52 protein-coding genes and 1 pseudogene are annotated in these 47,567 nt (G+C 67.0%); 22 read left to right on the top strand and 31 right to left on the bottom strand.

Going from position 1 to position 47,567, the window contains the following annotated elements:
- The coding region (gene miaB / locus VGK20_14485) for a tRNA (N6-isopentenyl adenosine(37)-C2)-methylthiotransferase MiaB (GenBank protein ID HEY2775252.1) at positions 1–1,026 on the bottom strand (1,026 nt) is incomplete at its 3' end.
- 130 nt (positions 1,027–1,156) lie between these two features.
- Between miaB and VGK20_14490 the strand changes: the two genes are divergently transcribed.
- Entirely contained in the window at positions 1,157–1,795 is a 639-nt protein-coding gene (locus VGK20_14490; protein ID HEY2775253.1) for a MogA/MoaB family molybdenum cofactor biosynthesis protein, read from the top strand.
- A complete protein-coding gene (gene moaD, locus VGK20_14495) occupies positions 1,792–2,568 on the top strand; it encodes a molybdopterin converting factor subunit 1 (protein ID HEY2775254.1) in 777 nt (258 codons plus the stop codon). The genes VGK20_14490 and moaD overlap by 4 nt, the downstream gene beginning before the upstream one ends.
- A 29-nt stretch (positions 2,569–2,597) precedes the next feature.
- On the opposite strand, the gene VGK20_14500 is transcribed toward moaD, so the two are convergent.
- A complete protein-coding gene (locus tag VGK20_14500) occupies positions 2,598–3,392 on the bottom strand; it encodes a hypothetical protein (protein ID HEY2775255.1) in 795 nt (264 codons plus the stop codon).
- A gap of 229 nt (positions 3,393–3,621) precedes the next feature.
- Between VGK20_14500 and VGK20_14505 the strand changes: the two genes are divergently transcribed.
- The 7 genes from VGK20_14505 (at position 3,622) to VGK20_14535 (ending at position 11,577) form a co-directional block, all read left to right on the top strand.
- The gene (locus VGK20_14505) at positions 3,622–5,340 is read left to right on the top strand and encodes a tetratricopeptide repeat protein (protein ID HEY2775256.1); all 1,719 of its coding nucleotides are present in this window, start codon (positions 3,622–3,624) and stop codon (positions 5,338–5,340) included.
- Positions 5,312–6,142 carry a DUF4292 domain-containing protein gene (locus VGK20_14510; GenBank protein ID HEY2775257.1) on the top strand — a complete coding sequence of 277 codons (831 nt, stop codon included), beginning with the start codon at positions 5,312–5,314 and terminating at the stop codon, positions 6,140–6,142. Before VGK20_14505 ends, VGK20_14510 begins: the two co-directional genes overlap by 29 nt.
- Before the next feature lie 82 nt (positions 6,143–6,224).
- Entirely contained in the window at positions 6,225–7,793 is a 1,569-nt protein-coding gene (locus VGK20_14515; GenBank protein HEY2775258.1) for a peptide-binding protein, read from the top strand.
- Positions 7,794–7,798: 5 nt separating this feature from the next.
- Positions 7,799–8,773 (top strand): ABC transporter permease, encoded by a 975-nt coding sequence (locus VGK20_14520; GenBank protein HEY2775259.1) that lies wholly within the window; start codon positions 7,799–7,801, stop codon positions 8,771–8,773.
- A 1-nt stretch (position 8,774) separates the two neighbouring features.
- Positions 8,775–9,599, top strand: a complete 825-nt coding sequence (locus VGK20_14525) for an ABC transporter permease (protein ID HEY2775260.1) — start codon at positions 8,775–8,777, stop codon at positions 9,597–9,599.
- The gene (locus VGK20_14530; protein ID HEY2775261.1) at positions 9,596–10,600 is read left to right on the top strand and encodes an ABC transporter ATP-binding protein; all 1,005 of its coding nucleotides are present in this window, start codon (positions 9,596–9,598) and stop codon (positions 10,598–10,600) included. The genes VGK20_14525 and VGK20_14530 overlap by 4 nt, the downstream gene beginning before the upstream one ends.
- Positions 10,597–11,577, top strand: coding sequence for a dipeptide ABC transporter ATP-binding protein (locus VGK20_14535; protein HEY2775262.1), 981 nt, complete (start codon positions 10,597–10,599; stop codon positions 11,575–11,577). Before VGK20_14530 ends, VGK20_14535 begins: the two co-directional genes overlap by 4 nt.
- Before the next feature lie 103 nt (positions 11,578–11,680).
- On the opposite strand, the gene VGK20_14540 is transcribed toward VGK20_14535, so the two are convergent.
- The gene (locus VGK20_14540) at positions 11,681–11,995 is read right to left on the bottom strand and encodes a hypothetical protein (protein ID HEY2775263.1); all 315 of its coding nucleotides are present in this window, start codon (positions 11,993–11,995) and stop codon (positions 11,681–11,683) included.
- A gap of 136 nt (positions 11,996–12,131) precedes the next feature.
- On the bottom strand, positions 12,132–12,494 hold the full coding sequence (locus VGK20_14545; protein HEY2775264.1) for a helix-turn-helix domain-containing protein: 363 nt from the start codon (positions 12,492–12,494) through the stop codon (positions 12,132–12,134).
- A gap of 190 nt (positions 12,495–12,684) precedes the next feature.
- On the opposite strand from VGK20_14545, the gene VGK20_14550 reads away from it, so the two are divergent.
- Entirely contained in the window at positions 12,685–13,278 is a 594-nt protein-coding gene (locus tag VGK20_14550) for a carboxymuconolactone decarboxylase family protein (GenBank protein ID HEY2775265.1), read from the top strand.
- A gap of 32 nt (positions 13,279–13,310) precedes the next feature.
- Here the strand turns inward: VGK20_14550 and VGK20_14555 are convergent, their stop codons facing one another.
- The 7 genes from VGK20_14555 to rpsP all read right to left on the bottom strand — a co-directional run bounded on the left by VGK20_14555 (position 13,311) and on the right by rpsP (position 17,629).
- Positions 13,311–14,750, bottom strand: coding sequence for an arylsulfatase (locus VGK20_14555; protein ID HEY2775266.1), 1,440 nt, complete (start codon positions 14,748–14,750; stop codon positions 13,311–13,313).
- A 212-nt stretch (positions 14,751–14,962) separates the two neighbouring features.
- On the bottom strand, positions 14,963–15,319 hold the full coding sequence (rplS, locus tag VGK20_14560; GenBank protein ID HEY2775267.1) for a 50S ribosomal protein L19: 357 nt from the start codon (positions 15,317–15,319) through the stop codon (positions 14,963–14,965).
- Between the two features lie 36 nt (positions 15,320–15,355).
- The gene (locus VGK20_14565) at positions 15,356–15,916 is read right to left on the bottom strand and encodes an RNA methyltransferase (GenBank protein HEY2775268.1); all 561 of its coding nucleotides are present in this window, start codon (positions 15,914–15,916) and stop codon (positions 15,356–15,358) included.
- A complete protein-coding gene (gene trmD / locus VGK20_14570) occupies positions 15,909–16,595 on the bottom strand; it encodes a tRNA (guanosine(37)-N1)-methyltransferase TrmD (protein HEY2775269.1) in 687 nt (228 codons plus the stop codon). Before trmD ends, VGK20_14565 begins: the two co-directional genes overlap by 8 nt.
- Positions 16,595–17,143 (bottom strand): ribosome maturation factor RimM, encoded by a 549-nt coding sequence (gene rimM / locus VGK20_14575; protein ID HEY2775270.1) that lies wholly within the window; start codon positions 17,141–17,143, stop codon positions 16,595–16,597. Before rimM ends, trmD begins: the two co-directional genes overlap by 1 nt.
- Entirely contained in the window at positions 17,133–17,366 is a 234-nt protein-coding gene (locus tag VGK20_14580; GenBank protein ID HEY2775271.1) for a KH domain-containing protein, read from the bottom strand. Before VGK20_14580 ends, rimM begins: the two co-directional genes overlap by 11 nt.
- 17 nt (positions 17,367–17,383) lie before the next feature.
- Positions 17,384–17,629, bottom strand: a complete 246-nt coding sequence (rpsP, locus tag VGK20_14585; GenBank protein ID HEY2775272.1) for a 30S ribosomal protein S16 — start codon at positions 17,627–17,629, stop codon at positions 17,384–17,386.
- 169 nt (positions 17,630–17,798) lie between these two features.
- Here rpsP and VGK20_14590 point away from each other — a divergent pair, with 169 nt between their 5' ends.
- From VGK20_14590 to VGK20_14600, 3 genes are read left to right on the top strand one after another with little or no spacing between them, the layout of a single operon-like run.
- Entirely contained in the window at positions 17,799–18,653 is an 855-nt protein-coding gene (locus VGK20_14590) for an AraC family transcriptional regulator (protein ID HEY2775273.1), read from the top strand.
- Between the two features lie 57 nt (positions 18,654–18,710).
- The gene (locus VGK20_14595; GenBank protein HEY2775274.1) at positions 18,711–19,076 is read left to right on the top strand and encodes a VOC family protein; all 366 of its coding nucleotides are present in this window, start codon (positions 18,711–18,713) and stop codon (positions 19,074–19,076) included.
- Between the two features lie 5 nt (positions 19,077–19,081).
- The gene (locus tag VGK20_14600; GenBank protein ID HEY2775275.1) at positions 19,082–20,020 is read left to right on the top strand and encodes a glutathione S-transferase family protein; all 939 of its coding nucleotides are present in this window, start codon (positions 19,082–19,084) and stop codon (positions 20,018–20,020) included.
- Positions 20,021–20,097: 77 nt separating this feature from the next.
- On the opposite strand, the gene VGK20_14605 is transcribed toward VGK20_14600, so the two are convergent.
- Positions 20,098–20,727, bottom strand: a complete 630-nt coding sequence (locus tag VGK20_14605) for a nitroreductase family protein (GenBank protein ID HEY2775276.1) — start codon at positions 20,725–20,727, stop codon at positions 20,098–20,100.
- 220 nt (positions 20,728–20,947) lie between these two features.
- Between VGK20_14605 and glsA the strand changes: the two genes are divergently transcribed.
- The gene (glsA, locus tag VGK20_14610; GenBank protein ID HEY2775277.1) at positions 20,948–22,807 is read left to right on the top strand and encodes a glutaminase A; all 1,860 of its coding nucleotides are present in this window, start codon (positions 20,948–20,950) and stop codon (positions 22,805–22,807) included.
- Between the two features lie 126 nt (positions 22,808–22,933).
- Positions 22,934–24,478: an acetolactate synthase large subunit gene (locus tag VGK20_14615; protein ID HEY2775278.1), complete on the top strand. Its 1,545-nt coding sequence runs from the start codon at positions 22,934–22,936 to the stop codon at positions 24,476–24,478.
- A gap of 78 nt (positions 24,479–24,556) precedes the next feature.
- On the opposite strand, the gene VGK20_14620 is transcribed toward VGK20_14615, so the two are convergent.
- The 3 genes from VGK20_14620 to VGK20_14630 form a co-directional block, all read right to left on the bottom strand.
- Positions 24,557–25,264 (bottom strand): SCO family protein, encoded by a 708-nt coding sequence (locus VGK20_14620; GenBank protein HEY2775279.1) that lies wholly within the window; start codon positions 25,262–25,264, stop codon positions 24,557–24,559.
- 30 nt (positions 25,265–25,294) lie between these two features.
- Positions 25,295–26,617: a selenium-binding protein SBP56-related protein gene (locus VGK20_14625; GenBank protein HEY2775280.1), complete on the bottom strand. Its 1,323-nt coding sequence runs from the start codon at positions 26,615–26,617 to the stop codon at positions 25,295–25,297.
- Positions 26,618–26,684: 67 nt separating this feature from the next.
- Entirely contained in the window at positions 26,685–27,161 is a 477-nt protein-coding gene (locus VGK20_14630) for a YbhB/YbcL family Raf kinase inhibitor-like protein (GenBank protein HEY2775281.1), read from the bottom strand.
- Between the two features lie 260 nt (positions 27,162–27,421).
- Here VGK20_14630 and VGK20_14635 point away from each other — a divergent pair, with 260 nt between their 5' ends.
- Positions 27,422–28,318: a hypothetical protein gene (locus tag VGK20_14635; protein ID HEY2775282.1), complete on the top strand. Its 897-nt coding sequence runs from the start codon at positions 27,422–27,424 to the stop codon at positions 28,316–28,318.
- Between the two features lie 31 nt (positions 28,319–28,349).
- Here the strand turns inward: VGK20_14635 and VGK20_14640 are convergent, their stop codons facing one another.
- Together VGK20_14640 and VGK20_14645 are read right to left on the bottom strand one after the other, a co-directional pair.
- Positions 28,350–29,018: a nitroreductase gene (locus VGK20_14640; protein ID HEY2775283.1), complete on the bottom strand. Its 669-nt coding sequence runs from the start codon at positions 29,016–29,018 to the stop codon at positions 28,350–28,352.
- Between the two features lie 20 nt (positions 29,019–29,038).
- Positions 29,039–29,695 (bottom strand): DNA-3-methyladenine glycosylase, encoded by a 657-nt coding sequence (locus tag VGK20_14645; protein ID HEY2775284.1) that lies wholly within the window; start codon positions 29,693–29,695, stop codon positions 29,039–29,041.
- A gap of 377 nt (positions 29,696–30,072) precedes the next feature.
- Here VGK20_14645 and dtd point away from each other — a divergent pair, with 377 nt between their 5' ends.
- Positions 30,073–30,510 carry a D-aminoacyl-tRNA deacylase gene (gene dtd / locus VGK20_14650; GenBank protein HEY2775285.1) on the top strand — a complete coding sequence of 146 codons (438 nt, stop codon included), beginning with the start codon at positions 30,073–30,075 and terminating at the stop codon, positions 30,508–30,510.
- 15 nt (positions 30,511–30,525) lie between these two features.
- On the opposite strand, the gene VGK20_14655 is transcribed toward dtd, so the two are convergent.
- Positions 30,526–32,004: a flavin monoamine oxidase family protein gene (locus VGK20_14655; GenBank protein HEY2775286.1), complete on the bottom strand. Its 1,479-nt coding sequence runs from the start codon at positions 32,002–32,004 to the stop codon at positions 30,526–30,528.
- 515 nt (positions 32,005–32,519) lie between these two features.
- On the opposite strand from VGK20_14655, the gene VGK20_14660 reads away from it, so the two are divergent.
- Genes VGK20_14660 through VGK20_14670 form a run of 3 tightly spaced genes read left to right on the top strand, consistent with a single transcriptional unit; the run spans position 32,520 to position 34,595 of the window.
- Positions 32,520–33,284: a VOC family protein gene (locus VGK20_14660; protein HEY2775287.1), complete on the top strand. Its 765-nt coding sequence runs from the start codon at positions 32,520–32,522 to the stop codon at positions 33,282–33,284.
- 33 nt (positions 33,285–33,317) lie between these two features.
- Complete coding sequence (locus VGK20_14665) at positions 33,318–33,863, top strand: META domain-containing protein (protein ID HEY2775288.1); 546 nt, start codon at positions 33,318–33,320, stop codon at positions 33,861–33,863.
- A gap of 36 nt (positions 33,864–33,899) precedes the next feature.
- Positions 33,900–34,595 (top strand): SOS response-associated peptidase, encoded by a 696-nt coding sequence (locus VGK20_14670; protein ID HEY2775289.1) that lies wholly within the window; start codon positions 33,900–33,902, stop codon positions 34,593–34,595.
- Between the two features lie 60 nt (positions 34,596–34,655).
- Here the strand turns inward: VGK20_14670 and VGK20_14675 are convergent, their stop codons facing one another.
- Positions 34,656–36,248, bottom strand: coding sequence for a hypothetical protein (locus VGK20_14675; GenBank protein HEY2775290.1), 1,593 nt, complete (start codon positions 36,246–36,248; stop codon positions 34,656–34,658).
- A 280-nt stretch (positions 36,249–36,528) separates the two neighbouring features.
- On the opposite strand from VGK20_14675, the gene VGK20_14680 reads away from it, so the two are divergent.
- Entirely contained in the window at positions 36,529–37,773 is a 1,245-nt protein-coding gene (locus VGK20_14680; protein HEY2775291.1) for an MFS transporter, read from the top strand.
- 34 nt (positions 37,774–37,807) lie between these two features.
- Here the strand turns inward: VGK20_14680 and VGK20_14685 are convergent, their stop codons facing one another.
- The 8 genes and pseudogenes from VGK20_14685 to greB all read right to left on the bottom strand — a co-directional run bounded on the left by VGK20_14685 (position 37,808) and on the right by greB (position 43,817).
- Positions 37,808–38,611: an SDR family oxidoreductase gene (locus tag VGK20_14685; GenBank protein ID HEY2775292.1), complete on the bottom strand. Its 804-nt coding sequence runs from the start codon at positions 38,609–38,611 to the stop codon at positions 37,808–37,810.
- Positions 38,612–38,796: 185 nt separating this feature from the next.
- Positions 38,797–39,216: pseudogene (locus VGK20_14690) on the bottom strand (sorbosone dehydrogenase family protein).
- A 64-nt stretch (positions 39,217–39,280) separates the two neighbouring features.
- The gene (locus VGK20_14695) at positions 39,281–40,441 is read right to left on the bottom strand and encodes an alpha/beta hydrolase fold domain-containing protein (protein HEY2775293.1); all 1,161 of its coding nucleotides are present in this window, start codon (positions 40,439–40,441) and stop codon (positions 39,281–39,283) included.
- A 33-nt stretch (positions 40,442–40,474) separates the two neighbouring features.
- Complete coding sequence (locus tag VGK20_14700; GenBank protein HEY2775294.1) at positions 40,475–41,263, bottom strand: DUF2182 domain-containing protein; 789 nt, start codon at positions 41,261–41,263, stop codon at positions 40,475–40,477.
- On the bottom strand, positions 41,260–41,892 hold the full coding sequence (locus tag VGK20_14705) for a DUF1326 domain-containing protein (protein HEY2775295.1): 633 nt from the start codon (positions 41,890–41,892) through the stop codon (positions 41,260–41,262). The genes VGK20_14700 and VGK20_14705 overlap by 4 nt, the downstream gene beginning before the upstream one ends.
- Positions 41,893–42,091: 199 nt before the next feature.
- Positions 42,092–42,703, bottom strand: a complete 612-nt coding sequence (locus VGK20_14710) for a hypothetical protein (GenBank protein HEY2775296.1) — start codon at positions 42,701–42,703, stop codon at positions 42,092–42,094.
- A 122-nt stretch (positions 42,704–42,825) separates the two neighbouring features.
- Positions 42,826–43,179: an arsenate reductase (glutaredoxin) gene (gene arsC, locus VGK20_14715; GenBank protein ID HEY2775297.1), complete on the bottom strand. Its 354-nt coding sequence runs from the start codon at positions 43,177–43,179 to the stop codon at positions 42,826–42,828.
- Positions 43,180–43,265: 86 nt separating this feature from the next.
- Positions 43,266–43,817, bottom strand: coding sequence for a transcription elongation factor GreB (greB, locus tag VGK20_14720; protein ID HEY2775298.1), 552 nt, complete (start codon positions 43,815–43,817; stop codon positions 43,266–43,268).
- Positions 43,818–43,943: 126 nt separating this feature from the next.
- On the opposite strand from greB, the gene VGK20_14725 reads away from it, so the two are divergent.
- Complete coding sequence (locus VGK20_14725; protein ID HEY2775299.1) at positions 43,944–44,315, top strand: hypothetical protein; 372 nt, start codon at positions 43,944–43,946, stop codon at positions 44,313–44,315.
- On the opposite strand, the gene VGK20_14730 is transcribed toward VGK20_14725, so the two are convergent.
- From VGK20_14730 to VGK20_14745, 4 genes are all read right to left on the bottom strand, one after another.
- Positions 44,316–44,987, bottom strand: a complete 672-nt coding sequence (locus tag VGK20_14730) for a hemerythrin domain-containing protein (protein ID HEY2775300.1) — start codon at positions 44,985–44,987, stop codon at positions 44,316–44,318. It abuts the gene before it with no gap.
- A 112-nt stretch (positions 44,988–45,099) separates the two neighbouring features.
- On the bottom strand, positions 45,100–45,900 hold the full coding sequence (locus tag VGK20_14735; GenBank protein ID HEY2775301.1) for an enoyl-CoA hydratase-related protein: 801 nt from the start codon (positions 45,898–45,900) through the stop codon (positions 45,100–45,102).
- Between the two features lie 97 nt (positions 45,901–45,997).
- On the bottom strand, positions 45,998–46,444 hold the full coding sequence (locus VGK20_14740; protein HEY2775302.1) for a heme-binding domain-containing protein: 447 nt from the start codon (positions 46,442–46,444) through the stop codon (positions 45,998–46,000).
- Positions 46,445–46,519: 75 nt separating this feature from the next.
- The coding region (locus VGK20_14745; protein HEY2775303.1) for an NnrS family protein at positions 46,520–47,567 on the bottom strand (1,048 nt) is incomplete at its 5' end.

The raw sequence follows: 47,567 nt of genomic DNA on the forward strand, positions 1-47,567 counted from the left end.
GTGGAACAGGAACGCGTGGTCGAAGCCGACCTCGTCCATCAGCGACGAAGTCGCTTCGAAGTCCTCGTCGCTCTCGCCGGGATAACCGACGATGATGTCGGTCGACAGCGCAAGACCGGGTACGGCGCGCCGCAACCGGACGACCAGCTCGCGATATTGCGCGATGGTGTGCCCCCTCTGCATCGCCTCGAGGATGCGATCCGAGCCGCTCTGCAGCGGAAGGTGCACGTACGGTGCGAGCTTCGGACAATCGGCCATCGCGGCGATGGTCGCGTCGTCGAAATCCGCCGGGTGCGGCGAGGTGTAGCGGATTCTCTCGATTCCGTCGACGTCGCACGCAAGGCGCAGCAGCTCGGCAAATCCGGTCTCGTCGTGGCGATACGAGTTGACGGTCTGGCCGAGCAGCATCACTTCGCGAAATCCCTCGCCTGCGATTCGCACGAGCTCTTCGCGAAGGACTTCCGGCGGCAGGCTTCGCTCGCGACCGCGCACGAAAGGGACGACGCAGAACGTACAGAAGCGGTCGCAGCCGCGCATGATCGTAAGATAGGCGCGCACGCCGGACTTTCGCGCCGGCAGGATGTCGGCGTACGTCTCGCGACGGTCGAGCTGGACGGCAATGGCCGGCTCGTCCGACTCGAGAAGGTCGCCGAGCCGCCTGTAGCCGTCGGGACCGACGACGAAGTCGAGGCCGGGTATCGCATCGAGAAGGCGGTCGCGGTGGTGCTGGGCCATGCAGCCGGCAAGACCGATGCGCGCGCGGCGGCGCCCGCGACGTTCGGAAATGAGCTGGCGGACGCGCCTGGCAACCTTCTCTTCGGCATTTTCGCGGATCGCGCAGGTATTGAGCAGGATGACGTCGGCCGCGTCGGGCGCGTCGACCTCGCGATAGCCGCGGGCAGCGAGCACTCCGGCGATCAGCTCGCTGTCGGAGACGTTCATCTGGCAGCCGTAGGTCTCGACGTAGACCGTGCGGCCGGCCGCAGTCTGCATCTCGCTCGGCGCAGTCGGCGCAGCAGGGGACATCGTGCCGGTATAACCGGAAAAACGGCCGGTTCCACCCGGCTCTTGCCCGCTCTCGCGGGGCCTCACGGGCAGCGGCGACGGATGCGGCGGCGGATGCGCCGACGCCTTGGCGCCGGCACCGTCCTGTGAAATGACGAAGCCCGTGCACCGCGACGGCAATCCAGGCTCCGGCAAGCGGCCCGCAGCGACGTCGGCTTCTCCCGATCACCGTGATGCGGGCTCGCACGGCGACGCTGCCTCTCACCACCACGCCGGCGATGCGCGTGCGATCGCCTGCGCAGTGATCACCGTCTCCGATACACGTACGCTCGAAACCGATATTTCGGGTCGCGAGATTCGCGAGCTCCTGGTTGCCGCCGGCCACCGCGTCGAGACCAGCCGCATCGTTGCCGACGAGCCGACGCTGGTACGCACCGTTCTCGAAGAGCTGGCGTCGGCGGGACGGATCGATGCCGTGCTCCTTTCGGGGGGCACGGGCCTGGCAGCGCGCGACACGACGTTCGAAGCGGTCGGCGCCGTGCTCACCAAGCGCATCGACGGATTCGGCGAGCTCTTCCGGGCGCTCAGTTTCGAAGAGATCGGCGCGGCGGCGATGCTGTCGCGTGCGGTGGCAGGCCTGGCCGGCACGATGGCGGTTTTCTCGATGCCCGGCTCGACTGGCGCGTGCCGCCTGGCGATGCAGCGCCTGATCCTTCCGCAGCTCGCTCACGTCGTCGGCCTTGCGCGGCCGCGCTGCGAGGCTCACGACCACCGGCGAGGAACGCCGTGAATCTCCACCTTCTTTATTTCGGCATCGTCCGCGAAAAACTCGGGCGCACGCGCGAAGAACGTCGCGTGGCAGACGGCATCACCGTCGCCGAGCTGATGACGGAGCTTGCCGGCGACCACGGCATCTTTGCGCTCGGTGCCGGATCGCTTCGTGTCGCCGTCAATCGCGAGTACGTGGGCGATTCGCACGTGCTCGCGGACCAGGACGAAGTCGCGGTGATTCCGCCGGTTGCCGGCGGTGCTCCGCAGGCGCACGGCGCAGAGGCCGCGGCGCCTCTGGCACGCATCACCGGCGCTGCAATCGATCTCGGCTCCCTCGTTTCGTTCGTCTCCGATCCGTCGGCCGGCGCCGTCGCGACTTTCCTCGGCACGACGCGCGCCACCAACCGCGGGCGCAGCGTCCTCAAGCTCGAATACGAAGCGTACGACGAGATGGCGGTCGCCGAATTCGTGAAGATCGCTGCGCGGGCCGCCGAGCGTTGGGAAATCACGCGCGTGGCCATCGTGCACCGCAAGGGCACCGTTCCGCTCGGGGAAGCGAGCGTCGCCATCGCGGTGTCGGCGCCACACCGTTTCGAGGCGATCGAAGCGTGCCATTACTGCATCGACGCGCTGAAGCAGGTCGCGCCGATCTGGAAGAAGGAACATTTCGAGGGCGGGGAAGTCTGGATCGGCTCCCTGGCCGACTGTGACCATGGCGACGGCGGCGATTCGCACGAAGGCGCCGGTCATCCGCACGAAACCGGCGGCCATTCCCGCCGCGGGCGCGAATAGCCGCCGCCTGGAAAACTCCGTCTGGTCTTTCAGGTCGTCAGCGCTTCCTCGATCGGAAGCCGGGGTTCGGGCACTCCCGTCTCGGCACAGCGCCGCCGGTAGTGCAGGAAGATCGCCGCCTGCACCGTCGTCAGGACGATCGTCGCGAGCATCGAGGCAGGAAGCAGGTATTCGCGCGGAGACAGCGCCGCCGCCACCGGCAGCGCCTGCCCGAGAAGCGTGTAGAACACGAGGCGCCAGCGGTTGTTCTCCGTCAGGCGTGAGCTGGCCGTCAGCGGCCATGCCAGCGGCGCCAGCCAGGGCCAGCGCTGCCATTGCCAGAGCGCAGGCGGAATGCGATCGCGCTCGAGCAGGATCACCAGAAAGGAGAGAAAGCTGAAGCGCACGAGGATGGAGACCAGGATCACGACACCGGCCGCTGTGCTGGCCGGAATCAGGATAGGGGAGTTTCCGAGAGCCGCCGTCATTGCCAGCAGCATCGCGGTCTCGGCTCCCCAGGCGATGGAGATCGCGACGATCGCGTAGACCACCAGGGGAAACACTCGCCTGGCCATCAGCGCAATCACGGGCGGCCACGTGAGCTGGCGTCCTTCGAGCTGGGCCGTGAACAGCACCGCGGGAAGCATCGACGTGACGAGCCCCGAGACCACCGTCACGAGGAAAGGCAGCAGTGGCGGCGGCTCGTCGCTCGGTGCCGGCATCGACAGGGCGGCCACGGCGATCAGCGCCGACAATGCGAGCCACAGCAGGAGGTCGGGGCGCACCAGGGCCCATCCCTGGCGCATCTCGAACGGGAACACCGAAAACAGCCAGCGAAGGAACACCGGCGCGCCTTAACGGACGGGCCCCACGCGCGCAACCGGGGCGCCGGCCCCGGCGAGTCGGCGAATTGTCCCCGTCGCGAGGCGCGTGGTAAGTTCGGCGACCGCCATGTCGAGCATTCTCTTCGGTTGCCGGGGGCTGCGACGCTGCCGCGTCGCGCTCAGGCCTTCGGTCCAGGCTTTGCCATTTCTATTCCTTGTCCTTCCGGCGGTTCTCGCAGGCTGCTCGGCAATGGGCACGCACGGACCGCGCCCCGTCAGCGACGAGCGTCGCCAGGCTTCGGGCGCGGAATTCACCGAGCGCCCGACCGTGAGCGAGAGCGACAAGGCTCGGGGACATTTCCTCGCGGCCATCGTCGCGCGCTTCGACAACGACTACGAGACGGCGACGCGAGAGACCGTCAAGGCCGTGGCCGCCGATCCCAAGGTGCCGCGCCTTCGCGCCGAGCTTGCCGAGCTGTACGTGCGCGGCGGCGAGCTGGCCAAGGCGCGCGAGCAGGCCGCTGTGCTCGTGACGCTTCAGCCCGGCGAGATCGAGCCGCGACTTTTCGCCGGGCGCGTCGACATCGCGCTGCAGGAATACCAGCGCGCGATCGGCGAGCTGCAGGAAGTGCTCGTGATCAAGCCGGACAACGAGGAAGCCCTCGTGCTGCTCGGCGCTCTGTACAGCCGCGTCGGCGACCACGCGCACGCGGTCGAGGTGCTTCGCCGCGCCACTGCGATCAGCCCGGAGTCGTTCATCGCGAATTTCGGGCTCGGCAAATCGCTGGCGGCAACCGGCCAGTACGAAGACGCGCTGCGCTCGCTCAAGCACGCGGCGCGCCTGAACGCATCGATCGCCGAGCTGCACCTGCACACCGCGTTCGTCTACGTCCGGCTCGGCATGCGCAAGAAGGCGATCGACAGCTTCAATCGCGCGATCGACTTCAATCCCCAGCTCGAGCAGGCGCGGCGCCAGATCGGTCCCCTCGACGAGAACGACCCGCACCTGGACGCCAAGCTGAAAAAATACGAGAGCCTCGTCGACTTCGCCGAGGACCCTCTGGCTACCTGCGCGAAGATCGGGCTGATCGACTTCCAGCGCGGCGATTACGTGCGCGCCATCACCGATTTCCACATCGTGCTCGGCGCGAGGCCCGGCGAGGACGAAATCCGCTACTGGCTTGCGCTAGCCTACGACAAGGTCGGCGATCTCGACGGCACCGCGCGCGAGCTGGCCCTGGTCTCCGCTCGCGCGCCGCGCTACGTCGACGCGAGACTGTTCCTCAGCAGCATCCTCGAGGAGAAAGGCAACGTCGATGGTGCGATCGACGCCGTGCAGAAGCTGCTCGTGGCCGCGCCCGACAACGCCGACGGCCTGCGTCGCCTGATCGCGCTGTACCGGACCAAGAAGCAGTACACGGCGGCGATCACGATCGCCAGGCGCCTGGTCGCGCTCGATCCGAAGAACGACGCGTACCTGTACGGCCTGGCATGGCTCTACGACGAGTCCGGCGACAAGGACAAGGCGATTGCGACGCTGAAGCAGGTGCTCGCGATCAATCCGCAGAACGCCGATGCGCTCAACCACCTCGGCTATACGTGGGCCGAGAAAGGCCAGAACATCGACGAGGCCGAAAAGCTGATCCGCAAGGCGCTCGAGATGCATCCCGACAACGCCGCGATCGTCGACAGCCTGGCGTGGGTCTACTACCAGAAGAAGGACTACGCCGCTGCCGTCCGCGAGCTGGAGAAGGCGACGTCGCTCGGCGGCCGCGACCCGGTGATCGTCGAGCACCTCGGCGACGTGTATCTCAAGGTCGGCCGCGACGTCGATGCCGAACGCAGCTACCGCGACGCCGCCGCGAGAACGGAGGACCCGGATCAGCGCCGCTCGCTGGAGCGCAAGATCCACGAGATCCGCAGCCGCTGGAACGGCAGCAATGGCGCTCTGGCCGGCGAGGACCTCTGAGCTGTTCCGCGCGGCCGCCTTCGTGCTGGCCGCGCTGTGCGGGTGCGCGGCGACGGTGCCGGTCCGGCCCCACGCCCCCACTCCGACCGGCGCCGCTCCGACCGTCAAGCAGATCACCGACGTCCTGCAGGCGCGCGACCGCGCGCTGGCGACGTTCCGCGCCCAGGCCCGCCTCGACTACACCTCTCCGCAACAGAGCTTCCGCTCGACGCAGGTGATCGTCGTGCGCGCGCCGTCCCGCGCGCGCATCGACGTGATCCACCCGTTCGGCGTGAGCTACACCGTCGCGACCGACGGCAAGCAGCTGTCGGCTTACGACCGTCGCAAGAGCGTCTTTTACGAGGGCCAGGCCGGTGCCGAGAGCTTCCGGCACTTCATCGGTGTTCCTCTCGGTGCGACCGAGCTCGCGGCCGTGCTGCGCGGCGTTCCACCGGCGCTCGGCGACAAGCGCTGGCAACCGGTGCAGCCGACCGAAGGAGGCTGGCTGCTGCGCCGCGTGCTCGGCGGCGGCGGCACCCTCGAATTCGTCGTCGATGCGAACAGCTACGAGCCGCTTCGCGTGAAAATCTCCGGCGACCGCGACCGCCACGAAGTCGAGGTCGCGTACGAAGACTATCGCGACGTATCCGGGATCCGCGTGCCGTACCGCATCAACGTGAGCTTCCGCGACGGCAGCCATCTCGAGCTCGAGTACCAGAACGTGCAGCGGGGCGTCGTGCTGGCCGACGAGGCTTTCCACATCGACCGGCCTGCGGGCGCACGCTCCGTCAATATCGATACGGAGGGCACCGGTGGCACGTAAGGCAAGTCGCCGTGTGTGGCCGGCACTGGCGCTCCTTGCGCTTGTAGTTGCCGCCGGCTGCGAGCGGCGGCCCGAGCAATCCGTGCAGAATGTCGGAGGCGAGGGCGACGACCAGCCCGCGCATGGCGACGCGATCGTCTACGGCACCATCGGGGATGCTTCGACGCTCATTCCGATGCTCGCTTCCGACAGCTCGTCGAGCGAGTACGCCAACGACATCTTCGACGGGCTTCTCGAATACGACAAGACGCTGAGCACGCTCGAGCCGCGCCTGGCCGAGAAATGGGACGTCGAGGACGGAGGCCTCAAGCTCACGTTCCATCTGCGCCACGACGTGAAGTGGACCGACGGGCAGCCGTTTACCGCACGCGACGTCGAATTCGGCTTCAACCTGATCCGCGATCCGGCCACGCTCACCGCTTACGCGGAAGACTACAAGCAGGCCAAGTCGCTGGAAGTGCTCGACGACTGGACGTTCCGCGTCGTCTACGAAAAACCATTCGCCCCGGCGCTCGCGTCGTGGGGGTCGATGGTGGTCCTGCCGCGCCATCTTCTCGAAGGCAAGAACATCAACAACAACATCGAGTTCGCACAGCACCCGGTCGGACTCGGGCCGTACCGGTTCGAGAACTGGCAGCGCAACACGCGCTTCAGCGTGCGATCGAACCCGGGATACTACCGCGGCTGGCCGTGGGTCGAGCAGATCGTCTACCGGATCATCCCCGACCAGGCGACGCAGTTCCTCGAACTCCAGGCCGGCGGCATCGACTCGATGACGCTGACGCCGCTTCAGTTCACGCGCCAGACTTCGACGCCGGTCTTCGCGCGCGATTTCCGCAAGTACCGCTTCGTCTCCAACGCGTACACGTACATGGGCTACAACCTGGACGATCCGCGCTTTGCCGACGTACGCGTGCGCCGCGCGTTCTCGATGGCCGTCAACAAGCAGGAGATCGTCGATGCGGTGCTGTTCGGCCTCGGAAAGCCGTGCGAAGGACCGTACCGGCCCGGAACGATCTGGACCAACGACAAGCTGCCGCCTTACCCGTTCGATCCCGGCAAGGCCCGCGCGCTGCTGGCCGAGGCCGGCTGGACCGACAGCGACGGCGACGGCATCCTGGACAAGGACGGCAAGCCGTTCGCATTCACGATCCTGACGAACCAGGGCAACGAGACCCGGTTGAAGACCGCGACGATCATCCAGAAGCGCCTGCGCGACATCGGCGTCGACGTCAAGGTGCGTGTCCTCGAATGGTCGGCGTTCATCAACGACTTCATCGACAAGCGCCGGTTCGAAGTGATCGTGCTCGGATGGGGCCTGTCGCTGGATCCCGACCAGTTCGACATCTGGGATTCCGAGAAGACGGGGTACAAGCAGTTCAACTTCATCGACTACAAGAACAAGGAAGTCGACGATCTTCTCGAGAAGGGCCGCCGCACGTTCGACGAAGCCGAGCGAAAGCGCATTTACGACCGCTTCCAGGAAATCCTCTACGACGAACAGCCCTACACGTTCCTGTACGTACCCGAGGCGACGCCGATCGTCGCGGCGCGGTTTCACGGGATCGAGGCGGCCCCGGCCGGCATTTCGTGGAACTTTCCGTTCTGGTACGTCCCCAAGGGCCAGCAGAAGTACGTGATCACCGAGTAGCCGAGATGCTTTCCTACCTTGCCAGGCGCCTGGCCGGATTCGTGCCGCTGCTGCTCGGGATTTCGCTCGTCTCGTTCTCGGTGATGACGCTGGCGCCGGGCAGCCCCGTCGATCTGATGACGGACCTCAACCCGAAGGCGAGCCCGGAAGACAGGATCAAGCTCGAGAAATTCTACGGCCTCGACCAGCCGCTGTACGTGCAGTACGGCCTGTGGCTCGGACGGGTGGTCCATGGAGACCTCGGGACGTCGTTCTCGCGCGACCGGCGCCCGGTGGTGGACAAGATTCTCGAAGCCCTGCCGATCACGGTGATGCTCAACGTGCTCGAGCTGGCGCTCGTGCTGGCCTTCGCGATTCCCATCGGCATCCATTCTGCGGCCCGGCAGTATTCGCTGGGCGATCGCGTCACGACGGTGCTCGTGTTCATCGGCTTTGCGACGCCGGATTTCTGGGCCGCGCTGCTCGCGATGACGCTGTTCGGGGCCGAGCTGAACCTGTTGCCGATCTCCGGGCTTCGTTCCATCGACTATCCTTCGATGTCGCTGCTCGGCAAGATCGCCGACTCGGTCAAACACCTGATTTTGCCGGTGACGATTGCGGCTCTCGGCGGCCTGGCCGGCATGTCGCGTTACATGCGCTCGAGCATGCTCGAAGTGCTGCGCCAGGACTACGTGCAGACCGCGCGAGCCAAAGGCCTGGAGGAGCGGGTGGTGCTGCGCCGCCACGCGCTGCGCAATGCCTTGCTGCCGGTGGTCACTCTTCTCGGCCTGTCGATTCCGGGCCTCATCGGCGGCTCGGTGATCGCCGAGCAGATTTTTTCGATTCCGGGCATGGGACGCCTGTTCTTCAGCAGCGTCATGGCACGCGATTATCCGGTCGTCATGGGTGTGCTGATGTTCGGCGCCATCCTCACCCTGCTCGGCAACCTCGCGGCCGACCTGCTCTACGTCGCGGTCGATCCGCGGCTGAGGAAGGGCTGAGATGCTTCGCCGGCTGCTCGGAAATCCGCTCGCCGTCGCCGGCGCTATCATCGTCGTGACGCTTTTCGTGCTGGCGCTGGCCGCACCGTGGATCGCGCCGTGGGATCCCTACGATTTCGATGCGAAGCACGTCCTGGAAGGCCCGAGCGCAGCGCATCTGCTGGGGACCGACAGCCTCGGCCGCGACGTGGCGAGCCGGATGCTGTTCGGCGCCCGCGTCTCGCTGATGGTCGGCTTCGTGGCGGTGGGAATCTCCACCACCATTGGAGTCGCACTCGGCGCGGTCTCGGGCTTCTTCGGCGGCATGGTCGACGCCGTGATCATGCGCTTCGTCGACGTGATGCTGACGTTCCCGACGTTCTTCCTCATCCTGGCCGTCATCGCGTACCTGGATGCGAGCATCTGGAACATCATGGCGGTGATCGGCGTGACCTCGTGGATGGGCGTCTGCCGCCTGGTGCGGGCCGAGGTGATGAGCCTTCGCGAGCGCGATTTCATCGTCGCGGCCACCGCGCTCGGCATGACGCCGATGCGGATCATCGCGCGCCACGCGCTTCCGAACGCGATGGCGCCGGTATTCGTCTCCGCCGTTCTCGGCGTTGCCGGCGCGATTCTCATCGAGAGCGCGCTGTCTTTCCTCGGCATCGGCGTGCAGCCACCCACCGCGAGCTGGGGAAACATCCTCACCGAAGGCAAGGAGACCCTCGGCGTGGCGTGGTGGCTCTCCGTCTATCCGGGCCTGGCGATCCTCGTTACGGTGCTCGGCTACAATCTTCTCGGCGAAGGGCTTCGCGACGTGCTCGATCCGAGGCTGAAATCCAGGTGAGCGAGCGCGGGCGCAAGCAGACGCTGCTCGAGGTCGACGGCCTCGTGACGACGTTCCAGACCGAAGCCGGCACCGTGCGCGCAGTGGACGGTGTGAGCTTTTGCGTCGGCCACGGCGAAACGGTGGCGCTCGTCGGCGAATCCGGCTGCGGCAAGAGTGTCACGGCGCTGTCGATCCTGCGCCTCGTCCAGGCTCCCGCCGGCCGCATCGCCGCGGGTCGCGTACTTCTCGACGGCAAGGACCTGCTGCCCATGTCCGACGAAGAGATGCGGCGCGTGCGCGGCGCGCGCATCGGCATGATCTTCCAGGAGCCGATGACGTCCCTCAATCCGGTGCTGACGATCGGCTTCCAGATTGCAGAGGCCGTCAGCCTGCACCGCAACGTCACGCGCGCGGACGCGTGGAAAAAAGCGGTGGAGATGCTCGAGCTCGTCGAGATGCCCGATGCCGCCGAGCGGGCCCGGGCCTATCCGCACCAGTTGAGCGGCGGCATGCGCCAGCGTGTCATGATCGCGATGGCGCTTTCGTGCCACCCCGAGCTCCTGATTGCCGACGAACCGACGACGGCACTCGACGTGACGATCCAGGCACAGATCCTCGAGCTTCTCGACGGACTTCGCGACAAGCTCGGCATGGCGCTGCTGCTGATCACCCACGACCTCGGTGTCGTCGCCGAGAGAGCCGAGCGGGTGCTCGTCATGTACGCCGGTCGCGTCATCGAAGAAGGGCCCGTGGAGGCCGTTTTCGCGGATCCCCGCCATCCGTACACGCGCGGGCTGCTGCGCTCGGTGCCGCGTCTCGGAAACCCGCGCGCGCGCCTCGATGCGATTCCCGGGTTCGTCCCGCGCCTGACCGAGCTGCCTTCCGGTTGCCGCTTCCGCGACCGCTGCGAGCTGGCCGAGCCCGACTGTGCGCGCATCGACCCGGCACTGGAGCGGTTCGACGGCGACCGCGCGGCCGCGTGCATCGTCACGATGCGCGAAGAAAAGGCTCGCGCATGAGCGGCGGCAACGGCGGCGCGCTCGTGCAGGCGAAGGGCCTCACCAGGGAGTTCCTGCTCCCGTCGGGGGCGTTCGGCCGCCACCGCGCGCTGCGCGCCGTCGATTCGGTAGACCTTCGCATCGAGGAAGGACGAACCCTCGGCATCGTCGGCGAGTCCGGGTGCGGAAAGTCGACGCTCGGGCGCCTGCTGCTACGCCTTCTCGTACCTACGTCGGGGAGCGTCGAGTTCGACGGCGTCGATCTCGCTTCGCTGGCGCCGCGCGCGCTGCGCACGGCACGCCGCGACATGCAGATCGTCTTCCAGGATCCGTATGCGTCGCTGAACCCGCGCATGCGCGTCGGCCGCATCGTCGGTGAAGGACTCGAGGTGCACGGAGTCGCCACCGGGGCCGAGCTTCGCTCCCGCGTCGACGAGCTGCTCGCGCGCGTCGGCTTCGGACGGGACGCCTACGATCGCTACCCGCACGAATTCAGCGGGGGGCAGCGCCAGAGAGTCGGCATCGCACGTGCGTTGGCACTTTCGCCGCGGTTCATCGTCGCCGACGAGCCGGTCTCGGCGCTCGACGTGTCGATCGGCGCCCAGATCCTCAACCTGTTGATGGACCTGCAGCAGGAGCGCTCGCTCGCGTTCGCGTTCATCTCGCACGACCTGCGCGTCGTCGAGCACATCAGCCATGACGTGGCGGTGATGTACTTCGGCCGCATCGTCGAGACGGCGCCGGCCTCCAGCATCTATTCGTCGCCGCAGCATCCGTACACGCAGGCGCTGCTGTCGGCGGTACCGACGATCGAAGGAAAGGACAGGAAGAAGCGCATCGTTCTCGGCGGCGACGTACCGAGCCCGATCGATCCGCCGAAGGGTTGCGCGTTCCACCCGCGTTGCCCGATTGCGATCGAGCGCTGCCGCGTCGAAGCGCCGCAGCTTCTCGACCGCAGCGGACACAGCACGGCCTGTCATCGGGCCGGCGAAAGCTGACGCGGCCGCTCGCGGCGCTGCGACCTCGCGCACGCCGGGGTGCGGCAGCGTACGGCGCCGGGCTCCGTTCCTATGGCGCAGTTCCTGCGTTGAGTTCTTGCGCTCAGTTCTTGGGCGCAGGCTCCGGCCGTTGCAGGTTGGGGCAATCGGCCAGGCAGTATTTGGTGTCCGTGAGGCAGTCGGTGTGGCACTCGCCGACGAAGTCCCCGCCTTCGGGACACATGTCCTTGCAGGCAACTTCCGAGGAAGCACAGAAGTCGAAGCACTTCTGACCGTCGGGCCCGAGGGGCCTGACGTCGGCCAGGCCGGGCATGTCGGAAAGCGACTGCTGGCCCGCGCACCCGCCAAGCGCGAGTAGCGCGGCGGTGCAGGTTGCGAGCGCGGCCAGCCCCGTCGCGCGAGTACGATGCAGGATCATGTTGGTTGTCCCTCCCGTTGGCCGAGGGTGCACGCAGGGCGCGTCGTGCGCAAGACGAACCGGATCGTTTCGCTGCCGTGCAACGCCGGTGATCGCGATCTCGATGTCGCCGTGCACCGGACCGGAAATGCGCGCATCAGCGATGGCTGCGAGCCGCGCGGGCCCAGCGCTCGGACCATTCGACCAGCGGCAGGAATCGCTCGACGAGCTCCGTGCCTAGCGGAGCCAGCCCGAAGCCTTCGCCCTCTTCGAGGTCGATCAGCCGCGCCTCGCGAAGCTCGTGCAGCCTCAGGTTGAGAGAGCCGGGGCTGACCCCCTCGCACGCCTTGCAGAGGTCGCGGAAGGTGCGTCGTCCCGAGCGAAGCTCCCACAGCACGCGAAGCGACCAGCGTCTGCCGAGGAGGTCGAGCAGGGCCATGACCGGCCGGCCGGTGCGCGATCCGCGCGCAGCGCGGCGCGGCGGAGATGGTTCGGGTTCCAGGGACGAGCTTCGGGCCATGGCGGCGTTTCCTCCGCGGCGCAGCCGGCGAACGACGCCGTGCGGCGGCTTGCGCTACAAAAATCGTAGCGCTACAAAAATTGTAGCACCGCGCCTGCCCCGGTCCCAGCCCGAAGGGCGCGGAAAGCCGGGTTCGGGGCCGGAACCCGATGCCCCGGCATCCGATGCGGGGAAAACAGGAGGAGTCTGCGTGAGCCACCAAGCCCCCGTCGCTGCCCAATCCGGTACGCCGCGCGTCGCGCCCGCCGAGCCGCCCTGGTCCGGGCAGACCGGCGCGTGGCTCGCGAAGATCATGCCCGCGGGAGTCGAGCCGCTGCTTCTGTTCCGCACGCTGGCTGTCAACGAGAGGGTCTTCGGCCGCGTCATGGCCGGCGGCCTTCTCGACCGCGGCAGCATCACGCTGCGCGAGCGCGAGATCGTCATCGATCGCACGACGTGGCGCTGCGGCTCCGAGTATGAGTGGGGCGTGCACGTCACGTTCTTCGGCGCCAGGGTCGGCTTTTCGGACGAAGAGATCGCCGGGCTTTGTGCCGAGGATCCGGCAGCCTCGGGATTTTCGGCGCGCGAGCAGCTCTTGATGAAGCTGTGCGACGAGCTGCATGCGACCGCGACGGTGAGCGAGGCGCTGTGGGCAGATCTGGCGGCCGAATTCTCCGCGGAGCAGCTCGTCGAGCTCGTCGTGCTCGCCGGCCTCTACCACGTGATCTCGTTCGCGACCAATGCCTTCGCGCTCGAGAACGAGGCGTTCGGCGCGCGGTTTCCGCGCCGCTCCGGCGGCGCCTGAGACAGGCAGCGGAGCGAGCGCGCAAGCCCCGCTCAGGGCTCCTGGTCGAGGTCGAAATCCTCGCCTGGCAGGGCCGGCGGAGCCTTGAGGCGCTTGGTGAGCTCGCCGAACTCGATCTTCAGCAGCGTCGAAGGCACGCCGCTGGCTGCCAGCTCGTTCGCCCTCTGCTCGAGCGCCGCGACCTTGTTGGGATAGCTGGCCGCGAGGTTGTTCTTCTCGGAGGGATCCTCGGCGATGTTGAAGAGCTCGACGGTGGACGGCAGCGGCGTTCGCCAGATCATCTTCCAGTCGCCCTCGCGCACGCCGGCGCGAAACGCTTCGATGTTGTAGATGAGCTCGGTTCGCGGCGAAGCTTCGCCCTGGCTGATCGTTTTCCAGACGTCCATTCCGTCCAGCGGATTCGCCTTGGCGGTGGTCGCGCCGGCCAGCGCCGCCAGGGTCGGATACATGTCGACGACGTGGATCATGCCTCCGACTTCCTCGGCCTTGATGTGGCCGGGCCAGTTGGCGAGCGCGACGACCCGGGTACCGCCCTCGTAGAGCGTGCCTTTGCCTTCGCGATAGGGCCCGTTGTCGCAGGGGATCTTGACGTTGGCCATGTCCAGCTCGCCGGCGAACATCGCGTGGCGGGTGCCGCCGTTGTCGCTCTGGAACACGACGATCGTGTTGTCGCGCATCCCCTGCTTCTCGAGCGCGTCGAGCACGCGCGCGATCTGGTCGTCCATCGCGGTGATGCTGGCGGCGTAGGCACGCCGCGAGGGATCCGCGATGCTCGCGTAGCGAGCCAGATACTCCGGCGGGGCCTGGTACGGCGTGTGGGGCGCGTTGAAGGCCAGGTAGAGAAACAGTGGTGTCGCTTTGTCGTGGACCTCGACGAGCTTGACAGCTGCATTACCGAGCAGCGTCGTCGTATAGCCGGGCTCGACGACCCTGTTGTTGTCGCGAAACCAGTCCACCACCCCGTGCTGCTCGTGGGTGAAGTAGTCGAGCTCACCGATCAGCGGGCCGTACTGGAAGTCGAAGCCGCGCTGGCGCGGCCAGTACTTCTGGTCGCCGTGCCCGAGGTGCCACTTGCCGATGATCGCGGTCTGGTAGCCTGCCTCCTTCAACGCCTGGGGGAGCAGCCACTCGTCCGTCGGCAAGCCGTACGTGTGCCCCGACGGAATCACGACGGTCTGCAGGCCATAACGGAACGGATAGCGTCCCGTCATCAGTGCCGCGCGCGTCGGCGTGCACATCGGCTGCGCGTAGTACTGCTCGAGGCGAGCGCCTTCGGCGGCCAGCTTGTCGAGGCTCGGCGTCTTGATGTCCGAGCCGTGGAAGCCGACGTCCTTCCAGCCGAGGTCGTCGGCCATGACGTAGAGGATGTTCGGCTTCGTCTGCGCTGCTGCGTCCGTTGCGAAAACGCCGGTCGCGGCGGTACAGACGGCGAGCGCGAGCGTCGCGTGCACAAGCGGTCGCAAGATCGTCATCGATGGGATCCCTCCGGGAGCGCGTCGCCTCGGCTACGACGATCGAGCCCGTTCGCGCCCGCGCACGTTATATCGCGCTGCGACTGCATGCACCCCCCATCGCCGCCGAACTTCGGCGGCGCAGAAAAGAAGCCGAACTTCGGCGGCGCAGAAATGAAAACGGCGCCGGGATTGCTCCCGGCGCCGTTCCACGATGCGTCATGCGGCGCGGTTCAGGACGAGGTCGCGACCTTGCGCTCGCGGATGCGGGCCGCCTTGCCGGAAAGGTCGCGCAGGTAGAACAGGCGGCTGCGCCGAACCTCGCCGCGGCTCTTGACCTCGATCTTGTCGACGCGGGGCGAATGAAGCGGGAAGGTTCTCTCGACGCCGACTCCGTACGAGCTCTTGCGCACGGTGAAGGTGGCTGCCGGGCCCCCGCGGGAGCGGCGGATGCAGACGCCCTCGAAGACCTGGATGCGCTCCTTGTCGCCCTCGACGATGATGCCGTGGACGCGCAAAGTGTCCCCGGGGCGAAAATCCGGAATGTCGCTGCGGAGCTGCTCCGCGTTCAGGGCCTTGATGACGTCCACGAAAGGGGCTCCTCGGGAAAAGTAGAAGCGGGTTTCCTACCGCGGACTTTTCAGCCGGTCAAGGAGCACTGCCGCGGCGGCCCGGACCGAAAGGTGATTGTAGTCGCCGGGCCCGTGAATTGGCTCGACAATTGCCTCGCAGCGGCCAACCACCTCGTCGGCCAGCCCGGAGCCGGTACCGAGCAGCATCAGCCACGGCGGCCCCGGCGCCGCCAGGTGTTCGCGCATCGACGGGAACGAAACGGACCGCTCCAACGCGCGCGCACTGGTCGCAAAAAGACGCGGCAGGCAGCCGTAGCGCCGCTCGACGTCAATGCCTACGCCTTCGAGATCGGACTCGAGCCGCACCAGCGCGAGCGCCTCGTTGCGGCTCGGGTTGTAGTCCTTCGGCCCGTCGCCTTCCCAGTGGCGGATCACGCGGTGGACCAGGCCGCGCAGCGCATCGACCGGCGAGACGACGTAGAAGCCGGCAACGCCGTACGTGCGACAGCTTCTTGCGATGTCGGGAACGTCGATCGGAGTGATCGCGCTCGTCACGATGTCGCCGTTGCGGTCGTAGACGGGGTAATGGACGAGCGCGACCAGCAGATCAGCCACGGCGCCTCTGTGCGAGATCGGGCCGGCGCGCCTCCGTGCGCGTCGCGGACTGCTCGCGGCGCCATCGCTCGATCTCGGCGTGATTGCCGGACGTAAGGACGCTCGGCACCGACATGCCGCGAAACTGCGCGGGCCTGGTGTACTGCGGATATTCGAGGAGCTCCGGATCGCTGAAGCTTTCCGCGGACGACGAGGCCGAGCTGCCGAGTACGCCCGGCACCAGGCGCGACACCGCGTCGATGACGACGAGCGCGCCGAGCTCGCCGCCCGTCAGCACGTAGTCGCCGATCGAGATTTCCTCGTCGAAAAGAGGCCGTACTCTCTCGTCGACGCCTTCGTAGCGGCCGCAGAAGAGCAGCAGCGAAGCATGTTCCGCAAGGCGCCGCGCCGCGGCCTGCGTGAACGGACTGCCCTGCGGCGTCAGCAGGATTCGATGCGCCGGCGAGAAGCGCGCGGCGACGTCGTCGACCGCCGCATAGATCGGCTCGACGCGCATCACCATGCCCGGGCCCCCACCGTACGGCGAGTCGTCCACCGGATGCGGACTTCCGCCGGTGTAGTCGCGAAGCTGGTGGGCGCGTACGGTGACGAGGCCGGCTTCGAGAGCGCGGCCGAGAACACCGACATGGGCGCCGGCGGTGATGAACTCGGGAAACAGCGTGATGACGTCGAAGAACATCACGGTTTTTGCGTGCCCGCCGGCTCGCTTCCGTATTCGAGCGCTGCGGCCACCACGACCACGCGCCGCGCCTCGAGGTCGACCGAAACCAGCGCGTGGGCAACGGCAGGCACGAGGATCTCGCTGCCGCCTTCCGCCCGCACCACGTAGATATCGTTGGCGCCGGTCGCCATCACTTCGACGATCGATCCAAGCTCGCGCCCGTCCTCGGTGACGACGGCCAGGCCGATGAGGTCGATGTCGAGGTATTCGTCTTCGGCCAAAGACCCGAGACGTTCGCGCTCGACGCGAATCTTCGCGCCGACCAGCGCCTCGGCGCCGCTGCGGTCACTGACGTTGTCGAGCTCGAGGCGGACTCCGCCACGAACGGGCGCCGAGCTGCGCACCTTGGTGGCAATCTGCGTGGCATCGCGGCACTCGAGAGTGACCTCAAGGCCGCGCACGAAGGAGGGAATCATGGACGGATCGACGTGGGCGACGACGGCGCCGCGCAGCCCGTTGGGTCTGGCGACATAGCCGAGCACGACCCCGCGCGGATCATTCCTCAATGATTTCGAGGGAAGCCTTCTGCTGGACGCGCGAAGCGGCAGCGTTGAGGATGGTGCGAAGGCTCTTGGCCGTGCGGCCCTGCTTGCCGATCACGCGACCGAGGTCTTCCTTGTGGACGCGCAGCTCGAAGCTGGTCTGCGCCTCGGCCGAGTTCTGGCGGACGATTACGGAATCCGGATGCAGCACGAGGCTGCGGGCCAGGAAGTCGACGAGATCGAACAAGGAGACCTCGGCCTGGTTCAGGCCGGCAGTCCCGCCTGCTTCATCAACTTGGCCACGATCGGTGTCGGCTTCGCGCCCTTCTTCAGCCATGAGCCGATTTTCTCCGCGTCGAGCTGGATCTTGGCAGGTTCGACCAGGGGGTTGTAGGTGCCCACCAGCGCGAGGTTGCGGCCGTCGCGAGGCGCGCGCTCGTCGGCGACGACAACCCGGTAAAAGGGCTTCTTCTTGCCGCCGTGGCGGGACAGTCGGATCTTGACGGACATGCTTCTAACACCGCTCCTGGGGATCGGAATCGGGGATTAGAACCACGATCCGGCCGGAGTCGCAACCGGCGGGAGCCGGGCTGCAGCCCGGCCGGCCGCAAGCGCGGGCCCGCGCGGGGGATTTGCTGCCATTGCCGGGCGCTGCCCCGGGCGCTAACGTCCAGGCCAAATGGGCATCCGGACCGTGCATGACAGCCCGTTCCTCAAGGTCCAGGACTACCAGTGCGATCTGGGGCCCGAGGATCGGGCTTCGGTCGAGATCCACAAGGGATTCTCGATCGCGTACGTGCGCGAAGGCTCGTTCGGATACCGCTGCGGGGGACGACACCACGAGCTCGTTGCCGGTTCCCTTCTCGTCGGCCATCCCGGCGACGAGTTCGTCTGCACCCACGACCACGTCCATGGCGACCGCTGCCTGTCGGTCCATTTCGATCCGGAGGCGGCCGAGAGTCTCGGAGCTTCGGTCGCCGCGATGTGGCAGAGCGGTGCCCTGCCTCCGCTGTCCGAGCTGATGGTGCTCGGCGAGCTGGCCCAGGCCGCCGCCGGCGGCGCCAGCGAAGTCGGCGTCGATGAAGCCGGTTACCTGCTCGCGTCGCGCTTCCTCGAGATCGTTGCAGGCGCCGCCACCGCGCCCGCGCCGGCGGCAGATGCGCGAAGCCGCCGCCGCGCAGTCGAGGCGGCGCTGTGGATCGACGAGAACTCTGCCGATGCGGTGGATCTCGATGCGAGCGCAGGCGAGGCGGGCGTCAGCCCGTTTCATTTCCTGCGCACGTTCTCGAAAGTGCTCGGCGTGACCCCTCACCAGTACCTCGTGCGCTCGCGCCTGCGACGCGCGGCGCGGCTGCTCGCCGAAGAGGAGCGGTCGGTGACCGACGTCGCCTACGAAGTCGGATTCGGCGACTTGTCGAACTTCGTCCGCACCTTCCATCGCGCCGCGGGGATCTCCCCGCTCGGATTTCGCCGGATGGCGCGCGGGGACCGCAAGATTCTCCAAGAACGGCTCGGTGCTTTCGCCGTACGCTGACTTCCATCACCAGCCCGGAGGCCCTTGCGTCTCCCGGCTACGCAGGAGGTCATCGCAATGTTCGACCATATCGGCCTGAAAGTCCGCAACCTCGACGCAAGCATCCGCTTTTACGGGGCAGCGCTGGCGCCGCTCGGCCACGTGCTGTGCTGCCGCGACAACGCCAGCGCCGCCTTTGGCCCCGACGGCGAACCGGCGCTGTGGCTGCTCGCCGGCGACGGCGCGCCGTGCGCCACGCACGTCGCGCTGCGCGCGCATGACCGCACCGGCGTCGACGCCTTCCACCGCGGCGCGCTCGAGGCGGGAGGCCGCGAAAACGGAAGGCCCGGAGTCCGCGGCGACTACGGCCCTACTTACTATGCGGCCTTCGTCGTCGATCCCGATGGCAACAACGTCGAAGCAGTCTGCACCGCGAAGGCCTGAGCGTCATGAACGAGATCATTCAGCACGACATCAACCAGCACGACATCATCCTGCACCACTATCCGCTGTCGCTGTTCGCCGAGAAGATCCGGCGCATCCTTGCATACAAGAAGGTCGCATGGCGCTCGGTCGAGGAGCCGAACATGATGCCGAAGCCGGAGCTGACATCGCTCACCGGCGGGTACCGCAAGATCCCGGTGATGCAGATCGGCGCCGACATCTACTGCGACACCGCGTGCATCGCACGCCGTCTCGAGGAGCTGTTTCCCGATCCGGCCTGCATTCCGGCCGATCTGGGCGGCCAGGTCGCGATGATCGAGGACTGGGCCGACCACCGTTTCAGCGGCCAGGTCGTGCCCGCGGTGATCGTCGAGATCCTGCCGGGGCTTCCCGACGGCATCCTCGATGACCGCGCCGCGATGTCGCCGCTGCTGTCGAAGCAGTCGCTGACGATGATGGCTCCGCACACGCGCAGCCAGTCGCTGCTGTCGATGGATGAGCTGGAAAGCGTGCTGCGCGAGCGGCCGTGGCTTGCCGGCGACCAGTTCACGCTCGCGGACGCAGCCTGTTACCACCCGCTGTGGTTCCTGCGCTACGCATCTCATCTGTACGAAGCGGTCGAAGCGAGACCTGCACTGGCGCAGTGGGTGCAGCGCATCGATGCATTCGGTCCGGGAGACGTGACGCCGATGCGAAGGGACGAGGCGCTTCGCATCGCGAAGGTCGCCACGCCGGTCGACCTTCGCGTAGTCGAGGGCATGTCGATGGGCGACGTGCGTGTCGGCGATACCGTCGCCATTCGTGCGGACGACATCGGATCGGAGCAGTCGCGTGGTGTCGTGCGACGCATCACGCCGAGCGAGATCACGATCGTGCGCGAGGACGACGAGCTCGGTGAGGTTGCGGTGCATTTCCCCCGCTCCGGCTTCGTCGTGACGACGTAGGAGAATCGGCAACTGCTCCGGGTTGGGGTCAGGCGCCGCCGCGGTGGTGCCTGGCTCCGCGCCGGCAGGCGCCCGCTTCAGAACAACGCGGCGCCGTAGCGGTCGCCGAATGCGATCTCTTCGACCGGCTTGCGCGCCAGCTTTTTCGGAAAATCCTTCTCGGGGTATCCGAGCGGAATCATCGCTGCGGTGGCGACGCCGTCGGGAATCGACAGCAGTTCCTTCATCTTCGGCTCCACGGCACACAGCAGCGTCGTCAGCGCGGTACCGAGGTCCTCGGTGCGCGCGGCGAGCAGCAGGTTCTGCACCGACGGATAGATCGATGCGCCGGCGACCACCGACACGCGATCGAGGTGTCGGTCGGTGGCCATCAGGTCGGCGGTCTGGGCGCAGACGACGATGAGCACCGGAACCTTGTCGAGTTGCCGCGCCATGTGATCGGCGTTGGCGAGGAGGCGAGGCATCGGAGCGCCGGGCTTCACCGTCGCTCGCGATGCGTACTGCTCCCAGAGCGGCACGTACAGGTCGCGAATGGCTTTCCGTTTTGCCGCGTCCCGCACGACGACGAAGCGCACGCCCTGGCGATTGCCGCCGGTCGGCGCCCAGCGAGCGGCGTCGAGGACGCGCCGGAGCACCTCCAGCGGTACCGGATCGCTGCGGAAAAAGCGGCAGGTGCCGGTGGTTTCGATCGTCTGGCGGAAGTCCATGGGTGGGTCTCCTTTCTGCCGCGCCCGCTTCGCAGGCGCGCAATCTGCCGGGCCGGCTTCGCAGGCGCGCAATCTGCCTGCGCAGTCTGGGCCGGCATCCGCCGCGCCGGCAATCCGGCGCGAGGCATCGGGCGTATCTTGCGTCGGGGCGACACTCTGGCACAAGACCCCGGGGACCACCGATCCGACCGGGTCCACGACCGGTCGCAGGAGGTTCCTTTTGTCCGAGATCAACTCCCGTCCCCCCGCTACCTCCCCGATCCGCCGCTACCTCGAGCGCGTCCATGAAGAGCTCGCCCCCGTCGACGACGGCGTGGTCGCGTCCTACATTCCGGAGCTGACCAAGGCCGACCCGGCCTGGTTCGGCATCGCGATCGCGACCGCGGACGGCGCGGTTTACGAAGTCGGGGATACCCGCGTTCCGTTCACGATCCAGTCGATTTCCAAGCCCTTGGTCTACGGCCTCGCTTTGGAGGATCGCGGCAAGCACACGGTGCTCTCGAAGATCGGAGTGGAGCCGACCGGGGACGCGTTCAACTCGATCAGCCTCGAGCCGGCCACGGGCCGCCCCCTCAACCCGATGATCAACGCAGGAGCGATCGCCGCTGCGTCGATGGTCGCGGGGAGATCCGAAAACGACCGCTTCGAGCGCGTGCTCGCCGTGTTCTCGATGTACGCGGGCCGCCGCCTCGATCTCGACGAGGCGGTCTACATCTCGGAAAAAACCACCGGTCACCGCAACCGCGCCATCGGGCACATGCTGCGCAATTTCGAAATCATCTCGGAGGATCCCGATCCGGCGCTCGACCTCTACTTTCGCCAGTGCTCGATCCGCGTCGACTGCCGCGATCTCGCCGTGATGGCCGCGACGCTCGCTGGCGGCGGCACCAATCCGGTCACCCGCGAGCGAGTGGTGCCCGCTCCGATCGTGCGCGACCTGCTGAGCGTGATGACGACGTGCGGGATGTACGATTACGCCGGCGAATGGCTCTACCGCGTCGGCATGCCGGCCAAGAGCGGGGTCGGCGGCGGCATTCTCGCGGTGCTTCCCGGCCGCCTCGGCATCGGCGTGTTCTCGCCGCGCCTCGACCAGCGCGGCAACAGCGTGCGCGGAGTGAAAACCTGCGAGCGCCTGTCGCGCGACTGGGGCCTGCATTTCCTGACGCCGCCGCGGGCATCGATGGCTACCGTGCGATCGGAGTATTCGCTGGCCAGCGTGCGCTCGAAGAGGCAAAGGCGCACCCGCGAGCTCGAGATTTTGTCCGAGCACGGCCGCACCGCTCGCGTGATCGAGCTGCACGGCGACATCGACTTCGCCGCGGCCGAGACCGTGATCCGCAGCCTGCTCGCGTACCATGAGCCGCCGTCCTTCGTCATCCTCGACTTCAAGCGCGTGCCCGGAGTCGACGGCGCGGCGATGCGCCTGCTCATCGATCTCGTGCGTACGCTCGGCAACGACGGCACGCGCAGCGTGCTCACCGGCACGGCTTCGGTGCACCCGTTCGTTCGATTCGCCGAAGAACAGCTCGGCTCCGAAAATACTGCCGGGATCCGCAATTTCGCCCAGCTCGAAGCCGGCATCGAATGGTGCGAGAACGCGCTGCTCGACCAGTGGATGCCGACCGTCGCGGCGGACCGTACCTGCGAGCTGCCCGACCAGCAGCTCTGTCGCGGGATGAACGCCGAACAGATCGACAAGCTCGCAGCCTACTGTGGACGAGCCAGCTTCGGCCGCGGCTCCACCGTCGTGAGCAAGGGCGACGAGGCCGACCGCCTGTTCTTCGTCGTCTCGGGAGAGTGCAGCGCGACGCTGGACCTGGCGAGCGGGCAGCAGAAGCGCCTCTCGACGCTGTCGCCGGGCATGGCGTTCGGCGAAGCCGGAGTGCTCGTCGGCGGCTTGAGGACGGCCGATGTACGCGCCGACCGGAAACTCGAATGCCTGTTCCTCACGCGCGAGGCGTTCGACCGCATGGGCCGCGAGGAGCCGGCGCTGCAGAACGCGCTGCTGCGCGGTCTTTTGCGCGTCTCCAGCGCGATCGGCGTCCGGCTCACCACCGAGGTCGCGGCGCTGGAAGCGTGAATCGGCCGCGACCGCGGCGCTGCAGGACGCGGCGCCGCACGGCCGCAGTCGCGGAAACGGCGACCTGCTGTACCTGACCGGGTTTTTCGGATTTATGCTTCGGCATTCTTCCTGCCGAGGTCATCGATGAATGGTGCCGAAAGCCTGATCCGTACCCTCGTCCACTGCGGCGTCAGGGTCTGCTTCACCAACCCTGGGACCTCCGAGATGCATTTCGTCTCGGCGCTCGACCGCGTCGAAGGGATGCACGCGATCCTCGGCCTCTTCGAGGGAGCGGTGACGGGAATGGCCGACGGGTACGGCCGCATGGCCGATCATCCGGCGGCAACCCTGCTTCATCTCGGTCCGGGCCTCGCCAACGGACTGGCCAATCTTCACAACGCTCGCCGCGCTTCGACGCCGATCGTCAACATCGTCGGTGACCACGCGACCTACCATGCGCAGTACGATGCGCCTCTCGCTTCCGACATCGCCGGTTTTGCGCGCCCGGTATCGGGATGGATCCATTCGAGCTCGAGTGCACTTTCGGTCGCGGCCGACGGAGCGCGCGCGGTCCAGGCTGCGATGTCGCCGCCGGGCCAGGTCGCGACGCTGATTCTTCCCGCGGACACGGCATGGAACGAGGCCGACGGTGTCGCGCCGCCGCTTGCCGTTTCCGCCGCTGCGCAAGTCGGCAGTGATGCGATCGATGCGGCAGCGGCGGTGCTCCGCTCCGGAAAACGCGTCGCGATCCTGATGCGCGGCGCATGCCTGCGGCGTGCCGGGCTCGAAGCCGCCGGCCGCATCGCGGCGGCGGGCAACGCGCGGCTGATGTGCGACACGTTCGCGCCGCGCCTCGAGCGCGGCGCCGGCCTCGTCGCGGTCGAGCGCCTTCCGTATTTCGCCGAGCAGATCGTCGAGTTTCTCGCCGACGTCGACGTGCTGCTGCTCGTCGGCTCGAAGCCGCCGGTGTCGTTCTTCGCGTATCCTGACAAGCCGAGCTGGTGCGTACCCGCGGGTTGTCGCGTCCAATACCTCGCGCAGGCGCACGAGGACGGAGTCGGTGCGCTCGAAGCGCTTGCCGATGCGATCCGCGCGCCGAAAGAGCCGGCCACACGCGCGGTGCTGGAGAGGCCAGGCTCTCCGGCCGGTGGCCTCAACCAGTTCAGCGTCGGGCAGATCGTCGCGCGGCTGTTGCCGGAGAATGCGATCCTTGCCGACGAGGCGGCGACCTCCGGTCTCGGGATCGCATTCGCCGCTGCGACGGCGCCCGCCCACGACGTGCTGTCGCTGACGGGCGGTTCGATCGGCATGGGCATTCCGCTGGCAACCGGCGCCGCGGTCGCCTGCCCCGGTCGCAAGGTTCTCGCGCTGCAGGGAGACGGCGGCGGCATGTACACGCTGCAGGCTCTGTGGACCCAGGCTCGCGAGAAGCTCGACGTGACGACACTGATCTTCGCCAATCGCTCGTACTCGATCCTCAACATCGAGCTGTCGCGCGTCGGCGCCGGAGAGCCGGGGCCGAAGGCGCTGGCGATGCTCGACCTTCACAATCCGGAGCTGGACTGGTGCGCCCTTGCGCGCGGCATGGGTGTCGAGGCCTCCAGGGCGGAGACGAGCGAGCAACTCGCGAGCCAGTTCGCCGATGCGATGGCGACGCGCGGGCCGCGGCTGATCGAAATCGTGCTCTGAGAGCGCGTTGCGCGAGGCCGGGTGCTACAAAAATCGTAGCGCCAGAGATCGCCTCACGATCCGGTTGCCGCGGGGTTTCTACCGAAGGGATGAGCGCTTTTTTTCCGCGAGGCGCAGCGTCTTCAAATCGGCCAGGACGAGATCCGGATCGAGGTAGCCGACGCTGTAGATGTTGCGGACGCGGCGCTCACGGTCGAGCAGGTAGACCTTGAGCACGTGACGGTAGGTCCCCGACCAGGTGCCGTCCGCGCGCGCCAGCCTGGTCACCGTCTGCCCGAAGTCCTCGAGCAATCCGCCCAGGGAATGCTCGTCCGGCGCCGTGACGAAGCGCCACGTCGAGCCCGCCGCCCGCATCTGCTGCATGGCCGCCAGTCGCGCGGTATCGTGCTCCGGATCGAAGCTGACCGTCACGAGCGCAACGTCGCGAGCAAGGGAACGGTCGGCGGCAAGCTGCGAGTCGAGATGGTGCAGCACCGAAGTGCTCATCGGGCAGCCGGTGGTGTCGCTGCAGCTCGCGTAGATGAAGGAAACCACCGCGAGCCGCCGACCGAGGACCTGACGGAGCGTCGTCCGTTTTCCTTGCGCGTCGACGAGAGGATGGTCGGCGACGTTGCCGATCTCGGGCAGCTCATAGGTGCCGGGCCGCGGGGGAGTGAACTGCGGACGATACTGGCCGAGCGAGTAGGTGTAGGCATCGGAGCCGGCCGGCTCGTCGCGAGCTGCGACGTCGCCGGCGGCCACGCATAGCGCAACGAGCGCGGCAGCGATCCGTATGGGAAGCTTCACGTTGCCGCCGCGCCACAACTCACGCGCGGATCACGAGCCGGGTCGTGCGGCAGGAGCCGCGGCGACCTGGTTCGAGTAGAAGCTCTTCGATCCGAAGTGCATGTGGTGCGGGCGACCGAGTTTTTCGGCGGTGAAATCGACGGTGAACGCCGGCGTCAGCGTCTTGCCGTCCCAGCGGTAGGCCTTGAGGAACTGCTCGTTGTCGGCGCCGGTCTTGTCCCAGTTCGCGAGCAGCGACGACGTGAAGTAGACGCGCCGGCCGTCCCAGCTCTCGGAAACCATGTTGACCTGCTTGCCGATCTGCTGCTCGAGGACGACCTTCGGATGGTGCGGATCGCTGACGTCGAAGACGTGCACCTTGCCGTCCATGAACGTCGAGACGAACAGATAGCGGTCGTCCAGCGAGAGGCTGATGTCCACCGCTAACGGTGTTTTCGACGGATCGCCGATGTCGGCAACGGCTGTTGCCGCGAATTTTCCGTCCTTCCCGGCCTCGATCAGCCAGAGCTTCGACGTCAATGCCGCTGCCGAGAACGCATAATCGTGCTGGGGCTGGAGCGCCCAGCGGATCTCGAGCGGGGCGCCGGGAACCTGCATCACCTGCAGCGGCTTCATCGCATGGAAGTCCCAGGCGACCATCGTGCTGCCGAAGTGCTTCATCGCCTCCGGGTCCTTCATCAGGTCGCCGAGGGGGCGCATGTAGTTCTTCCAGCCGGTGAACGACGACGTCAGCATGCGGTCGAGGCGCGGTTGCACGCGCGCGTCATAGCCGTACTCGGCGTCCGGTGGCATCCACACCGTGCGAATGAACTTGCCGGCGTTGCTGTACTCGGCCACGCCGGTGCGGCCGTCGCGGTCCTTCGCATTGGAAAGGCCGGGCACGAGCATGCGGCCCGGCAGCGCGTAAAAGCCGTGGGGGCCGGCAAGGCCGCTGTCTGTCTCGAATGTCGAGATCGTCTTTTCGAGCTTCGGGTGGGCAGGGTCGGACGCGACGTCGAAGACGAAAATCGCGCCGTCATCGATGCCCGATACCCACAGTTCACGACGGTCGTCGGTGAAGCCGCCGTGGTGCGCCTCGTGGCGGCCTCCGACCGACGTCGACGAGATCACCTTGCCATAGTCCTTGGAGGCGGGATCGGCGCCGATCGTCACGAGCTTGTCGGAGCCGTCGCCGAGACCGTCGACGCCGAGCGTCCACACGTAGACGTAATCTTCCTGGCCGGTGATTTTCGGCATGTACGGCGACATGCACGTCTCGTCGGCGTGCGCCGGGGACGGCTGCAGCGCGGCGGCGCAGACGGCGACGAGCGCGGCTTCAGCAATACAGCGGAGAAAAAAACGAGGCGTGGTCATGGCTGTTGCTCCCCACTCCCGGCGCATAGCGGCCGGGAGTCGATGAAACGATGAACGCCGGCGGGGCCTACTTCTGGCCCTTCTGGTACGTACCCATCAGCTCGCCGCGCGCGAGCACGTGGCCTTTGATCGCCGTCTCGAGCCAGTCGTGCGTCGGCTGCTCCTGGACGGGAAGATCGGTATCGAGCGCATAAAGCTCGAAGAAGTAGCGGTGTCGTCCGATCGGTGGGCAGGGTCCGCCATACTCGCGGTGCGACCAGTCGTTGAGGCCATGACGGCCGGGTGCGACGCCGTCATCGCTCGCACCGGCGCCGTCGGCCAGCTTGTTCATCGAGGCCGGCAGGCCGTAGAGGACCCAGTGGATGAACGTGCGTTTTGGCGCCGCAGGATCCGGTGCGTCCGGGTCGCGGACGATGAGCGCGAAGCTTTTTGTTCCCGCCGGAGCCCCGCTCCAGGCCAGAGGTGGCGACGTATTGTTGCCTTCGCACGTATAGATGGTCGGAATGGAGCCGCCAGCAGAAAACGCCGGCGATGTGAGCTTCATGACCTGCTCGGCCGCGAATGTCGTCGCCGCAGGGCTCGCGACTGCCAGAATGGACGCCAGGAGAGTGAGCGGAAACAGACGCATCACGGGATGACCATCAGCAAAGCACGTTGCCGCCCCTGTTCCCAGAACCGCAGACGTCCTGCGATGTGAACTCCACCTCATCGGGTGCGCCCGGCGGGTGGCCACCGTCACCCGGCGTCCGCGCATCCCGCCCTTCCCATTGCGGGGGCTACGGGCGCCGGGCTAGCCTCCCCCACATGAGAATGCCTGCCGCGGCGGCCCTGCTGGCTGTTGCCCTTTTCCTGCCTTCCGCCGCGAAGGCCGATCCGACGCAGAACCTCTCCGGCCACGAGCCCGAGTCGTGGGCGATGTTCTTCTACCAGTCGGCGACGTCGTTCGCGGGAGTCGGTGCCCCGCGCCATCGTGATCCATGGACGGTCGATGCGTTCGTCGACCTCTACGAGCTCCCCCAGCTCGATGCCGAAGAGAGGACCGTGGGTTTTTCGGGGACCAAGACCGAAGACCTCAACAAGGCCCCGGTGTTCGGCCGGCCCGGCCTCGTCATCGGGCTTCCGTGGGATGTCTCGATGTGGGTCGGGTACATTCCGCCGATCGAAATCTTCGGCGTGCGTGCGCACCTCGTCTCGCTGGCTTTCGAGAAGCCGGTCGTCGACGACGGCCCCGTGACGGCGGGGCTGCGCCTTCACACCCAGGTCGGACAGGTGCGCGGACCTTACACGTGCCCGGAGAACGTCACGCATTTTCCGCCAGGCTCCGACGGCAATCCCTACGGCTGCAACGCGGTGTCCAACGACGCCGCGATCCAGAGAACGCTCGGCCTCGAGCTGGCGGGATCGTATCGCATCGATGCGCTGCACGGCCTGGCGCCGTACCTGTCGGTCGGTGTGAACTACCTGAACGGCGAATTCCACGTCAAGGGCGTCGAGTTCGACGAGCCCGACCGCACCAGGATGGCGTCCGATACCGTGACGTTCTCGCTCGGCTCGGGGCTGACGATGCCGATCACCGACCGTCTCTACGCGGGAATCGGGGTTTTCTGGACTCCGCTCTGGGTGACGCGGCCGCCGGCAACTCACGACCAGCGCGACTCGATGGTGCAGGTGCGCAGCGAGCTGACGTTTCGTCTGCACTGAGTGGAATTGGGGACAGGCCCCGGCTCGCCGTTCAGCTGCGGAACGACGCGAACTCGTCGACGTGGGCCCTTTCGGTGCGCCACGAGTTGATCGCTGCCGCGTCGTCGCGGTATCCGATCGCCATCCCGCAGTAGAGCTGCCAGTGGTCGGGCACCTCGAAGAAACGGCGCACCAGCGAGTGCCGCTGCATCCACGACTCCTGCATGCAGCTTGCCAGTCCGCGCGACTCGGCCACCAGTGCGATAGTCTGCATCAGCATGCCGAGGTGGGCCCACTGGCCCGGGCCCATCTGGCGATCGATCGCGAAAAAGAACGCTGCCGGCGCGCCGAAGAAATCGAAGTTCTTCGCCAGCTGGCCAATGCGCGACGGCTTGTCCTCGCGCGGGATGCCGATGCTGCGATACAGCGCCTCGCCGCACTCGAAGCGGCGCGAACGGTACGGTTCCTTGATCTGCGGCGGATACATCGGGAATTCCGTCGGTTCCCCGAGAGGTGCTTCGCGTGCGGCCTCGGCGACGGCTTCGCGGAAACGCTGCATCGAACCGCCGCAAAGCGCGTAAATGTGCCACGGCTGGCAGTTTCCACCCGACGGCGCCCAGCGCGCGACTTCGAGAATGCTGCGAAGCTCGTCTTCTCCGACCGGGTCGGGCAGGAAGGCGCGCGTCGAGCGGCGCCCGCGAATCGCTTCGATCACGTCCACGTCGGCAATCTCCTTTTTGCTCAGTCCGGTTTTTTCGCGGCGCGGGCAGTGCGTCTCGTGACGCCGTCTGCAGCACGCCACAGATACCAGCTCGCGACGCTGCGCCACGGCTTCCACTTCCGGCCATGGAGAGCCAGCGCCTTCGGGGTCGGCAGGTCCTTCTTGCGGTACGCGGCCGCGAAGCCTTTGCGCACTCCGTAGTCGTCGACGGGAAGGACGTCCGGTCGCCCGAGACGGGACATCAGCAGCATCTCGGCGGTCCAGCGCCCGATGCCGCGCACGCGAACGAGAGCTTCGACGACCTCGTCGTCCGCCATCGATTCGATGCGCGCGAGCGACGGCACCGTACCGTCGCGGACTTTCTCGGCCAGGTCGCGAAGCGCTGCGACCTTGGCCCGCGACAGGCCGACGCTGCGGAGGTTTTCGTCGCGCGCTGCAAGGATGTGCGACGGCAAAATGCCGGAACGCGATTTCGGGAACAGCGCGGCCAGGCGTGCGTGGATCGTCGCAGCCGCCTTCCCTGTGAGCTGCTGGTAGACGATTGCTTCCGAAAGCGCCGCGAAGACGCTGCGGGTGCGGTTGGGCGAGAGGCGGCAGGGGCCGATCTCGTCGATGACGCGCGCGAGCACCGGATCGCTGGCCCGAAGATGGGCGGTGGCAGCGACGAGGTCGAGCATCGTGTCCGTCGCGGCAGTCGTGCGCGGCGGCTTGGTGGAGCTGAGGGCCCGGGCGAGCGCCGTCGTCGGCTTTGCTCGCGCCCCTGAATTCGCGGACGCCGCTACCGGTGACGGCGTCGGCAATTTGGCGGGCGCGGGCACTCGGCGCCGGCGGCGCGTGCCCGTCGAGCTCGAGCTGGACCCTGCGCGCGAGCGCGCCTTGTTCCCCGGCATGCCGCGAAGGCTAGCACGCAGGGCGGAAGACGGAACTGCAGAGGACTCGTCTCGCCACTGCCGCTCGTCGCGGCCGCCGGGGATCGTCGAATCCGGCGGTGGCGGCGCCGCCCGGCTTTGGCTATCGAGAGCGGTCGCCGTATCGAAGCGGCGCAGCCGTTCCAGTGAGAGTCCTTCTGCAGCGTGTCTCTGCCGCATCCGTTTCGATCGACGGTGAAGAAGTCGGTCGAATCGGGCGCGGCCTTTGCTTGTTCGTCGGTTTCACGCACGACGACGGCGACGCGCAGGTCGCGTGGATGGCCGACAAGATCCGCAGCCTGAGGTTGTTCGCCGACGCCGAAGGAAAGATGAACCTCGGCCTGGTCGAGGTCGCGGGCGCCGTGCTCGTCGTCTCGCAGTTCACGCTCTACGGCGACGTCGTGAAAGGCCGGCGTCCGTCATTCTCCGGGGCGGCGCAGCCGCAGCTCGCGAATGCATGGTACGAGCGCTTCTGCGCGCTGCTGCGCGAATCCGGGCTCGTGGTTGCGACCGGCCGCTTCGGCGCGATGATGCACGTCGAGATCCACAACGACGGGCCGGTCACGCTGATGCTCGAGCGCTAGCGCACTGTGGAGTTCTCAACCGAGCGCGGAAAGCACCTCCGCCGCGGCTCTTTCTCCCGAGCGCACCGCGCCGTCCATGTAGCCGTTCCAGAACGTCGAGGTTTCGGTGCCGGCCCAGTGGATGCGGTCCACCGGCTCGCGCAGCGCGGCGGCGAAATCGCCGAGAGTTCCGGGACCGAGCACCGCGACCGGACAGCCGCGGTTCCACTGTTCTTCGGCCCACGCGAACGTCACGACCTCGATCGGATCGAGGGCCTGGTTGCCGAAGAACGTCGCGAGCTGGGTGAGACAGGCGTCGCTCAGCGCGGTGTCGGGTTGGGCTTCCCAGTGCCGGGCCTCGGTGCCTCCGATGAATCCCATCATGATGCCGAGGCTGCCGTCCTGCGGCGAAGTATCGAAGGTGACCTTGATCGGTCCGTTCTCGCTGATGGCCTGGCCCGTCAGGCCGGCGTCGCGCCAGAACGGAGTGCGGTAGACTGCTTCGAACTTCATCAGCGTGCCCGCAGGCATTCTCTGCGTGAGCTGGTCGCGCAGCGCCGGAAGGGGCGGTTCGTACTGGATGCGTCCGGCCAGCGTCGGCGGAATCGCGACGATCACGTACTGCCCGCGCACGCGGTGACGATCGGACCACACGGCGACGCCCTGATCCCCCTGCTGGATGCGCGTGACCGGCATGTCGAGCAGCACGCTGCTGCCGAGCTCGGCGGCCACGCTCAGGGCAACCATCTGGGAGCCGCCGACGAAGCGGCTCTCCTGCGCGCCGCCCGACGTGTTGAAGTTGCGCTCGAACGTTCCCTGGTTCTGCTCGTTGCCGGACGCGGCGATGTAGAACAGCGTGAACAGCAGCGAGATCTCGCCGGGCTCGCAGCCGAAGATCGCCTCGGTGGCCGCCGACACCACGGCCATGAACTCGTCGCTGCCGCTCGAATTGGAGCGCAGCCAGGAATCGAGGGTCTGGCGGTCCCACTGTTTCGCATTCGCGGCAGTCCACGGCGCATCGACCGGTACCTGGGTGGCCATCTGGTCGAGAAGCGTGACGACGGCGAGGATGTCGCCGGCAACGACGGGATCGGCAGGCGCGGTGCCGAACGGAGTGTTGTTCGGAAACACCTCGCGGCGACCGTTGGCGTAAAAGACGTTGTTGCCGGTGTTGTAGGTCGGGAACAGGTCGACGCCGACTTCGCCGGCGAGGGCCTGGATGCGGTCCTGCGTGGGTCCGGTGAACATGCCGCCGAGCTCGCTGTAGCTGCCGCTTGCCAGCTGGTGCGTGAGCGTGCGGCCACCGACGCGGTCCCTGGCCTCGAGCACGAGTACCGAGCGGCCCGCCTGCGAGATGCGGCGTGCGGCAGTGAGGCCGGCAAGGCCGGCGCCGACGACGATGACGTCGGCCGTGTGACCGGATGCTTCGGCCGGCTGCGGAAAACGAAGAGTTGCCAGTGCCGTACCTGCGGCGACCGAAGCGCCCAGGAATTGGCGGCGAGAAAGCTTGGACACGGGCGGCAGTCCTCCTGCCCCCCTCCCGATAGACGGCATTATGGCTGCATCCTGCGACGCCGACAATCGACTCCGCACTACCCACAAGAGGCGCCGTGTCCGTGCGCGAGGAAGGGCGCAATGGCACAATCGCGGCCGGCGGGAATCGCGAGACCCGCGATGCAGGAAACGAGATGGACGCGAGCGCAGCAGTCACAGCGGCAGGTGAGGATCCGGATGCGCTCGTCATCGGCGCCGGCTTCGACGCCGGCACCGGTGGACTGACGCAGATCGACCTGCGCGGCTCTTCGGGACGTTCGCTGTCGGAGCTCTGGAGCGGAGGGGTACATGGGCGCGAACATTCCGGGCAAGAAGCGCCAGCTTCTGAACTACGCGGGGTTGCAGAACTACCTCGCGCTCTGCAGGGAATCTGCCGAGTGCGGTTACTCGGGGTTTCCCCTGAGCTGAGCGCGACGGGCTCGATCATGCTCGATCATGCGGATCGTATGGAACGCAAGCAGACGAAGGAGAAAGTGATGAGCAAGTCCCACGGAAAATACGTCTGGTACGAGCTCGCCACCAGCGACGTCGAAGGCGCGAAGAAGTTCTACGGCGACGTTATCGGCTGGGGCACCGACCGCTTCGGCGGACCCGAAGGCGACTACACGATCTGGAAAGCCGGTGCGCAGGGGATCGGCGGCGCGATGACGCTTCCCGAAGAAGCGCGAAAAGCCGGCGCGCCGCCGCGCTGGGTCGGCTACGTGTACGTCGACGACGTCGATGCGATCGTCGCCAAGGCAAAATCCCTGGGCGGCCACGAGGTGGTGCCGCCGACCGATCTTCCGGACGTCGGTCGCATCGCGATGGTGTCCGACCCGCAAGGCGCCGTGATCGCGATGATCAAGCCGAACGGCCCCGAAGCGCCTTGGCTCGACGAGGTTCCCGACGGCCACGTCTCATGGAACGAGCTTCTGGCCGGAGAGCAGGAAGCAGCGCTGCACTTCTATGCCGAGCTGTTCGGCTGGCAGAAGGAGCAGGCCGTGCCGATGCCCAACGGCATCTATCAGCTCTATGGAAAGCACGGACATACCCTCGGTGGCATGATGACGCGCCCCACGGGGTATCCCGCGCCGCCGCACTGGCTCTACTACGTCAAGGTCGCGGACCTCGATGCCGCCATCGAACGCGTCCGCAAGAGCGGCGGCAAGGTGATGATGGGCCCGATGGAGGTGCCCGGCGGCAGCCGCATCGCGCAGTGCACGGATCCCCAGGGCGCGGCCTTCGCGTTGAACGGGCGCTAGAACAGGAAAATGATCCGGGCAGAGGCCAAACCGATGCCCGGATCATCCGCCCAGTCATCGTTCCGTCGGCTGCGTGTCGCGATTTGCGCGGGCGCTATCGCGATCGCGTCAGGCTGCGCGACGACCGCGCCATGGCCGGTCGTCGCCGCCCCTCCTCCTGCTCCCTCCGCGCCGCCCGTCGCTCCGGCGGCCGACGTAGGCAACGTCGACCTCGAGTCGCTGTTCGGCCACGACTGGATCTTCGTCGAGATCCCCGGTTTCCACGAGCCGCTGCCGTCGGCGCTCCCGGTTGCCGGATTCATCATGACAAGGGAGAGCGGACGCATCCTGACCGGCACCACCGGATGCAACCAGATGTCGTCCGGCTATCGCCTTTATGCGGCGACCGGAAGGCTGGAATTCACGAACCTGAGGAACAACCGACGCCTCTGCGACCGTGTCAGCTCCGATACCGAGGAGGCCGTGCTGCACGCGATGATCGCGACGGATTCCTTCCGCATGGTCGGCGGCGATCTCGAGTTGTGGTCGAAGGGAAGCCTCGTCGCCCGCCTCGTGCATCCGGTCCACCCCTTTCGATAGGCCGATAGGCCGATAGGCCAAGAGGAAACAAAGCCGATGTGCGGTCGTTTCGTGCTGTCGACGCCGGCCGATGCGCTGGCTGCGGAATTTTCTGCCTCTACCGGCGGGCTGCTGCTCAGGCCGCGCTACAACATCGCGCCGATGCAGGACATCGTCGTCGTCCGGAGCGACGGCGGCGAGCGAAAGCTATTGACGATGCGCTGGGGCCTGGTGCCGTCGTGGGCGAAGGACCCGTCGATCGCATCGAAACTTCTCAACGCGCGCTCGGAGACCGCCGCGACCAGGCCGGCCTTTCGCGATGCCGTGCGCCGGCGGCGCTGCATCGTGCCGGCAAGCGGCTTTTACGAGTGGAAAAAAGAAGGCACGCGCAAGCAGCCGTGGTACTTCCGCCCGTCGCAGACTTCGTGCACGCTGGCGATCGCCGCGCTTTGGGAGAAATGGAAAAGCCCCGAAGGGGAATGGATCGAGACTTGTTGCCTTCTGACCACCGGCGCCAACACGGTGCTGGCCCCGGTACACGACCGCATGCCCGTGCTGCTCGACCGCGAAGGCGTCGCGCGCTGGCTCGACTCCTCCTGCACCGATCCCGAGCGTATCGGCGATCTTCTCGCGCCGTGCGACGCCGGCGTCATCGAAGGCCACGCGGTCTCCACCGCGGTCAACAGCGTGCGCAACGACGACGCGCGCAACATCGAGGCCGAGCGGCCGGCCCAGGAAGGACTTCCGTTCTAGTGGCGCGGTCCGCTCGCAGGACCTTTCACTGGCCAGCGTGAAGCTCGCCGCCGGTGAGCGTCAGTTCGGTCCCGGCTGCGAAGTCGTTCCGAGCCCGTCGAAGACGCTCCACGAATAGACCGATCCGATGACGTTGTTGTAAGCGGCGCTGGCCGTCGTGAAGTACGCCCACGCGGCGCCCGGCGTCTGCTCGCGAACGTGCTCGAAATAGAACTTGCGCGGCTCGCCGGTGCCGTGGGAGCTGGCCGCGATCCCCTGGTACTTGAGCTGCGTCGAAAACGTGACCGAGCTGCCGATCTGGTACCACGCCTGATTATTCGGCGACAGCCAGCCGTCGCAGGTCTCGTTCGTCGTCGACGTCGATTTACAGCGAAGGCGGAAGAACACCATGCTCTCGGAGTTCACTCCGAGCTGCTCGGTCGAGTACGACGTGGTTCCCCACCCGCTGCCCGTCGCCGTGCGCCACTGGATGCGCGGCTGATTGTCGTCGCCGGTCGTGCAGACGGCGAAATAAGGCGCCGTCGCGCCGGTGCGGCTGGCGCGCGCCATCAGGCAGCCCTTGGTCATCTGGCTCCCGACGTGCGACTCGGCCTGGTGGATGTCGGCTTCCCAGTACGTGTAACCGCCGCTCGTATCGATGTTGCCGGTGGACGGGCCGATCTCGTGGAAGAAGAATCCCGAATCGGTGTTGCCGTCGATGTCCTCGGTGTTGACGAGCAGCGAGATGCCGCTCGGCTGGGCCTCGGCGCCGGTCGGACAGCTGCCCGTGATGCATTCGAACGGCCACAGGTTCGTGTTGTGCGTCTCGGCCCAGGTGTCCTGGTGGTAGTTGACCTTGTCGGTCGCGAGCAGGTGCACGGAGCTGGCCTTGGCGGCCGCGAAGCTCGTGCTGTCGTTCAGATTGTAGTCGCGGCTGATAAAACCGGCGTTGAAGATCGCCTGGGCCTGCGCGGCGTCGACGCCGTCGTGGTTGAAGAAGAGGCGGAAACTGTCGGTGCTCTGGGTGGCCCAGTCGCCGGCGACGTACGCCTGGCGGGCGGGATCGGTCGCGACGGCCGCGGTGCTCGCGTACTGGCCGGAACCGCCGGCGATCACGACGAAGAAGCGTCCTTTCATTTCGGCTACGCTCGGCCAGCGGCACGCGCCCTTGACCGAACCCTGCAGCGTCGTCGCGCCGGGGCAGTCGGCGAGCAGCTCGGCCGGTTTCTTGTTTGCGGCTCCGAGCCAGTTCGAGATCAGGGTGTCGAACGTCGCGCGGTCGTGGCCGGTCGTGAAGTTGTCCTTCAGATCGATGAAGATCGTGATGACTTCGTGGCTCGGATTGATGTCGTGCTCCGACATCACGTTGCGCAGGCAGCCCGACAGGGTTCGGCAGCGGTTATAGCTGTCGTCGGTGTCGTGGTAGACGGCAAAGTCGCCGGCCGTGCCGGTGGCGTGCAGGTCGAACTCCACCGAATGCACACGGTGGTAGACGATCTGGTCGCCGATGCTCTCGACGCGCTCGTACGAATTGTGCGACGACTTCTGCCGTACGTGGTTGTAGAGCGGACCGCTGTAAGAGCCGGTGCCGGCGCCGGCGATCGCAGCGGCAAAAATCGTCGACGAGGCGGCGGCAGCCAGCGCTGCGGCGGTGCGGGAAAGGCGGATGGCCATGAAGCCCTTTTTGAGCGGAAACGTGACGTGTGGTGGATCGGCGCCGGCGTGTCGCGCGAAATCCGACAAGTCGAATAGCAAGGCGGTCACGTCCGCGTCAAGAAAAACATCGCGGGAGCACGCGCTCGACTCGCGGATTTCCATGCGTCCAAGCGAAGCGTGCGTGTAGGCGGCCGACTACTGCGCGCATCGGCTGACGCGCGGCTTCCGGAGCGTGCCTGGAACTGCTCGCGGCGGGCGCCGCCTGTACGCGTTCGACTGCGCCGGATATACAGTCGCGATGCCGCTCGGCGTCCCGTCGTCACTTCGCCACCGCCGTTTCCTGCTGCTGTGGTTCGGGCTCGTCGTTTCGATGGCCGGATCGCAGATGCAGCTTGCGGCGATCCACTGGCACATCCGCTCGATGAGCGATGCTCCCAACCCGATGGAGCTCGGCGGCATCGGGCTCGCGCGCATCCTTCCGGTCATCCTGTTTTCCTTCGTTGGAGGCCCCGTCGCCGACACCTGGGACCGGCGCCGCATCCTGCTCGTCACGCAGACGATCATGACAGGCGTGGCCGCAATGCTCGCGTACCTGACGTTCACGCAGCGTGTCGATCTCGGCTGGATCTACATCCTGACGGCGGTGCAGGCCGCGGCGCTCGCGTTCGATCTTCCGGCTCGCCAGGCGGTGATTCCCAATCTCGTGCCGGTGGTCGACCTGCCGAACGCCTTCAGCATGTCGTCGATCGCGTTCAACGTCGGCGCGATTGCCGGCCCCGCGGCCGGCGGGATCGTGATCGCACGCTTCGGCCTCGCGTACGCATACCTCTTCAACGCGTTGTCGTTTCTCGCGGTCATCGCTGCCCTCGTCGTCATCGGGCCGATCGAGCAGGACCGGAAAACGTCGCCCGGGATCAGCCTGCGCGCCGCGACCGACGGGGCGCGCTTCATTCTTTCGAGGCCGGTAATCCTGTCGAGCATGCTGCTGGATTTCTTCGCGACGTTCTTCGCGTCGGCCAACACGATGATGCCGATCGTCGCGCGCGACATCCTGCACGTGGGAGAGGTCGGTTACGGCGTGCTGGTCTCCGCGCAGTCGGTGGGATCGGTGCTGGCGGCGGCGTTCGTTTCGCAGATGAGCGGGATCCGCCGCCAGGGCCGCACCATCGTTGCGGCGGTCGTGGTGTTCGGCATCGCCACGGTCGCCTTCGGCCTCACCTCGAGCTTCGTGTTCGCCGTCGCCGCGCTGGCCTTGATGGGCGCGGCCGATGCGATCAGCACGATCATTCGCAACACGATTCGCCAGCTCCAGACGCCTGACAGCATGCGCGGGCGCATGAGCAGCATCAGCCAGATTTTCTTCCAGGGCGGCCCCCAGCTCGGCGAGGTCGAGGCAGGCGTGGTCGCAAGCCTGTTCGGCGTGCCGTTCGCGATCGTCTCCGGCGGCATCGGCACCATCGTCGCGACGTTGTGGTTGGTCGCGCGCTGGCCCCAGCTTCGTCTCTACGAGGGCACGCTCCCCGGCGAGGACGTCGCGGCGTAGCGACGCAGGCTGGCGGCCGGCGGCCGCTGGCCGCTCAGATCCCGAGCGCCGTCCTCAGCACCCTTTCGAACAGCGACTGCGGAAGCAGGCGCTTGGCCGGTACGACGATGGTCTGGCCGGTCATGCCGACGACGTGGCGCAGCGACGGGTTCGGGTCTTCCAGCAGTCCCGCAACTTTCTTTGCGACCATCTCGGGCCCCGGCGCCGCCGCTTCGTCCTTGTCCTGCGCCGTTTTCACCTTGTCGAACATCGCAGCGTAGGCGCTACCGGCATCCGCTCCCGAGGCCATCCGGCGGTTGGCCGGAAGATTCGTGCGGATGTCGCCGGGCTCGATCATCGCGACGCGGATCCCGAACGGCCTCAGCTCGTGCCTGAGGCTCTCGGTGAGTCCTTCGACGGCAAACTTGGACGCGCTGTAGAGGCCGCTGAACGGAAGCCCGAGGATCCCGGCCAGGGAGCTGATGTTGATGATGTGCCCACTGCCCTGGCGCCGCAGGATCGGCGTGACTTCGCGGCAGACGCGCAGCACGCCGAAGAAGTTTGTTTCCATTTGCGCGCGGGCCTCGTCGATCGTGCTGTCCTCGATCGAGCCCATCAGTGCGTAGCCGGCGTTGTTGACGACGGCATCGATACGGCCTTCGGCGGCGAGCACTTCGCCCACGCCGCGCCGCACCGAGTCGTCATCGGTGACGTCCATGACGACGCTGCGAAACGCACCTCCAGGTTCGATTCGCGACCTCTGGGCGCCGTAAACCTTGTGACCGAGCGATACGAGATGCCGTGCGCAGGCATCGCCGATTCCCGACGACGCCCCCGTGATCAGAACCGTCCTGCCCACGATCCCCTCCTTGGTGCGCAGACGGTCCCGGTCCTGCCGCGAGAACGTCCGGCCTCTCTTTTTCCCGTCGCCGGCGCGGCCGGCGATTCCCCGCTGCGCTCTTAGCACGTCGCGAGGCTCGCGTGGTACCGGTCCGCGCGGCGGGGAGGGCGCGCAGCGAAGATTGTGTGGACGCGGCGCGGCGATCAGCGTCCGGCGACGCGCCGGATCGTGTTCCCGACGTCGTCGGCGACCAGCAGGGCGCCGCGCTTGTCGAAGGCCACGCCGACCGGACGGCCGTAGGCGATCCTGGCGTCGCCGCTGAGGAATCCGCTGAGGACGGGCACCGGATCGCGGGCCGGACGACCGTCGCGGAAGGCGACGAGAATCACGTCGTAGCCGCTCGGCGGGTCGCGGTTCCAGGAGCCGTGCCGGCCGACGAACATTCCCGGCGCGAAGCCCGGCGGCAGCGCGTTGTGATCCGACCATGCAAGCCCGAGCGACGCGGTGTGGGCGCCGAGGGCGTCATCGGGGACGACGGCCTGGGCGACGAGGTCGGCGCGCTGGGGCCTGACGCGATGGTCGATGTGCGCGCCGTAGTAGCTGTACGGAAATCCGTAGAAGGCGCGATTCTTCCGCAGCCGGGCGATGCCGCACGCGCTCGTGCGGGTAGCGCCGGGCGTGGACGCTTCAGGGCCCCGTCGTGACTTCGAGCTCCTTGACGGCTACTCCATCGCTCCAGGTTCCCATGAAGCGCTGCTGCGGCGTGTTGCCGAGCGCGTACTCGCGGTTCTTTCCGAAGAACGCCGCGTCGGTAAGGGCGTCCAGCAATTTCCAGGTGCCGTAGAAGTCGAGCGCGTCCACGCCGCGCATCGGCGCGGCGCTTTGGCCTTCGCTGCTGCCTGAAGCTTCGCGACGCGCGGAGAGCCGCTGGCGGATCCGTTCACGCATTCGCTCGCGAAACGTGCCGGCCTGCGGCGCTGCGGAGTTTGCCGCTGCGCCTCCTGCGGGCGCGGCCGCGACCGGAGACGTCGCGCCTTCGGCAAAATCGGCGCCGGGTGCCACCGGCGCATAGTGCGTCGCATCGAGCGGCGGCGATCCGTGGTCGTCCGATCGCATCCGCACCATGTTGCGGTTTTCCGGCGGGATCGAGGTCGCGCCGTGAAAGATCTTTTTCGCATCGATGTCGCGCGCAAGCGTGTCGGCGTCGCCGGCAATCGTCACGAGCAGCGTGTCCTTGGGGATTCGGCCGAGGTCTTCCAGGTGCACCGCGATACTGCCGGATTCTGCCCAGGTTTTTCCCGGCTCGGCAGCAAGCACCGCGCGCGGCGCCGGAAGTCCGGACGACGAGGCAAGCGCGGCAAGATTGGCGGCGAGTACGCCTCCCATCGAATGTCCGGCCAGCGCGAATTTGCCGAGGTCGGGGCGCACGTGCGACGGCTCGCTGCCGAGGCGCGCGAGCGCATCCTTGACCGCGGCCAGCGCATTGGGCGTGAAATCCCTGACCGGAGTCCTCAGCGAATCCTGGTAGCGCGGGTAGATGACGATATTGCCGCGGCGAACGAGGTGGTCGATCCAGGAACCGTAGGCTCGCGGATCCATCGCGCTCCAGCCGTGAAGGAAGACGACAACGGGTGCCTGCTCCGGCGCGGGATCGGCAGGCTCGAAGATCGAGTATGCCTTCGCGCCGCTGCCGAACGTCGCGGAGACGACTTTCGCGTGGGTCGCTTCACTGCCGCCGGGACCGGTTTTCGGCTGAGGCGGTGCGGTGGCGGCGACAGCGAGAATAGGGACGAGGCAGAGAGCGGTGGCCAGGACGAAGGGCGGCTTCCTTCCACGACTACTCGTCACGACTGCGTGGCCCCATGCCGAAAAACGCAAGCCTCAGGCGCCGACGAGCAGCCATACTCCAGCCGCCGCGAGCAGCGATCCGCCCGCACGACCGACGAGCACGCCGTGAGGAGCCGCTTTCTCGAGCAGGACGAGGCCCGTCAGAGCGCCGATGAGCGGAAGGCTCATCACGCCGCCGGCGAACAGCAGCAGCATCAGGGCCCAGCAGCATCCGATGCAGAAGAAGCCGTGCTCGACGCCCATGCGAAGCGCACCGCCGATGCCGCGCCTCCAGTGGCGCGCGAGATAGTCGAGCGGGGAGCGGCAGTGGAGCAGGCACGTCTGTTTGGCCGGAGTCCACTGGTAGATGCCGGCGGCGAGCAGGATGACGGCGCTCAGCCACGGCGCCGCAGCCTGCATCATCGGGGAGAGCAGGCTGGTGCTGCTGAGCGCCCACTGCACGAGGGTTGCGGCTGCACTGAACGCCGTCCACGCAAGCAGGTAACCGGCCGCGAACGCATAGCTTCGCGCGACCGGCGCATCGGCGGTTGCGCTGCTGCGCACGATGCGTGCAAACGACAGGATCGTCGGCGCGGCGCTCGGCAGCATCATGCCGACCATCATCGTCGCCCACATCAGGAAGATGAGGGCCGCGTAGCGCAGGTCCCAGCGCCCCTGCATCATCCACGCCGCCGGCCCCTCCATGCGGCCGTACATGTCGAGTGCCGTCGGCACCATCCAGACCCAGGACGCACCGGCGGCAACCGCCAGCGACAGCAGGATCCACGCCCGTTCGCGGCGCAGTGCCGCTTCGAGCGCCGTCGTGCGCGCGACCGCGGTCACTCGACGCGGCGGTGGGCGTCCCAGCCGACGCTGGCCAGGTGGGCGTGGGTTCCGGAATGTTTCATCGCGATGGGACCGCGGCTCGAGATCGCGCCGCTTGCATACTCGGCGCGACGGTATTCGAAGCCCTGGGGCAGCTCGACCAGCGCGCGGTGTTCGGCTCCGGTGATCGGGTTGCGGATCGGCTCGATGGTGACGTCGAGCAACTCGTCGACGCTCACGCGCGCATGTCGCGCATCGACGTCGTGTTCGAACTCGAGCCGGCGCCAGACCGGTGGCTCGACGTGCGGCGTCATCGCAGCGAAGATCTGGAAGAAGGTTCCTTCGTCCGAGACGCTTCCCGATGCGATCGTCTCGATCGCGCGCCGCTGCTCTGCGTTCGCCGTCTCCTGGCCGAACACCTGGCGGTGGCCGTTGCCTTCATGGACGGGACCGGGCCACTTGAGGAGCTGTCCCCATTTCAGTCCGTCGAGCTTCACGTCGCCGAAGTGGCCGCTCGTGATGTGCATGACGAACACGGCCTCGCAGTTGCCGTGCGTCGGCAGCGCGTTGAACTGGCAAGGGCAACCGTACGCGCAGTTGCAACTGCTGATCTCGACTCCGCTGATTCGCCAATCCTTGGCCGCCATGCGCAGGACCTCCGTGCAAGCGGAGAGCGGCAGCTCTCCGCAAGGAAGCTGGGGGATGTGTCGCGACGCGGCGAGTCTTTCGCGACGTGAGCGGCGTCGCAAGGCGCGGCGCGGCCCGCCGTGCCGGCAAGCCGCTGCCGCGCTGCTTTTTTCAGCGACCGGGGAACGGGCCACCCCCGAGTGGGGAAAGCCACATCGTTCAGTGTGCCGGGTGGACGTCGACGGCCAGTGCCTGGCGCGCGACGATCTCGACGACGTCCCCGACCTTCACCTTTTCGAAGTTCGACCGATCCTGGACGTCGACGGTGAACGTCTTTCCTTTTGGTCCGAGCAGCACCGCGGTGCCGGCCTTCGGATCGAGCTTCTCGATCTTCGCGACGATGTGAATCTCCCTGGCGGCGGCGGCGCCCGGCTTCTCGCCGGCCTTGGCGTGGCCCTTGCCTTCGAGACCCGTCATCGACAGCACGGCTTTCTTCGACGGCAACACCTGGAATGCGACAGCCTCGTAGTAGGTGATCACGACGTGGTCGCCTTTCTTGACCTGCGGGAGGTTGCGCACTTCGTCGCCGACCTGCACGGTCTCGACCTCTCCGTCGGATGCCTTGAGCGTCAGGTTGCGGCTGGCGAGGTCCACCTTCTCGACGACCATTGTCGCGGTGATCGTCGCTTCGCGCACGCCGCCCTTGGCGGACGACGCCGTCGCAACCTCGGCAGTCGGAGCCGGCGGCGAAGCAGGCGAGCTGGCTGCGCACGCAGCGGTCATGGCCACGAGGCAGGAAAGGATCAGGCGAAGCATTCTCGGTGACGGCATCAATTGTTCTCCTTGTCGAGCGGTATGCATAGTCGGCGCGCCGGCCGTGCTGCACTGAGCGACAGGACAGGCTAGCAGACCTGCGGCGCGAGGCCACGCAGGCCGTGCGCTCTTTCACACCGCTACGGCAGGATCTCCAGCACGAGCTCGGCGGGACGGCAAAGGCGCGCACCGCCAGAGGTGACGACGATGGGGCGATTCATCAGGACAGGGTGCTGGACCATGAAATCGAGCAGCTCTTCGTCGCTCCATTTCGTGTCGGCCAGGCCAAGCTCCGCGTACGGCGTCCCCTTCTCACGCAGCAGCGCGCGGACCCCGTTTCCCGTCGCGGCGACGATCTCGCGAAGCTTCTGCTTGCCCGGAGGGTGCTTCAGGTACTCGATGACAGTGGGCTCGATGCCATGCTCGCGGATCAGCGCCAGGGTGCTGCGCGAAGTGCCGCAGGCCGGATTGTGGTAGATCGTGACGTCGCTCATGGCGCGTTCCCAGCAGTGGAGCGGCTCACGCGCAGAAGGTCGCAGACTTTCCGTGCGACGTCGAGCGCATCGGCAGCCGCAACCTTCTAAGGCAGCACATCATAGCGGATCTCGAGGATCTCGAGCTGCTCGGCGCCCTTCGGCGTGCGCAGCGTCACGACGTCGCCGACCGACTGGTTCATCAGCGCCCTTGCAACCGGCGAGATCCACGAGACGCGGCCGTTGGCGGGATCGAGCTCATCGATGCCGACGATGCTGATCGTACGCTCGCCGCCGTCGTCGCCGGCGACCGTGACGGTCGCGCCGAAGAATACGCGCTCGTGGCTGCGTCCCGTGTTGTCCACCACGCGTGCGCTGTCGATGCGCTTGGACAGGAAGCGGATGCGCCGGTCGATCTCGCGAAGGCGACGCTTGCCGTAGATGTAGTCGCCGTTTTCGGAGCGGTCGCCGTTGCTGGCGGCCCACGCGATCGTCTCGACGAGCTTTGGCCTTTCACCGTCCCAGAGTCGCGACAGCTCGTCGTTGAGGCGCTTGTAGCCGGCCGGGGTGATGTAGTTCTGGAATCCCGCGATCGACGCGGTTTCCCGGTCGGGATCGTCCTCGTCCGAGTCGGATTCCTTGGTGAATGCTTTGCTCATCGGGGGGTCGACCAGGCCTTCTTTCTCTATGACGCGGCAGCGGCGCCAGTTCCAGTGAAATACTCCAGCGGCATCGGCGTCCAACGCTCGGAGCGCGTTCCCGACGCGCCTTCCGAGGAGGCCCTCATGCGAGGCTGGTCGAGCAAAGGATTGTGGCAGACCGTCGTCCTCGGGGTCGTGGGCATCATCGGTGCCGGAGCAGTCGTGGCAAGTGGCGAAGTGGCGGCCGCGATCCGTGATGGAAATCTTCGCGGCTCTTCTTCCTCAGTGGGATCGCCGGGCTCGCCGGTCGTGACGGCGCAAGTGGTGGTTCCGCCGACGCCTACTTCGTGCTCCTGCGGAGGCTTCATGTGCCAGGGACGCGAGTATCCCGCGTGCACGATCCAGTGCTCGGCGCCCCAGCAGGCCAACTGCCAGTGCGGGTTCTGCGAAAGGACACTCGGTTCCACCAAGTCCACCCAGGTAGGCCCGGTCCAGAACACCTGCGAGTGCCGCTGATCAGACTTTCGGCGTGAACTCCGCGAGGTCGTAAATCCCCAGCGCCTCCTCGATGTCGCCCACGTGTCCGACGATGGACTCGAAGCCGCCGCGACCGAACAGCTTTTCTTCCTGGTCCTCGAAGCGCTCGCCGAGCGCGTCGTACTGCCGGGACGAGAACACGCGGTGCATCGCCGGGAACAGCACCGTATCCTCGCGCGCTTCGTGAGGTGCGTACATGCGCACGAACTGGCGCAGCGAGCGCGCCAGCGTCGGTCGGTCCGCGGCGGAGCCTTTTGCCAGCGTGCGGACGTCATCGGTGACGCGCCTGCCCGCTTCGTGCTGCCTGCGCAGCTCGGCGACGAGATCGGTGAGTATCCCGGCCTTTTCAAAGGCCGGGAACAGGAAGTTCTCTTCGAGCTTCTCGTGATAGTCCTCGACGAAGCGCCGCACCAGGTCGGCCGACTCGACGACTGCTCGAGCAGGGAATTCCTGTTTCGCGTCGATGCGCCGCGCGACTTCATCGTAGATCAGCAGGATGCGTTTGAGCACTCCGTGCTCGCGCATCAGGTCTTCGGCGGGAGAGACCTTGTCGTTGCGCGCTTGCGCCGGCAGCGCGGCGGCCACCACGACAGCACCGGTCGAGCCGGCCAGGAGGAGGAATCGGCGTCGCGTCGAGAGAGGCATCGGCATGCCGGTGAGATTTCGTCCACTGCGTTTGGATTGCAAGGCCCGACACGCTGCGCGGCTCCGCCTGCGGGTGCGCGGACGCGACATCGCGCCCGACACGGGGGACCGGGCGCGTTCAGCGAAATCGCGCCGGCCGCTTCTCGAGGAACGCCGTGACCGCTTCGCGATGTTCGGCAGATTTCCAGCACTCGCGCAGCATCTGCGATTCGAGCTTCTGCGCCGCTGCAAGATCGCTCTCGGCTGCGTTGCGCGACAGCAGCTCCTTCGTCATGCGCAGCTGGGGATCGGGGTTTTGCGCGATCATCGCCGCGAGCGCGAGCGTTTTCGGCATCAGCTCTTCGGGTGAGGCCAGGTGGTCGGCCAGGCGTATCGCGAACGCTTCGGCCCCCGAGTAGAGCCTTCCCGCCAGGCACATCTCGCTGGCAGCGCCGAAACCGACGCGGCTGGTGAGCAGATGCGTGCTTGCGAGTTCCGGCACCAGCCCCACCTTGATGAACAGCATGCCGAACTTCGCCTTCTCGGATGCGACGATGATGTCGCACGGAAGGATCATCGTCATGCCGATACCGACTGCGGCACCGTTGACGGCGGCGAGGATCGGCTTGGACCGGCGCATCAGCGCGACCCAGTCCAGTCCGGCCGGCATTCCACCCGATCCGGACGCGGTATCGCTGCCGGGATCGACGCCGTCGAGGCGCGACTTGAACGTCGCTTCCATGTCCGCGCCCGCGCAGAAGCCGCGGCCGGCGCCCGTCATGACGATGGCACCGACGGAAGGATCGGCGTTGGCCGCCTCGATTGCGGCCGCCTGCTCGACCGCCATCGCGGGCGTCCACGCGTTCAGCTTGTCCGGACGGTTGAGCGTCAGGACCATGACGGCTCCGTCCCTCTCGACGCGAATCAGCTCATAGCCCATGGTTCACCTGGCCAATCGGCACAACGTTGGCGGGGCCGTGAGCCCGCGCCGCTGCGCGCATATCACGATCCCGGGACATGGCGCGAGAGCGGTCGCTTCAGGACGCAGTTGCCCACGCAAGAATCGCCGCCTTTTCGCTGTCCGAAAGCCGGGCACCCGGGTGAAAGAACGTGTAGTCGCCGGGCGGCATGTCGCCCTTGCGCACGACTGCGGCGATGAGCTGCAACAGCGCGCGGCGCCGCGCGTCGTCGTAGGTGGACCAGCGGTCGAAATCGAGCGCATCGAGCGTGTGCTGGGGAATCCAGTACGAGAACGCGATCTTTGCGTTCCACGGCGGAGCTTTGGTCGCCGAATGACAGTCGTAGCACGCTCTTCGCAGTGCGCCGTCCACGGCGGCCACGCCGGCTACCGGTGAGCGAGCGGCCTCTGCGAGCGGGGCCGGGTTTTGCGCGGCGCACCCCGCGAAAAACGTCGAGGCAACGACGACGGCGGCCAGCAGGCTGCCTGCCGGGCTGACGCGGACAGCAGATTCTCGAGGGTTCATTCGTGGATCACTCATGAGAACTGATTCGCATTTGCGCCATGACGGCATCGTGAAGGAGACACGGGAATCGCCATTTCAGGTTTGCCTCTCTCCTGTCAGCCGGCCCGCGACGATCGGGAGAAGGAACCCCATCCAAACGGCCGTCGCCGCAAGAAAAAATACTGCCGCCGTGGCCATCCACGCGTTGCGGTGGGCGGCTTGCACCGTCATCGCGACGCGCGAGACCAGCGCCGCGCCCATCAGCAGCGCGATCGCACCGACCTGCCAGGGCTGTCCCGAGACGAGGTCGCCTTTTCCGCCGTGGGCGAGCACGACGTGAGTGCCGACCGCCAGCGAAAGCGTCGCGAAGCCTCCGACGAAGCTCACGTGAAGGCCGGCCTCGTAATAATCGGGCCACAGCGCCGCTGCGGCGAATCCGGTCGGAAGCATCCATGCCGCGATCCAGACCAGGCGCCGGTTCCAGCCCGGCACGCTCGGCAGCCTCCACAGCTGGGCGCCAAACAGCAATTCTGCGGCAACGACCGCCGCACGAAGAGCGCATCCTTCGCGAATCGACCCGAGCTGCTGCACGAAAAAGCTGGCGACCAGAATGGCCGCGGCCACGAGGTGAAGCGTCACGGCCGCAAGCTCTCCCTTCGCGCCGGACGGGCCGGGTCCCTGGCCGCGGGTAATCATCGGAAGCAGGAAGCCCCCGACTCCGACGACGAGAGACGTGAACACGCCCTGCAGCACGAGTTGCTGGCCGAGTTGGTGAAGCCACATGCCCGACGGACCTCGCGACGCCCCGACGCCGGTCATCACCGAGCCGCACAGGCCGACCAGCAGCGCGACGGGAATCCATACGAAGCTCGCCGGCGGTCGGCGCAGTGCCGGCGCTCGCCTGGCGCGCACCACCGCGAATCGCAGCAGAAGGCCGCACGCGAGGACCCATCCGAGCTGGGACATCGCCCACTTCTGCAGCCACGCAGCGATCACCGTCGAAACCGGAGCCGCGATGCCGGCAATCATCTCCATTGTCGACGGCGGAGCGCTGCCGGTGCGCCGCGGGATCATGGTGAACAGGAAGCCGATCGCGAAGCACAGCAGGAAACCCTGCACCTGGGTCATGCCGTGGAAGATCCAC

The organism is Candidatus Binatia bacterium (genome assembly GCA_036493895.1).
Taxonomy (GTDB): domain Bacteria; phylum Desulfobacterota; class Binatia; order UBA1149; family CAITLU01; genus DATNBU01.

Excerpts from the sequence above, each read along its gene's own strand:
- VGK20_14490 (HEY2775253.1), top strand. The coding sequence starts at position 1,157 with ATGACGAAGCCCGTGCACCGCGACGGCAATCCAGGCTCCGGCAAGCGG.
- VGK20_14505 (HEY2775256.1), top strand. The coding sequence starts at position 3,622 with ATGGGCACGCACGGACCGCGCCCCGTCAGCGACGAGCGTCGCCAGGCT.
- VGK20_14510 (HEY2775257.1), top strand. The coding sequence starts at position 5,312 with ATGGCGCTCTGGCCGGCGAGGACCTCTGAGCTGTTCCGCGCGGCCGCC.
- VGK20_14520 (HEY2775259.1), top strand. The coding sequence starts at position 7,799 with ATGCTTTCCTACCTTGCCAGGCGCCTGGCCGGATTCGTGCCGCTGCTG.
- VGK20_14525 (HEY2775260.1), top strand. The coding sequence starts at position 8,775 with ATGCTTCGCCGGCTGCTCGGAAATCCGCTCGCCGTCGCCGGCGCTATC.
- VGK20_14535 (HEY2775262.1), top strand. The coding sequence starts at position 10,597 with ATGAGCGGCGGCAACGGCGGCGCGCTCGTGCAGGCGAAGGGCCTCACC.
- VGK20_14540 (HEY2775263.1), bottom strand. The coding sequence starts at position 11,995 with ATGATCCTGCATCGTACTCGCGCGACGGGGCTGGCCGCGCTCGCAACC.
- VGK20_14545 (HEY2775264.1), bottom strand. The coding sequence starts at position 12,494 with ATGGCCCGAAGCTCGTCCCTGGAACCCGAACCATCTCCGCCGCGCCGC.
- VGK20_14555 (HEY2775266.1), bottom strand. The coding sequence starts at position 14,750 with ATGACGATCTTGCGACCGCTTGTGCACGCGACGCTCGCGCTCGCCGTC.
- trmD (HEY2775269.1), bottom strand. The coding sequence starts at position 16,595 with ATGTTCTTCGACGTCATCACGCTGTTTCCCGAGTTCATCACCGCCGGC.
- rpsP (HEY2775272.1), bottom strand. The coding sequence starts at position 17,629 with ATGTCCGTCAAGATCCGACTGTCCCGCCACGGCGGCAAGAAGAAGCCC.
- VGK20_14590 (HEY2775273.1), top strand. The coding sequence starts at position 17,799 with ATGGGCATCCGGACCGTGCATGACAGCCCGTTCCTCAAGGTCCAGGAC.
- VGK20_14595 (HEY2775274.1), top strand. The coding sequence starts at position 18,711 with ATGTTCGACCATATCGGCCTGAAAGTCCGCAACCTCGACGCAAGCATC.
- VGK20_14600 (HEY2775275.1), top strand. The coding sequence starts at position 19,082 with ATGAACGAGATCATTCAGCACGACATCAACCAGCACGACATCATCCTG.
- VGK20_14605 (HEY2775276.1), bottom strand. The coding sequence starts at position 20,727 with ATGGACTTCCGCCAGACGATCGAAACCACCGGCACCTGCCGCTTTTTC.
- VGK20_14615 (HEY2775278.1), top strand. The coding sequence starts at position 22,934 with ATGAATGGTGCCGAAAGCCTGATCCGTACCCTCGTCCACTGCGGCGTC.
- VGK20_14625 (HEY2775280.1), bottom strand. The coding sequence starts at position 26,617 with ATGACCACGCCTCGTTTTTTTCTCCGCTGTATTGCTGAAGCCGCGCTC.
- VGK20_14630 (HEY2775281.1), bottom strand. The coding sequence starts at position 27,161 with ATGAAGCTCACATCGCCGGCGTTTTCTGCTGGCGGCTCCATTCCGACC.
- VGK20_14635 (HEY2775282.1), top strand. The coding sequence starts at position 27,422 with ATGAGAATGCCTGCCGCGGCGGCCCTGCTGGCTGTTGCCCTTTTCCTG.
- VGK20_14645 (HEY2775284.1), bottom strand. The coding sequence starts at position 29,695 with ATGCTCGACCTCGTCGCTGCCACCGCCCATCTTCGGGCCAGCGATCCG.
- VGK20_14660 (HEY2775287.1), top strand. The coding sequence starts at position 32,520 with ATGAGCAAGTCCCACGGAAAATACGTCTGGTACGAGCTCGCCACCAGC.
- VGK20_14665 (HEY2775288.1), top strand. The coding sequence starts at position 33,318 with ATGCCCGGATCATCCGCCCAGTCATCGTTCCGTCGGCTGCGTGTCGCG.
- VGK20_14670 (HEY2775289.1), top strand. The coding sequence starts at position 33,900 with ATGTGCGGTCGTTTCGTGCTGTCGACGCCGGCCGATGCGCTGGCTGCG.
- VGK20_14675 (HEY2775290.1), bottom strand. The coding sequence starts at position 36,248 with ATGGCCATCCGCCTTTCCCGCACCGCCGCAGCGCTGGCTGCCGCCGCC.
- VGK20_14680 (HEY2775291.1), top strand. The coding sequence starts at position 36,529 with ATGCCGCTCGGCGTCCCGTCGTCACTTCGCCACCGCCGTTTCCTGCTG.
- VGK20_14705 (HEY2775295.1), bottom strand. The coding sequence starts at position 41,892 with ATGGCGGCCAAGGATTGGCGAATCAGCGGAGTCGAGATCAGCAGTTGC.
- VGK20_14710 (HEY2775296.1), bottom strand. The coding sequence starts at position 42,703 with ATGCCGTCACCGAGAATGCTTCGCCTGATCCTTTCCTGCCTCGTGGCC.
- arsC (HEY2775297.1), bottom strand. The coding sequence starts at position 43,179 with ATGAGCGACGTCACGATCTACCACAATCCGGCCTGCGGCACTTCGCGC.
- greB (HEY2775298.1), bottom strand. The coding sequence starts at position 43,817 with ATGAGCAAAGCATTCACCAAGGAATCCGACTCGGACGAGGACGATCCC.
- VGK20_14725 (HEY2775299.1), top strand. The coding sequence starts at position 43,944 with ATGCGAGGCTGGTCGAGCAAAGGATTGTGGCAGACCGTCGTCCTCGGG.
- VGK20_14730 (HEY2775300.1), bottom strand. The coding sequence starts at position 44,987 with ATGCCGATGCCTCTCTCGACGCGACGCCGATTCCTCCTCCTGGCCGGC.
- VGK20_14735 (HEY2775301.1), bottom strand. The coding sequence starts at position 45,900 with ATGGGCTATGAGCTGATTCGCGTCGAGAGGGACGGAGCCGTCATGGTC.
- VGK20_14740 (HEY2775302.1), bottom strand. The coding sequence starts at position 46,444 with ATGAACCCTCGAGAATCTGCTGTCCGCGTCAGCCCGGCAGGCAGCCTG.